Annotated in this window: 56 protein-coding genes and 3 pseudogenes (2 of these 59 cut by a window edge); 23 read left to right on the top strand and 36 right to left on the bottom strand. The window is 40.2% G+C overall.

Annotated features, from left to right (window positions below):
• Positions 1 to 122, top strand: the final stretch of a protein-coding gene (locus tag BN6556_RS03550; protein WP_066187229.1) for a FixH family protein. It extends 637 nt beyond the left edge of the window; 122 of the gene's 759 nt are visible here — the last part of the coding sequence; its start codon lies off the left edge, out of view; its stop codon occupies positions 120 to 122.
• Positions 123 to 209: 87 nt separating this feature from the next.
• Here the strand turns inward: BN6556_RS03550 and BN6556_RS03545 are convergent, their stop codons facing one another.
• Complete coding sequence (locus BN6556_RS03545) at positions 210 to 776, bottom strand: TetR/AcrR family transcriptional regulator (protein WP_066187228.1); 567 nt, start codon at positions 774 to 776, stop codon at positions 210 to 212.
• Positions 777 to 933: 157 nt separating this feature from the next.
• Here BN6556_RS03545 and BN6556_RS03540 point away from each other — a divergent pair, with 157 nt between their 5' ends.
• From BN6556_RS03540 to BN6556_RS03520, 5 genes are all read left to right on the top strand, one after another.
• Entirely contained in the window at positions 934 to 1869 is a 936-nt protein-coding gene (locus BN6556_RS03540) for a DsbA family protein (RefSeq protein ID WP_066187227.1), read from the top strand.
• 2 nt (positions 1870 to 1871) lie between these two features.
• Positions 1872 to 2180 (top strand): monooxygenase, encoded by a 309-nt coding sequence (locus tag BN6556_RS03535; protein WP_066187225.1) that lies wholly within the window; start codon positions 1872 to 1874, stop codon positions 2178 to 2180.
• Between the two features lie 285 nt (positions 2181 to 2465).
• Positions 2466 to 3440 (top strand): GMP reductase, encoded by a 975-nt coding sequence (guaC, locus tag BN6556_RS03530; protein WP_066187224.1) that lies wholly within the window; start codon positions 2466 to 2468, stop codon positions 3438 to 3440.
• A gap of 296 nt (positions 3441 to 3736) precedes the next feature.
• Positions 3737 to 4249, top strand: a complete 513-nt coding sequence (locus BN6556_RS03525) for a CueP family metal-binding protein (RefSeq protein ID WP_066187223.1) — start codon at positions 3737 to 3739, stop codon at positions 4247 to 4249.
• Positions 4250 to 4366: 117 nt separating this feature from the next.
• Positions 4367 to 5242: a Cof-type HAD-IIB family hydrolase gene (locus BN6556_RS03520; protein WP_066187220.1), complete on the top strand. Its 876-nt coding sequence runs from the start codon at positions 4367 to 4369 to the stop codon at positions 5240 to 5242.
• Between the two features lie 23 nt (positions 5243 to 5265).
• Here BN6556_RS03520 and BN6556_RS03515 read toward each other — a convergent pair whose 3' ends face one another.
• The 12 genes and pseudogenes from BN6556_RS03515 to BN6556_RS03470 form a co-directional block, all read right to left on the bottom strand.
• Positions 5266 to 7101 carry a beta-glucoside-specific PTS transporter subunit IIABC gene (locus BN6556_RS03515; RefSeq protein WP_066187219.1) on the bottom strand — a complete coding sequence of 612 codons (1836 nt, stop codon included), beginning with the start codon at positions 7099 to 7101 and terminating at the stop codon, positions 5266 to 5268.
• A 48-nt stretch (positions 7102 to 7149) separates the two neighbouring features.
• Positions 7150 to 8018 (bottom strand): annotated as a pseudogene (licT, locus tag BN6556_RS03510) (BglG family transcription antiterminator LicT).
• A gap of 207 nt (positions 8019 to 8225) precedes the next feature.
• Entirely contained in the window at positions 8226 to 9665 is a 1440-nt protein-coding gene (locus BN6556_RS03505; RefSeq protein WP_066187217.1) for a 6-phospho-beta-glucosidase, read from the bottom strand.
• Positions 9666 to 9724: 59 nt separating this feature from the next.
• Positions 9725 to 11575, bottom strand: a pseudogene (locus BN6556_RS03500) (beta-glucoside-specific PTS transporter subunit IIABC); the annotation flags it as partial.
• Positions 11576 to 11675: 100 nt separating this feature from the next.
• Positions 11676 to 12101 carry an IS66 family transposase gene (locus BN6556_RS22715; RefSeq protein WP_316245307.1) on the bottom strand — a complete coding sequence of 142 codons (426 nt, stop codon included), beginning with the start codon at positions 12099 to 12101 and terminating at the stop codon, positions 11676 to 11678.
• Positions 12073 to 13227, bottom strand: a complete 1155-nt coding sequence (gene tnpC, locus BN6556_RS03495; protein WP_316245306.1) for an IS66 family transposase — start codon at positions 13225 to 13227, stop codon at positions 12073 to 12075. Before tnpC ends, BN6556_RS22715 begins: the two co-directional genes overlap by 29 nt.
• A 66-nt stretch (positions 13228 to 13293) precedes the next feature.
• Positions 13294 to 13644, bottom strand: a complete 351-nt coding sequence (gene tnpB / locus BN6556_RS03490) for an IS66 family insertion sequence element accessory protein TnpB (RefSeq protein WP_205410304.1) — start codon at positions 13642 to 13644, stop codon at positions 13294 to 13296.
• 82 nt (positions 13645 to 13726) lie between these two features.
• A pseudogene (locus BN6556_RS21480) lies at positions 13727 to 13831 on the bottom strand (PTS transporter subunit EIIB); the annotation flags it as partial.
• 331 nt (positions 13832 to 14162) lie between these two features.
• Positions 14163 to 14465: a metal-sensing transcriptional repressor gene (locus BN6556_RS03485; protein WP_066187216.1), complete on the bottom strand. Its 303-nt coding sequence runs from the start codon at positions 14463 to 14465 to the stop codon at positions 14163 to 14165.
• A 138-nt stretch (positions 14466 to 14603) separates the two neighbouring features.
• Positions 14604 to 15785: a PqqD family protein gene (locus BN6556_RS03480; RefSeq protein ID WP_130858766.1), complete on the bottom strand. Its 1182-nt coding sequence runs from the start codon at positions 15783 to 15785 to the stop codon at positions 14604 to 14606.
• Positions 15786 to 15930: 145 nt separating this feature from the next.
• Complete coding sequence (locus BN6556_RS03475; protein ID WP_066187210.1) at positions 15931 to 17100, bottom strand: HD-GYP domain-containing protein; 1170 nt, start codon at positions 17098 to 17100, stop codon at positions 15931 to 15933.
• Between the two features lie 482 nt (positions 17101 to 17582).
• Positions 17583 to 18497, bottom strand: coding sequence for a phosphatidate cytidylyltransferase (locus tag BN6556_RS03470; protein WP_066187208.1), 915 nt, complete (start codon positions 18495 to 18497; stop codon positions 17583 to 17585).
• A gap of 294 nt (positions 18498 to 18791) precedes the next feature.
• Here BN6556_RS03470 and BN6556_RS03465 point away from each other — a divergent pair, with 294 nt between their 5' ends.
• Positions 18792 to 19334 carry a hypothetical protein gene (locus BN6556_RS03465; protein ID WP_066187206.1) on the top strand — a complete coding sequence of 181 codons (543 nt, stop codon included), beginning with the start codon at positions 18792 to 18794 and terminating at the stop codon, positions 19332 to 19334.
• Between the two features lie 104 nt (positions 19335 to 19438).
• Here BN6556_RS03465 and BN6556_RS03460 read toward each other — a convergent pair whose 3' ends face one another.
• From BN6556_RS03460 to BN6556_RS03450, 3 genes are all read right to left on the bottom strand, one after another.
• Positions 19439 to 20431: an LLM class flavin-dependent oxidoreductase gene (locus tag BN6556_RS03460; protein ID WP_066187204.1), complete on the bottom strand. Its 993-nt coding sequence runs from the start codon at positions 20429 to 20431 to the stop codon at positions 19439 to 19441.
• A 125-nt stretch (positions 20432 to 20556) separates the two neighbouring features.
• The gene (locus BN6556_RS03455) at positions 20557 to 22326 is read right to left on the bottom strand and encodes a hypothetical protein (RefSeq protein ID WP_066187202.1); all 1770 of its coding nucleotides are present in this window, start codon (positions 22324 to 22326) and stop codon (positions 20557 to 20559) included.
• A gap of 1 nt (position 22327) precedes the next feature.
• A complete protein-coding gene (locus tag BN6556_RS03450) occupies positions 22328 to 24274 on the bottom strand; it encodes an efflux RND transporter permease subunit (protein ID WP_066187199.1) in 1947 nt (648 codons plus the stop codon).
• Between the two features lie 280 nt (positions 24275 to 24554).
• On the opposite strand from BN6556_RS03450, the gene BN6556_RS03445 reads away from it, so the two are divergent.
• Entirely contained in the window at positions 24555 to 25118 is a 564-nt protein-coding gene (locus BN6556_RS03445; RefSeq protein WP_316245305.1) for a TetR/AcrR family transcriptional regulator, read from the top strand.
• Between the two features lie 303 nt (positions 25119 to 25421).
• A complete protein-coding gene (locus tag BN6556_RS03440) occupies positions 25422 to 26234 on the top strand; it encodes an ATP-grasp domain-containing protein (RefSeq protein ID WP_066187197.1) in 813 nt (270 codons plus the stop codon).
• Here BN6556_RS03440 and BN6556_RS21475 read toward each other — a convergent pair.
• From BN6556_RS21475 to BN6556_RS03400, 9 genes are all read right to left on the bottom strand, one after another.
• Positions 26231 to 26377, bottom strand: coding sequence for a Spo0E family sporulation regulatory protein-aspartic acid phosphatase (locus tag BN6556_RS21475; RefSeq protein ID WP_078059908.1), 147 nt, complete (start codon positions 26375 to 26377; stop codon positions 26231 to 26233). The genes BN6556_RS03440 and BN6556_RS21475 overlap by 4 nt on opposite strands.
• A gap of 238 nt (positions 26378 to 26615) precedes the next feature.
• Entirely contained in the window at positions 26616 to 28115 is a 1500-nt protein-coding gene (gene mqo, locus BN6556_RS03435; protein WP_262361275.1) for a malate dehydrogenase (quinone), read from the bottom strand.
• Between the two features lie 467 nt (positions 28116 to 28582).
• Positions 28583 to 29041: a GNAT family N-acetyltransferase gene (locus tag BN6556_RS03430; RefSeq protein WP_066187193.1), complete on the bottom strand. Its 459-nt coding sequence runs from the start codon at positions 29039 to 29041 to the stop codon at positions 28583 to 28585.
• The gene (locus BN6556_RS03425; protein WP_066187191.1) at positions 29041 to 30066 is read right to left on the bottom strand and encodes a lactonase family protein; all 1026 of its coding nucleotides are present in this window, start codon (positions 30064 to 30066) and stop codon (positions 29041 to 29043) included. The genes BN6556_RS03430 and BN6556_RS03425 overlap by 1 nt, the downstream gene beginning before the upstream one ends.
• 52 nt (positions 30067 to 30118) lie before the next feature.
• Positions 30119 to 30535, bottom strand: a complete 417-nt coding sequence (locus BN6556_RS03420) for an ATP synthase subunit c family protein (protein ID WP_066187189.1) — start codon at positions 30533 to 30535, stop codon at positions 30119 to 30121.
• 104 nt (positions 30536 to 30639) lie between these two features.
• On the bottom strand, positions 30640 to 32547 hold the full coding sequence (locus BN6556_RS03415; protein WP_066187187.1) for a beta-N-acetylhexosaminidase: 1908 nt from the start codon (positions 32545 to 32547) through the stop codon (positions 30640 to 30642).
• A 180-nt stretch (positions 32548 to 32727) separates the two neighbouring features.
• Positions 32728 to 33612: a carbohydrate ABC transporter permease gene (locus tag BN6556_RS03410; RefSeq protein ID WP_066187185.1), complete on the bottom strand. Its 885-nt coding sequence runs from the start codon at positions 33610 to 33612 to the stop codon at positions 32728 to 32730.
• A 27-nt stretch (positions 33613 to 33639) separates the two neighbouring features.
• On the bottom strand, positions 33640 to 34512 hold the full coding sequence (locus BN6556_RS03405) for a carbohydrate ABC transporter permease (RefSeq protein ID WP_235817444.1): 873 nt from the start codon (positions 34510 to 34512) through the stop codon (positions 33640 to 33642).
• Between the two features lie 140 nt (positions 34513 to 34652).
• Positions 34653 to 35945 carry an ABC transporter substrate-binding protein gene (locus BN6556_RS03400; RefSeq protein WP_066187183.1) on the bottom strand — a complete coding sequence of 431 codons (1293 nt, stop codon included), beginning with the start codon at positions 35943 to 35945 and terminating at the stop codon, positions 34653 to 34655.
• Positions 35946 to 36327: 382 nt separating this feature from the next.
• Between BN6556_RS03400 and nagA the strand changes: the two genes are divergently transcribed.
• The 3 genes from nagA to BN6556_RS03385 are packed head-to-tail and all read left to right on the top strand — an operon-like array spanning position 36328 to position 38982.
• The gene (gene nagA, locus BN6556_RS03395) at positions 36328 to 37512 is read left to right on the top strand and encodes an N-acetylglucosamine-6-phosphate deacetylase (RefSeq protein ID WP_066187181.1); all 1185 of its coding nucleotides are present in this window, start codon (positions 36328 to 36330) and stop codon (positions 37510 to 37512) included.
• 1 nt (position 37513) lies between these two features.
• Positions 37514 to 38230 carry a glucosamine-6-phosphate deaminase gene (gene nagB, locus BN6556_RS03390; RefSeq protein ID WP_066187409.1) on the top strand — a complete coding sequence of 239 codons (717 nt, stop codon included), beginning with the start codon at positions 37514 to 37516 and terminating at the stop codon, positions 38228 to 38230.
• A gap of 29 nt (positions 38231 to 38259) precedes the next feature.
• The gene (locus BN6556_RS03385) at positions 38260 to 38982 is read left to right on the top strand and encodes a GntR family transcriptional regulator (protein WP_066187179.1); all 723 of its coding nucleotides are present in this window, start codon (positions 38260 to 38262) and stop codon (positions 38980 to 38982) included.
• A gap of 216 nt (positions 38983 to 39198) precedes the next feature.
• On the opposite strand, the gene BN6556_RS03380 is transcribed toward BN6556_RS03385, so the two are convergent.
• Genes BN6556_RS03380 through BN6556_RS03370 form a run of 3 tightly spaced genes read right to left on the bottom strand, consistent with a single transcriptional unit; the run spans position 39199 to position 41137 of the window.
• Positions 39199 to 39507 (bottom strand): PTS sugar transporter subunit IIB, encoded by a 309-nt coding sequence (locus tag BN6556_RS03380; protein ID WP_066187177.1) that lies wholly within the window; start codon positions 39505 to 39507, stop codon positions 39199 to 39201.
• Positions 39504 to 39851 carry a PTS lactose/cellobiose transporter subunit IIA gene (locus BN6556_RS03375; protein WP_316245304.1) on the bottom strand — a complete coding sequence of 116 codons (348 nt, stop codon included), beginning with the start codon at positions 39849 to 39851 and terminating at the stop codon, positions 39504 to 39506. The genes BN6556_RS03380 and BN6556_RS03375 overlap by 4 nt, the downstream gene beginning before the upstream one ends.
• On the bottom strand, positions 39848 to 41137 hold the full coding sequence (locus tag BN6556_RS03370; protein ID WP_066187173.1) for a PTS sugar transporter subunit IIC: 1290 nt from the start codon (positions 41135 to 41137) through the stop codon (positions 39848 to 39850). The genes BN6556_RS03375 and BN6556_RS03370 overlap by 4 nt, the downstream gene beginning before the upstream one ends.
• A 444-nt stretch (positions 41138 to 41581) precedes the next feature.
• Between BN6556_RS03370 and BN6556_RS03365 the strand changes: the two genes are divergently transcribed.
• From BN6556_RS03365 to BN6556_RS03340, 6 genes are all read left to right on the top strand, one after another.
• Positions 41582 to 42316 carry a GntR family transcriptional regulator gene (locus BN6556_RS03365; protein WP_066187172.1) on the top strand — a complete coding sequence of 245 codons (735 nt, stop codon included), beginning with the start codon at positions 41582 to 41584 and terminating at the stop codon, positions 42314 to 42316.
• Between the two features lie 19 nt (positions 42317 to 42335).
• Positions 42336 to 43034 (top strand): chitin disaccharide deacetylase, encoded by a 699-nt coding sequence (gene chbG / locus BN6556_RS03360; RefSeq protein WP_066187168.1) that lies wholly within the window; start codon positions 42336 to 42338, stop codon positions 43032 to 43034.
• Between the two features lie 195 nt (positions 43035 to 43229).
• Positions 43230 to 44330, top strand: coding sequence for an amidohydrolase/deacetylase family metallohydrolase (locus BN6556_RS03355; RefSeq protein WP_066187166.1), 1101 nt, complete (start codon positions 43230 to 43232; stop codon positions 44328 to 44330).
• Positions 44308 to 45411: a DgaE family pyridoxal phosphate-dependent ammonia lyase gene (locus BN6556_RS03350; protein ID WP_066187164.1), complete on the top strand. Its 1104-nt coding sequence runs from the start codon at positions 44308 to 44310 to the stop codon at positions 45409 to 45411. Before BN6556_RS03355 ends, BN6556_RS03350 begins: the two co-directional genes overlap by 23 nt.
• Positions 45412 to 45414: 3 nt before the next feature.
• Complete coding sequence (dagF, locus tag BN6556_RS03345; RefSeq protein WP_066187162.1) at positions 45415 to 46164, top strand: 2-dehydro-3-deoxy-phosphogluconate aldolase; 750 nt, start codon at positions 45415 to 45417, stop codon at positions 46162 to 46164.
• Entirely contained in the window at positions 46157 to 47173 is a 1017-nt protein-coding gene (locus BN6556_RS03340; protein ID WP_066187160.1) for a sugar kinase, read from the top strand. The genes dagF and BN6556_RS03340 overlap by 8 nt, the downstream gene beginning before the upstream one ends.
• Positions 47174 to 47412: 239 nt before the next feature.
• Here the strand turns inward: BN6556_RS03340 and BN6556_RS03335 are convergent, their stop codons facing one another.
• From BN6556_RS03335 to BN6556_RS03320, 4 genes are all read right to left on the bottom strand, one after another.
• Entirely contained in the window at positions 47413 to 48114 is a 702-nt protein-coding gene (locus tag BN6556_RS03335; protein ID WP_066187158.1) for a YesL family protein, read from the bottom strand.
• Between the two features lie 32 nt (positions 48115 to 48146).
• Positions 48147 to 49799, bottom strand: coding sequence for an extracellular solute-binding protein (locus tag BN6556_RS03330; RefSeq protein WP_066187156.1), 1653 nt, complete (start codon positions 49797 to 49799; stop codon positions 48147 to 48149).
• Positions 49800 to 49905: 106 nt separating this feature from the next.
• The gene (locus BN6556_RS03325) at positions 49906 to 50802 is read right to left on the bottom strand and encodes a carbohydrate ABC transporter permease (protein WP_066187154.1); all 897 of its coding nucleotides are present in this window, start codon (positions 50800 to 50802) and stop codon (positions 49906 to 49908) included.
• A 37-nt stretch (positions 50803 to 50839) separates the two neighbouring features.
• Positions 50840 to 51781, bottom strand: a complete 942-nt coding sequence (locus tag BN6556_RS03320) for an ABC transporter permease (RefSeq protein ID WP_066187406.1) — start codon at positions 51779 to 51781, stop codon at positions 50840 to 50842.
• A 334-nt stretch (positions 51782 to 52115) separates the two neighbouring features.
• On the opposite strand from BN6556_RS03320, the gene BN6556_RS03315 reads away from it, so the two are divergent.
• The gene (locus BN6556_RS03315; protein ID WP_066187153.1) at positions 52116 to 52907 is read left to right on the top strand and encodes a lytic polysaccharide monooxygenase; all 792 of its coding nucleotides are present in this window, start codon (positions 52116 to 52118) and stop codon (positions 52905 to 52907) included.
• 279 nt (positions 52908 to 53186) lie between these two features.
• Positions 53187 to 53642: a CotY/CotZ family spore coat protein gene (locus tag BN6556_RS03310; RefSeq protein WP_066187151.1), complete on the top strand. Its 456-nt coding sequence runs from the start codon at positions 53187 to 53189 to the stop codon at positions 53640 to 53642.
• A gap of 41 nt (positions 53643 to 53683) precedes the next feature.
• Here the strand turns inward: BN6556_RS03310 and BN6556_RS03305 are convergent, their stop codons facing one another.
• The gene (locus BN6556_RS03305) at positions 53684 to 54340 is read right to left on the bottom strand and encodes a DUF3298 and DUF4163 domain-containing protein (protein WP_066187150.1); all 657 of its coding nucleotides are present in this window, start codon (positions 54338 to 54340) and stop codon (positions 53684 to 53686) included.
• A 141-nt stretch (positions 54341 to 54481) separates the two neighbouring features.
• Between BN6556_RS03305 and BN6556_RS03300 the strand changes: the two genes are divergently transcribed.
• From BN6556_RS03300 to BN6556_RS03290, 3 genes are all read left to right on the top strand, one after another.
• On the top strand, positions 54482 to 55198 hold the full coding sequence (locus tag BN6556_RS03300; RefSeq protein ID WP_066187146.1) for an alpha/beta hydrolase: 717 nt from the start codon (positions 54482 to 54484) through the stop codon (positions 55196 to 55198).
• A gap of 16 nt (positions 55199 to 55214) precedes the next feature.
• Positions 55215 to 55643 (top strand): GNAT family N-acetyltransferase, encoded by a 429-nt coding sequence (locus BN6556_RS03295; RefSeq protein WP_066187143.1) that lies wholly within the window; start codon positions 55215 to 55217, stop codon positions 55641 to 55643.
• A gap of 259 nt (positions 55644 to 55902) precedes the next feature.
• Positions 55903 to 56577 carry a DUF421 domain-containing protein gene (locus BN6556_RS03290; RefSeq protein WP_066187141.1) on the top strand — a complete coding sequence of 225 codons (675 nt, stop codon included), beginning with the start codon at positions 55903 to 55905 and terminating at the stop codon, positions 56575 to 56577.
• 68 nt (positions 56578 to 56645) lie between these two features.
• Here BN6556_RS03290 and BN6556_RS03285 read toward each other — a convergent pair whose 3' ends face one another.
• The 3 genes from BN6556_RS03285 to BN6556_RS03275 form a co-directional block, all read right to left on the bottom strand.
• Positions 56646 to 56921 carry a hypothetical protein gene (locus BN6556_RS03285; RefSeq protein ID WP_066187140.1) on the bottom strand — a complete coding sequence of 92 codons (276 nt, stop codon included), beginning with the start codon at positions 56919 to 56921 and terminating at the stop codon, positions 56646 to 56648.
• A gap of 122 nt (positions 56922 to 57043) precedes the next feature.
• Positions 57044 to 57265, bottom strand: a complete 222-nt coding sequence (locus BN6556_RS03280; protein ID WP_066187138.1) for a hypothetical protein — start codon at positions 57263 to 57265, stop codon at positions 57044 to 57046.
• Positions 57266 to 57344: 79 nt separating this feature from the next.
• Positions 57345 to 57671 carry the 3' portion of a CotO family spore coat protein gene (locus BN6556_RS03275; protein WP_066187136.1) on the bottom strand. The gene runs 54 nt beyond the window's last position, so only the last 327 of its 381 coding nucleotides appear in the window; its start codon lies beyond the right edge, outside the window — the gene reads right to left on this strand; its stop codon occupies positions 57345 to 57347.

The raw sequence follows: 57671 nt of genomic DNA, 5'->3' as shown, positions 1-57671 counted from the left end.
AAGGCATCTATCAAGCCACTCATACTTTTACAGAAGCGGTCCACCATGATATCGTCGTACATGTGAATGGTGACAATGATTTACATGAGCACACCGAATTTATGGTGCATGTGAACGAATAAATCATTCCTTGTAATAGAAAAGCAGGCTAACCTTGTATATGGACAAGCCTGCTTTTCTCATTGAAAAATCACCTATCCTATCTTTCCTCATTCCTTTTTACTGCCCAATGCTCTGGTAATACATGCGAGGACCGGTTGAATAAATGCTTCCGGCCCTATATGTTGACCTGACTTACCCCATTCGACAGAGGCGCCATAGATCCCCCAGGTAAACATCGCCGCCGTAGTCCTTAGATCTTTCTCTTCTACTGTCTGCTGTTGCTTTACTAACAAACAATAAAAAATAATCTCCAATTGTTCTCTAATAATTTTCGCAATGATATCTTCATAGCCTCGATGGCAGCGATTCGATAACGAACGTTGAAAATTAGTAATCGCCTTAAAGATTTGCACACAACTTTCTTCATTTAATTCGTTATGTTGATAATCTTCCTTGTTCAATTCAATAAATAGCACTTCAGATAGTGCCTTGTCCAATAAATCATAAATATCTTCAAAATGATAATAAAAAGTGGTGCGATTAATCTTCGCTTCATTGGTAATATCCTTCACCGTTATATCCTTAAACTCTTTCTGAGCGGATAATTCAATAAAGGCATCCAGAATCCACCGCCGGGTTCGTTCTATGCGAGGATCTGTCTTTGATTGGGTCATCGCTGATCCCTCCATCTATTTTTTCGACAATTGTCTGGTTCTGTTGTATAAACGACATTTTACACAAACTATTGATGTGAATCATTATTAGTATGTAATAAAATAGGCTTATGAGCAACTCATCCAACCTTTTTTATAGATAAGGAGGAGGAACAAAATGAAAGATCGTAACCAAATGATTTGCGATATCGAAACAGGGATTTGTGGAATAGCGGACGAGGCGGAAACGGAGATAATCAACCTTAACCAACCTAAAAAATCCGTACAGCTATACTATGTCACAGATCCAATATGTTCTCACTGCTGGGCACTTGAACCAGTCCTGCGCCGTTTCACAGAACAATATGGCGAATATTTTCATTTTCAAACGGTCATGGGCGGACTATTGGAAAAATGGCATGACGGTCCCATCGATCCTAAAAATGGTATTTATAAACCAGCGGATGTCGTCCCACATTGGAAAGAAGTAGGTGAAAATGCCAGAATGCCCATCGATGGCAGCTTAATGGCAGACAACCCTGTACAGTCATCCTACCCGCCATCTCGTGTATTTAAAGTGATTCAACAAGAATATAATGAATCACTCGCCGAACAATTTTTACGCCGGGCTCGGGAAGCTCTGTTTGTCTTTAATCAAAACATTGCAGAACCAGCTGTGATGACAGAGATCGTCCATCAGCTCGGATTAGATGGCACAACCATTTTTCAAAAGGTAGATCAGCCACTTGGCCAACAATTATTGCAAGACGACTTTACCCTTGCTGCCAAATTAGGGGTTAGAGGTTTTCCTTCTATCATTATGGTTAATGAAGAAAATCAAGGTGTAAAAATTGCTGGAACCCGTCCTTTACAAGCCTACATCGATGGATTAAAACAAGTGTTGGATACAGAAGACCTGTCCGCCAAGCAATCGCCATCCCTTGCCTCTTTGCTGCAAAAGGAACAACTACTGTTTGCCAAGGAAATAGAGGTCATGTACGACCTGGAACCAGCTGAACTGGACCTTTTTATTGAAAAGGAACTGGCTTCCCAAGCATATAAAATCGATAAAATATTTGGAGAATTTTATCTTACCTGGAATGGAGGAGTATAATCATGGCATATATTTTACAAGTCGACTTTCCCATGAATGGACCTTTTGGAGAAGAAATGGTTGAAACTTTTGCCGGTTTGGCAGAGAGTATCAACCAGGAAGAAGGCTTTATATGGAAGGTGTGGACAGAGAATCCGGAAACAAAGGAAGCGGGTGGAATATACCTTTTTGAAACACGAGAAACAGCTAAGAAATATATCGATATGCACATGAACAGATTGGCGGGCTTTGGCATCATTGATGTCCGCAGCAGAATCTTTGCAGTCAATGACCAGCTTACCAGTATCACCGGCGGACCGTTGCAGCGCTAAGCAGATCTAGCATGGACTCTATCTTTATCGAGGGAGTCCATTTTTCGATGGAAGAGCTTGTCAAAAAGCCTAATAAAAAAGGACGCATCGAATTTCTGCGTTACAACAGGACGTTGCAGTTTTAGTCGACGTGTCTCTTTATCGAACTTTTTGAACGCGAATCGGAAGGATCACTATTTATCATAATCCGCTTTCTTGACTTTTTTTCTTATCTATATTATATTACATAAGGCGAATATTTTTTGCCTTTTTCATAAATTTTGTTCGTTTTTAGAGGTGAAAACAGTGGAAAATGTATTTGATTATGAAGATGTACAGCTAGTTCCCGCAAAATGCATGGTAGAAAGTCGAAGTGAATGTGATACATCGATTCGATTTGGTAAACATACTTTTCGCTTGCCCGTAGTACCAGCTAACATGCAAACGATTATGGATGAAAAAATTGCTACCTATTTAGCGGAAAATAATTATTTCTATATTATGCACCGATTTGAACCAGAGACAAGGAAGCAATTTATTCAACAAATGCAGGAGAGAAAATTAATCGCTTCCATTAGTGTTGGTATCAAACCAGAAGAATACACATTTGTAGAAGAGCTTGCTGCAGAAGGACTTGTGCCAGAATATATAACTATTGATATTGCCCACGGGCATTCCAACGGTGTAATCCAGATGATTCAACACCTAAAAACCCATCTGCCGGACAGTTTTGTCATTGCAGGCAATGTTGGCACCCCTGAAGCAGTGCGTGAGTTAGAGAATGCAGGAGCCGACGCAACCAAAATCGGTATCGGTCCAGGTAAGGTTTGTATCACAAAAATAAAAACAGGTTTCGGTACGGGAGGCTGGCAATTAGCTGCCTTAAGATGGTGTGCCAAAGCAGCCACTAAGCCTATTATCGCTGATGGTGGCATTCGTACCCATGGTGATATCGCCAAATCGATTCGTTTTGGCGCCTCCATGGTCATGATCGGTTCTTTATTTGCTGGTCATGAGGAATCTCCAGGTGAAACCATTGAAGTAAACGGTCAGCTGTATAAAGAATATTTCGGCTCTGCCTCCGAGTTCCAAAAAGGAGAACGCAAAAACGTCGAAGGTAAAAAAATGCATGTTGAGCACAAAGGCTACTTGCAAGATACCTTAACAGAAATGGAACAAGATTTGCAATCTGCTGTTTCCTATGCCGGTGGAAAGACACTTGCCGCTATTGGCACGGTGGATTATGTTATTGTGAAGAATTCCATCTTTAATGGTGACTGATAAACAGGAGCGCATCTAACTTTAGGTGCGCTTTTTCTATGGGATATTTGAAGTGACTGTCTGAGACGGTTGAACGCTTTTCTTGACGGTTTTGCTCGTTTTCCCGACGGTTCCAGTCATTTTCCTGACGGTTTTACTTAAATCCCTGACCGTTTATCACTTTTTCCGGACGATTTTATATGATGTCAACTACACGCGCCATTCTTCCACCCACTTTCTACAATTTTGTGAAGTCCTCCTTTTTTCATAACAGCGTGCTATAATGGAGGCAGTATTCTATATAAGGTGGTGTCTTTTTGAAAAAGCGAATAACCATGCTGTCTTTTTTCCTCCTCTTGATCTTAGCTTCGTGCAGCAATAACGACGATACAACTGCGGAAACAGATATTAAATCATTGATTCATGATTACAGTACAGACCAACGTACTGCTGTTAACGCGTCGGTTGATGCGACGCATTTAACCGTGGAAGAAGATAGCGAACAAGCCCAATATGAATTACCTGAAGATGAATTCTTTGTTTCTATTGCTCCCTATGTTCACACGACGCATCCTTGTACATTTCATAGCTTGACAGGGTGTCAAAGCGAGTTGACGAATGCCACGTTTGATGTCTATATTGAAGATACCGATGGCAATGTCATTCTTGATGATACGATAGAATCCTTTGACAATGGCTTTATTGATCTATGGCTGCCAAGAAACCAAACTTTCGACGTAACGATTACTTTCGAAGATAAACAAACAGAGGCAACGATATCCACATTTGAAGATGATGCTACCTGTATTACAACGATGCAGCTTGTATAACACTTCTGTCGTTTGATAACTACTGAAAAAAAGGGATCATTCAGTATCTGTCACAACATTTTTTTGTCATTTTGTTGTATGATAATAAAGACAGAATCAAACGTAATGGAGGACCCTATGAGATTAATTGCAACAGATTTAGACGGCACATTATTAAATGAATTTCACGAAATCAGTGAGGCAAATAAAGAGGCAATTATGGAAGCAAAAAAACGAGGAATCGAGGTTATGGTGGCTACTGGTCGTTCCTATAGCGCAGCCAAAAAACCATTGGAAAACGCTGGGCTTACTTGTCCCATTCTTTGCCTTAATGGAGCAAAAGTATATCTAGAGAATGGTGATGTATTCTCCTCTGCACCGATGACCAAAAAAACATGTACGCAAATTCAAGCGATCTGCGAAACACATGGCATTTACTTCGAGGCATTCACGAATCAAGGTGGATTCGCAAAGGATAGAGAAGCATTCATTGAAGTAATGGTGGACATAGGAGCTACCGCCTTTCCTCATTTGAATAAAAAAGAGATAAGAGCGATGGCGACGAATCGTTTTCAAGAAGAAGAGATTACGATTATCGATGACTTTACCGCACTATTTAACCAAAAAGAGATGGAGGTCTATAAAATTTTAGCCTTTTCATTAGATAATGACATACTGCGGGAGGTCCAACATCACTTCGCCGATGGTCAGCAAGTAGCCGTCACCTCTTCAGGAGAATCCAATTTAGAATTCAACCATCCCCTAGCACAGAAAGGGATCGCTCTTGCTTCCTATACGGAAAAACAAGGGATCGACATGTCAGAAGTGATGACGATTGGTGATAACTATAATGATCTCTCCATGTTAAAAATGGCTGGGCGTGGTGTTGCCATGGGAAATGCCGCTCCTGATATTAAGGCGGCCTGTGATTATGTGACCGTCTCTAACAAGGAAAACGGCGTCGCTTCCGCAATAAAAACGATGCTAGCTGAAACGAAAATAAACCATCCATAATGATATGGGTGGTTTATTCATGCTCATTTGATAACCGTCATTAGCCGCTCTTCGCATATAATGTTCTCTTCTTCCGTGATGAGCAGTTCCATAAACTGATCACTATTCGTAATAATAACTGGTGTTACCATGTCATAGCCTGCCTCCGTAATACCTGAGATATCGAAGGAGCCGATTGTTTCTCCTTGACGAACGCTATCTCCGGTTTGTACCTCCATGGAAAAGAATGTTCCATCTAATTGGACGGTACCTATACCTAGATGAATGAATAACTGTACCCCCTCATCTGATGTCATTCCAATGGCGTGATGAGTGGGAAACAACGAGGTCACGGTCCCTGAAATGGGTGATTGCAACACCCCATTGATCGGGATAATCGCTACTCCTTCCCCGATCGCTCCGGATGAAAAGATTGCGTCATCCACCTCAGATAACGGAACCACCGCTCCATTTAAAGGACTGGCTATCTCTATTTTCGCTAATTTCGTCGTCGTTTGCTCGGTTGCTTGATTGTTGTCATCAAGGGTTATGGTCTGTTCTTTGGTTACGCTAAATAAAAAAGTTAATATAGTTGCCAGACCAAAACTGCTGATAATGGCTAACAAAAATAAGCCGAACCCTTCACCTAAAAAAACCGGTAATGCAGGCAACCCTGGTAAGGAAGCTCCTTTGGCTGCTGTGCCAGCAAATCCTACCACTCCACCACCAACGGCACCTGCCGCACAGCCAATAAAAAAAGGCCGTTTTAAACGAAGGTTGATCCCGTAAATAGCAGGCTCTGTTACACCGAGTAAACCAGAAAAACTGGCGGGACCTGCTAAACGCTTTTGCTTTTTATCTTTTGTCCTTAACCACACACCAAATGTCGCGCCTGCTTGACTAAACACGGCAGGGGCTAACATTGCTGTAAATGTATCTGATCCAAAATAGCTAAGGTTATTAAAGGCAATCGGAACAAGCCCCCAGTGCAATCCAACAATCACTAATATTTGCCAAAAGAAGCCAATCAGTATCCCAGCAAGTATGGCACTATTCTCATAGATGACCATATAGCCCGTTGCAATATGGTCACCCAACAGCAAACCAATAGGACCAAATATAAGAATGGAAGCAGGAACCATAAGCGCAATCAGTAATAAGGGAGTTACAAAGGTTTGGAGTGTAGGTGACAGCCAGCCATTCAACACATGTTCCAATTTGGCCAACATATAAACAGCAATAATAATTGGAATAACACTTGTAGCATAGTTGGTAACAATAATCGGGATTCCCAAGAATGAAAGATCCCCTTGTTCTTGAAAAATTTCACTTAGCTCAGGATATAACAAGGCTCCAGCGACTACAACCGCAACAATCGGGTCTGCATCAAATTTTCTGGCGGCAGTAAAAGCCAGCAGCATGGGAAGGAAATAAAATAAGCTATCCGAGGCAGCGTGAAACACTTGATAGGTCCCTGACTGTTCATGGAGCAGATCAAGGTTTAAACACAACAGAAGCAGACCTTTAAGAATCCCTGCCCCTATTAATGCGCTTAATAAAGGCATAAATATCCCTGAAATGGTATCTACCGCCTTATCAAACCAGTTGCGTTTTTGTTGTGATGTGGTATTATCAATTGGAAATTGTTTGATAATCTCTCGATAAATAGCATTCACTTCATTGCCGATCACCAATTGAAATTGGCCGGCAATAAAGATTGTTTGAATCACACCTGGTAATTGATGGATAGCTGATTTATTGATTTTATGTTTATCCTTTACGGTAAAACGAAGTCTCGTTGTACAATGTACTAACGAAAGTACATTGGCTTCGCCTCCTATATGGTGGATAATCTCTTTGGCTAATTGTTGTTTATCCATTCTCCCATCACCTTACCTATTCTTTTCCATCCTTGTTTTTCAAGGCTTTTATATACGGCTTGTCACCCGTTGGATATGTAGAGTTAAGTAGATTTTTTCATCATCACCAATCGTCCATTGGTATTCCTTTTCAATATATTTGGAAATTTTTTCACTACAACATATTTGGAAATTTTTTCACTACAACGATAAGCCTCTGGATACTTCTTTTTTACCTGATCCATCAGAAAAGCATCGGTTGGTTGATTTTTTATGGTTTCCTGACGGGCAAAACGTAAGGCAAAAAAACGAAGATGGGTCAAAAAGCGATCATAGTTTACAGAAAACTCATCTAGTGTTACTTGGTAATGATATTTCACGATCGTTAATATATTGTTCACCATTTTCGTTACCTGAATAGCCTCGTCTATATTATTGCCGCTTAGTTGACTGTTTACCAAATGAAGGGCGATAGCAGCTGCCTCATCGTCTGCAAACCTGACACTGGTAGCGTTCTCAATAATATCTAACGCATGTAAAGCAACTTGAAATTCCTTTTTATAATATTTGCGAATTTCCCACTGCATAGGGTTTTTCAATTCTATCCCTTTATTATAACGACTAATGGCAAAGTGTAAGTGATCTGTCAAGGCAATGTAAAGATAATCATCTAATGGGTAAGACAGTTGCGATCTGGCATATTGTAGAATTTTATCTGCCAATTCCAAGTATTGTTCTGGTGTTTCTTTTAATAATTCCACCAGTTTATCGGAGACAGATTGATCTCCCAGCTTAAATATCTTTTCGATTTTACCCTCATCAATCGATTGACCGACCTTTTTTTGAAAAGCCAGCCCTCTTCCCATTACAACCACTTCTTGACCTTGATTGTTTTGTGATTGCACGACATTGTTATTTAGTATTTTCGATATTTTCATCATAAGAATCCAACCCTTATTCCTTATTTAACAATGGCAATATGCGTCACTTTAACAAAAAAATAATGTACTATTATTCTAACATAATACAGGACACTTCCTTAGTATAAGTTTAAAATCTCTTCCTTTCTGTTACATAAGATGCTGAGTGTACCTGTTGGTGTACACACAGCATCTTATTCTCTGGTATTTCTACAATGAAGGTGTTTAGGTTAAACTTTCTCCATTACTTTGGATCACCTGCTTATACCAGTTAAAGCTTTTCTTAGGGGTTCTTGCTAAGCTGCCAATACCTTGATTATCGCGATCAACATAAATATAACCATACCGCTTTTTCATTTCACCGGTGCTGGCACTAACAATATCAATGGGCCCCCAGCTGGTATAGCCGATCATCTCTACACCATCTTGGATAGCTTCATGCATCGCCCTGAAATGAGAGGCTAAATAATCGATGCGATAATCATCTTCCACATATCCATCATCATCGAGCTGGTCTATCGCACCAAGTCCATTTTCGACAATAAACAATGGCTTTTGATAACGGTCATACAATTGATTGGCGGTAATCCGCAGTCCTTTCGGGTCAATCGTCCATCCCCATTCCGAGGCTGTCAAATAAGGATTACTTACCGAACCAAACACGTTTCCTTCTGTTATGTTCTGTAGCACTTCTTCATCTGTACTTGTGCATCGGCTGGAGTAATAACTAAAACCAATATAATCAACGGTATGTGCAGCAAGAAGCTCCTCATCACCTGTCTCCATTTCAATCGTCAGCTGGTTATCTTGAAAAAAGCGTTTCGCATAGCCAGGATATTTCCCACGTGATTGCACATCAATAAAGAAAAAGGATTCCCGGTCCATCTCCATCGCTGCCCAAACATCATCAGGATTAGGCGTATAAGAATAAGCCATTCCTGCTGCTAACATACAGCCGATCTGGGCATCGGGAATAATCTCATGGCAAGCCTTCACTGCCAAGGCACTGGCGACCAATTGGTGATGGGCCGCTTGATACAAAACCTGTTCACGATGATCTTCTTCACTAAGTACGATCCCCGCCCCCATAAAAGGAAGGTGCAGCAGCATATTAATTTCGTTAAACGTCATCCAGTACTTCACCTTATCCTGATAACGAGTAAAAATCGTGCGCACGTATTTTTCATAAAGCTCGATCATTTTTCGATTTTTCCAACTGCCGTATTGCTCGACTAAGGCAACTGGAACATCAAAATGACAAGTGGTAACCACAGGTTCGATATTATATTTGTGCATTTCATCAAACAGATCGTCGTAAAATTGCAACCCTGCTTCATTTGGTTCTTTTTCTTCACCGGTAGGAAAAATGCGTGCCCAAGCAATCGATACGCGCAAGCATTTAAAACCCATTTCAGCAAACAAGGCAATATCTTCTTTGTAATGATGATAGAAATCAATCGCTTGATGAGACGGATAAAAAAGGTCATCCTTAGGCTTAAAGGAATCTATATGCCCTTTCATATAGTTCCAGCGCTCTGGACCTGTTGGCAATAAATCAACCGTTGTTAATCCTTTACCATCAGCCTGGTAGGCACCCTCTACTTGATTGGCTGCAAGGGCACCTCCCCATAAGAAACCTTCCGGAAATGTTCTCTTTTGCTTCATGTTTAACCTCCTGCCAGCCATTATCATTATCATAAGTATGATAATGGCGGTATTATTATTTATGCCTCTTCGTTGGTTAAAGTAAGCAATTCATCCTTGGTCGTTACTTCATCATCAACCAACACAATCATGGAATGATATTTATCTGGATTCGTTACAATCACGGGTGTAGTGACTGGATAGCCTGCCTGTTTAATTTGTTCCACATCAAATTCAATCAGGGTTTCTCCGGTTTTCACCGTATCCCCTTGTGCAACAAAACCTTTGAAAAACTCACCATTTAAGTTGACCGTATCCATTCCCACATGAATTAATAACTCCGTGCCATATTCGGAAGTTATGCCAATCGCATGCTTGGTCGGAAAAAAGGCTGTTACAGTCCCGTTGACTGGTGATACTACTTTTCCTTCTATCGGTTCGATAGCAACCCCTTTACCCATTAGACCAGAAGCAAATGTCTCATCTTCTATAGTAGATAGCTCTTTAATATGTCCTGTTAATGGACTAGCTATCATTTCCGTATCTACTGCTTTTGCTCCATTATCTGTTGTTCCTGTTTGTGCATCATTTGTAGTTTTTTCTGTTGTTGAATCATCTTTCCATCCAAAGAAATAAGTGAGCAGGAAGCCTAATATAAAGGCCACTATAATCGCTATAATAGCACCCCAGAAAGACATATCCATGCCATCTGGGCCAATCATGGAAGGAATCATAAAGATACCTAAGCCACCCATGACGAAAATCTTGGAACCGAAAAATCCGAGCAAACCACCGCCAACAGCTGCGGCTACACAACTTAAAATAAACGGTCGTTTTTGTGGTAAGGTAATCCCATAAATTGCTGGTTCCGTGACCCCGAACACTCCAGAAATAAAGGCTGGAATACTAAGTGTTTTGATACTTTGTTGACTCGTCTTCAGCCAAACGCCTAAAACTGCACCAATTTGTGCAAACGAAGCAGCAAACATCATCGCAAGAATCGGATCATAACCGAGGGATCCTATATTTGTAAACGCAAGTGGAATCAATCCCCAATGCAGACCAAAAATAACCAGTACTTGCCAAAAACCTCCGACAACAAATCCTGCCACGATCGGACTTAGTTCAAAGGCATAATTAGCCCCAGATCCAATCATATTAGCTGCCCATGTAGCGATAGGACCAATGATAAGAAAGGTTAATGGAATAATAACTAAAAAAGTACAAAATGGTACCAAGAATGTTTTGACTACATCCGGTATCGTTTTTCGGAAAAATTTCTCGATTTTCGACCCAAAAAACGTGGCAATAATAATCGGAATAACCGACGTAGAATAAGTCATTAATATAACTGGAATACCTAGGAATTCAATAAATACCGGTGATTCAAAAACGGTACCAGCAAACAACGTATACAGCGGCTCACCGGCATCAGGTGCGGAGTAAGCCTCCATAGTCGGATAAACTAGTGCGGCCCCAATGACCATCCCCATAAATGGGGTTCCACCAAACTTCTTCATGGCCGTATAACCTAAGAAAATCGGGAAGAAATAAAAGAAGGCATCGCCAATCGCATTGAGAATTTGGTACGTTCCTCCTTCTTCCGTTACCCAGCCTAATGATAAGAACAAAGCATTAAAACCTTTAATCATACCAGTAGCTGCTAACACACCTAATACAGGTGTAAAAATACCAGCAACCACATCTACAAATCGGTCAAGCAGACTGCCTTTTTCTTCATCTTCATCATTTTCGTTTTGACTGTCTGCTTGAAAACCTCCAATTGCTACTACATCGGCATACACATCTGCCACATGGTTACCGATAACTACTTGATATTGCCCACCACTTTTCATCACGGTAACGACACCATTCATGTTTTTCAGCACTTCTGTGTTTGCTTTACTTTCATCCTTTAGCTTAAAGGTAAGCGATCAATACTCAAGTGTATAGAAAAATCCCCAACCCTGCGATAAACTGTTCTAGAAAGAGGAACAGAAGGGTTGGGGAGATTTATCCTTATTTCTTGTTTCATGGCTTTGGCAGCGTTCTTTCCTGGCAACGTTCTTTGACGTGGGAACGCCATGGCAAATAAGCCTTCCAATCTTCCTCATTGGCTAAGGTGGGAAGGTTAGGAAGTTCTTCGAGTAAATAAGTGATATATTTTTCGGGAACGAGGTTATTTTGTTTCGCTGTTTCGATGATACTCATGATAATCGCAGCGGCTGTCGCTCCTTCATAGGTGGCGCTGAATAACCAGTTTTTTCTTCCCATCACGAAGGGTTTGATGGCGCGTTCGGCTCGGTTGTTATCAAGCGCTAGTTTCGCATCTTTCAAGACCGTGCGAAACGTGGACTCGTATGTCAAAGCATACTGTATCGCTTCGCCTAACTTGCTGCCGGATAAAGGATCTTGTTCCCGTAACCAATCAAAAAAGGCATCCATTTTGGGTTTCAAGATGGTTTGGCGTTTCNTCCAGCCTTTCCTCATCGGATAGTTTGGACCACGCGCGCTCATACGTGAAGAATTGGTCACACCTCTCGGCTGCTTGTCGACTCAACGCATCGGCGGGACAATCCTTTGGCATCGCGTCTATGAATTTGCGACGAACATGCGCCCAACACCCGACCAACTCTACGTTAGAAAGGGCTTGATAAGCTTTCCACATATCACAATGGATGTACCCTTTATACGTACCAAGAAAGCTTTGAGCGACATGGGCTCCCCGACTTGGATCGTGATGATAGAGCGTGATCGGCTTTTCACTATGTTTGGCGCTTAAAAAGGTCCAAAAATGCGTATTCACGGTATCACTTTCCAACACCCGATACGTTGTTTCATCGGCATGTAACATCGGCTGTTGAAGTAGCGTGTCTTTCAACAGTTGATAAAAAGGGGCTAAATAATACTCCGACACTCGTATATGCCAATTGGCAATTTGTTGGCGCGTAATGGGTAAACCAATGCGGTGCCAACCTTTTTCTTGACGATAGGCAGGTACTTTTAACTCAAATTTCTGATGCATCGACTGGGCAATAATCGAAGCAGAACCCAAGCTATTATCGATAGGCGCTTTGGGAACTGGTGCTTTGATAATCTTATCTTCTGGCCCTTGTTTGGAACAGGCTGCGCACTTATAAGCGTGTTGGTAGTGCACTTGTCGTTGAAGCTTGGCAGGAAGGTAAATGACTTCTTCTCGCACGGCATAGCTCCCGATGGCGTCCAACGTTGCCTCACACGTGGGGCAAGTACAGGCTTCTCCCTCCAGTCGATGGTGAACAGGCTGCTCCGGAAACTGGTCTAAAATGGCTTTTTTTCTGCCTTTTGTTTTCTTCCGTTTCGCGGTAACCTCCTCGATGTCCTCTTCCACGATAGGAGGGGCTTCTGGTGCATCAAAGAAGGTGAGTTGATGATCAGGAGGTAGTGTTTCTTTGGATTTACCGAAGATTTTTTGGGTGAGGTAAGCGACTTGTTCCCGCAACAATGTCAGCTCATTCGCTTGTTGAGCGAGCTGAGCTGTTAATTGTTCGATTTGTTTCACTTGTGCTTCGTTGATTTTTAGTAATGTCTCCTCGGGACTCATACGCGTTTCTCCCTTTTATTTTCTAACTATATTATACCATAAAAGGGATATAAAAGCACTCTTTATTTAATAAAAGGCGCGAGAAGAAGCGATTTGTATCGGTGGATCAATCGAAAAACCACGGAGTAGCCAATCCACTTGTTGACTGGTCAGTTCCCGGGCTTCTTTGGTCGTTCGAGGCCATTTTAATTGCCCATTTTCAAACCGTTTATATAACAGCCAGAAACCTTCTCCATCCCAATGCAACATCTTGAAGCGATCCTGCTTGTTTCCACAAAAGAAAAACAACGCTTCTTGAAAAGGATCTAAATGGAATTGGGATTGCACCGTATAAGCCAACGAATCAATCCCATACCGCATGTCTGTTTTTCCACATACAATATAAAACCCTTTCGCTTGCTTTAAATTAACAATCAAATAGAAAAACCTCCTGTATCTTTGTCTTACCATAAGTGTATAGGAGGTGATGCTGCATTTATAGATACTTGGTTATTGATCGCTTACGCTTAAAGCGAAGTCTGGTAATACAATGGACCACACTGTTTACATTTTCTTTACCGCCGACGTTTTCAATAATATCTTTGGCAAGCTGTTCATACTTCATGTTTTTCCCTTCCTTCTGCTTCTTTTATTGTACTTCAAGTACTCTATTTTCATTGCAACTTCGTTTTGTTTATGTTAACCAGTATGGCAATAAAAAAACCTGAACTGGTATCTATGCACACACATACGTGTAGCGCAGATATCAGTTCAGGTTATGCCCGCCAAAGGTAACATTCCTAAAAACTCATATAAGTTACAATTTATTCATTTGATACTAAAATTATAGCACCTCGCACATACAAATGCAAGCGGTTAATGAAAGATTTATTAAACACAAAGGAGAAGCACTTTTCCTTTTTTTGATGTAAATAAAGGAAACGACAGACAGTAAATTACTTCGAGAATTGCTTCATTACTTCCATCAATTCTTCGATCGTTTCTTCGCCTTCTCCAGACTTAATCGCGTCACTCACACAATGCTTCATATGACGCTCCGTCACGGAAAAACCTACTTTTTTCAAAGCTGCTTGCACCGCATTGATTTGAATTAAAATATCTACACAATAACGATCCTCTTCCACCATTTTCTGTATACCGCGCACCTGGCCCTCGATACGCTTTAGCCGATTGATCAGCAAATCTTGTTCACTCTTTGAACGAGGCTGACTAGGGTGATGATGCAATGTTTTTTCCATATAATATCCGCTCCTTCTACTTTTAATATACCCCTATAGTGTATTTTTGTCAAACGATGAAAACGAGCTAGCATTTTCTTGATGGCATGGAAAACCTAAGAGTTTATCCAAATAGACCGTGCATTATTTCCCAGGAAATTATGACTTATTATAGCAACTCTTTTTGATCCAAACATAGCACCATATACTTAGAAAAAGTAATATCTGGCCTATAATTACTATCCCATCCCAAAATAACGGATCCTGCAATGGATAAGTCAACCGCGGAATAACCTGTTGCCAAATGTATACGAATTGCGGGATGAAATAAAACGCAAATAACCCGATGGTCAGCAGTGCTCCTACCATGGAAAACAGGCCATACAATTTCACGATTCGTTCTTCACCATCAAACACTTCGGTGGATAAGTCTTTTTTTATCCATGGAATCCACTTCCCTAGTTGGTTTCTGCCATTTTCAAATAGATTATAACACCTTGTGCTATGCTCCAAGACATAGTATACATCTGTTTTCATATAAATACAGCATTGATAAATCGTCTTTATACAAATATCTAATAGGATAACCGATAAAATCGCTTGAATCATCGTTTGGTCGATGAGCACTATTTTTAATACAAGGGTGGCGCATAATAAGGCCTGATCCACATATATACCAGCCAAAAACACCGTATTCTTTTTGCGCAATGACAAATCCCATGCTGCCGTCAAATCCGATTCCAAGACAAGGAAAAATAAGCGATTCCCTATCCCAACATGAACAGGCAAATCATACGAGCGCATAGCCAATATATGACCTAGTTCATGTATACTAAGCAAGACAGAGGTAACGAACATATACAGCAAAAGATTTAACGCCATGGAATCGAATACGAACAAATCAGTGTAAGCAGGGAGTAAAGAAGGGCTAAAGATAAATATACTCCCATTTCCTAATAAGAAAAAAATAAGAATAGGTATGGTAAAACGATGAAATAAAAGTCTGGCTAGTTTCGGCGAGATGTGTTGCAAACGAGCATCAGGCGATTCTGCATGTCTTTGATCCAACTTTTCCCCATCTATTTCTGTTATCAACCCTAACTCCATCAACTGTGAGATAAAAGCCAGTATATCAACGGTTTCACTTGGATACATCTGTCTTACATTCATTTCTATCGTTTGCAAATCCTCATGATGGTTCAGGCGTTGAACAGCCTCTGCTGCCATAGGTGATATTTCATAAAACTCACCGGTATCAGTAACGCACAATATAAAATTATGTTTTTCTGGTTTTAATGTGTAATGATGTAATAAGACATTACTTTGATAGGTTATCTTCACAAATTCACCTTCTGCCATCTCTTGATCAAACAAAGGAAAAAAGAGAATGCCTTCCTCGTCAGCATCCTCTTTACTCTATGATTAGAACCAGAAAATACACCACCAACATGTTGCTTTTACACGTTTTAATTTACGGATTTTCATGTTAAACCTCCCTCTTCTTATTTTTACTTTCATTATGATAGTCAATCCATAATGGATAAACTTCCTTAAAATGTTCGACTACTTGCGGATCGAACTGACTACCGCTAGCCTTCATTATCCTCTCATAAGCCTCTTCAGGGGAAACGGCAGCTCGATAAGACCGGGAGGATGTCATCGCATCAAACGCATCGGCGATCGCTACTACACGGGCGAACAAGGTAATCTCGCGACGTCTTAAACCATCGGGATAACCATGCCCATCCCATCTTTCATGATGATGACGAATGACATCGATATATTCCTTAATCCCTTCTACATTTGCCAAGGCTTCTGCACCGACGACAGGATGTGTTTTGATTACTTGATATTCTGCTTCGGTCAATTGTGAATCCTTCGTTAAGATGGCATCTGGAATACTGATTTTACCGATATCATGCAACAAACAAGCATAATAAAATAATCTTAAATTTCCTTGTTGAGATAACGGAAAAGACTTTAGCAGAATTAATGAATAGTTCGCCACTCTGTCACTATGACCCTTTGTATATCTATCTTTTAATTCTAGAGTAGCAATAATTCCTTTGGCAATATTCTCAATCTGCTGATCATATGATTCACGAAAAGCCGCTACATAACTAATAAACCTGGATAATACGATAAAAGCCACACACGAAAATACGAATACAACAAACAATGGCAGGATAAATACAAGGTCCTGTAAGGCTATCCCCACAATGATATATTTCCCCATCACGCCTAAAAACACCACATAGAAAAAGCGTTTACTTACAAAGATTGGGGAAAACAAAATAAAAATAATCTCAATAATACTGCCATGCGTATAGGGTGTTTCATAGGTTGCATAAAAATATAATTCATATAACATACTGAGCACAATAAAGACAATAAAATATAAATACTTAATGGAAGCCGGCTTATTCTGACGGATTTTATAAATAGCCACTGGTAATAATGCCAAAAGGAAAACATACATCAAAACGTCAACTAGGTTTTTCTGCACATCTGAAGCAAAATTCCACGCTACAATAGGCAGTAAATAATAATACAAAAGCTCATAACAAAAATAAGTCGTATAAAATAACCACAAAAACCAAGTTGTTGCCCTCTTTTCTTCATTTAATAAATTGGCAAACGAATGAGAATTTTGCATATTTATACCTTCCTATTCACATTATACTATATATAGAACCGTATCGCTACGTATTTTTTATACAAAATAATCATACTATAATTTTTGTATCAATGTCGAATTTTGCGTTAAATAGTGTAATACCTCCTAGGTCACTAATTTAATAGGTTCAAAGTCCTCCCACTCAAGATGATAGTCTCTCTTTTATTTTTTTGATTCTTCTTACGGCTTTTTTAGCCTACTTTTCGATATTTGGGCCTTGGTTTTTTTCTTCTTACTAACGTGCCAATTTCGTTCTCCAGTAATTCATCATCGTCGACGTTTTGTTCGAGTAATTCCAAAAACATTTGATATTGTTCCTCTAACGACAAGGCTGAACCATTGCTATTTTTGTTCTTCGAAAGAAATCAATACCATCAACCTTCTTTCCCATCTTTTATTTTATCCTTTCCCTTATTATGCCTGTGGCTAAACATTCCAAACAGATCGCTCTTCCTTACCTCCTACATAAAATCAAAAAAGTATCGAATGACATGGAAGAATACTGGGGCCGTGTAGGTCAAACTATCAATACGACTGAGATAACGTCCTTTTATTTCTTCCCATTTGGTTTGATTCCCTATTAACAAATCTCGTTTTAGTACAGACATGGTCAAACTGCCGATATATCCGGCTACACTGATTAACACACCAGAAACGACACCAAACACTGGCGTAAGCGGCGTCAAGAACGGGAAAAGGAAATAAGCAATAAGGGTTGTTATCATGATCCCTGCAAAGAATCCCTCCCAAGACAGATAAGGATTTGCCGTAGGAACGAGTCTTCTTTTTCCTATATATAATGAGGTGCCATATTGTACCACGTCATTTAATTGAGTTAACACAACCAGATATAACACTAAGTTAGGACCGTATACGGGAGTTGCTACTGGGAAATACGCCAAGTGACTAAGACCGAATACCATCAACATTAATCCCCACTGAGCAAAACTGACAGATCGAAGAAAACCGATCGTTCCTTTACCGATGATACGGGGAAGGGGTAAGAAAAGAAAAACATAAACGGGTATAAAAACAATAAACATTCCATACCAACCAATATAAATCCAATAAAATTGCAAGGGTACCATGATATAAGCCCATAAAAAGAGACGTCGATCTGATTTTCTTGTTTTCATCATGGAAAAGTATTCACGTAATGAAACGAATGATAAAATCATCACTGCAATTAAGGAGACCGTTGTATTAAATAATGTGGCAAAACAAAAAATTACAAACATGCCCCACCAAGTTTTCACGCGCATTTGGATAGTAGAGAAATCTTTTTGTGGCTGTAGTCTCTTAATACTATACAAGGCAATGGTTGCGATAATGATGGTGCATAAAATGAGACCTAATGTCCATAAAGTTTCTTGCAAACTACTCACCTCTTTTACTATGATTTTGATATGTGCCCGAGAGTAATCATTATCTCACTTACAAGTAACATCGACCAGATCAATATTTTCCTATCAAGACAAGCACAAAACACACTAGAATAAACGAATAGAAAAAAATCTCCATAGCAACACCTTTGACCATTCCATATCTAACTTAGTTTTGCGATAAAGGTTCAGATGGGGTTCATCCCGATTTTTTTTATAAGAAACATTCTTCATTGTACTGTAGTTGCGTTATAATGAAAAGATAAAATAGTAAATTAGGTGATAGAGATGGAGAATCAACCATATGTCTATATCATGCTGTCCGATACAGGAACATGGTTTACCAATATGATCAAAACGTATACCAAAGCCCCATATAACCATGCCTCTCTTTCTTTTGATGAGCAGCTTCATGAGATGTACAGTTTTGGCAGAAAAAATCCTAACAACCCTTTCTATGGCGGGTTTGTGAAAGAGAATATTTTTACTGGCACCTATAGTAAGTATCCCGAAACAACGTGTGTTATCTATCGTCTGGCAGTAACGGAACGGGAAAGAGAAAAAATGAGGCGGATTCTGGACGTGTTTATTCGAAATAATCATCGATTTTTATATAATATTCTTGGAGTAATTGGTGTTTCTCTAAAAGAACCAATTGAGTTCAGCAATGCCTATTTCTGTTCCCAATTCGTTGCAGATATTCTTTATCGCTCTGGTATTCATCTATGGGATAAACTACCTGCGATGATTACGCCAGACGACTTTCGAAAAAATCAAAGGTTGGAATTATTATATGAGGGAAGATTAGCTGGATATGTTAAAGAAGCATAAACCAGGTTGGTGAGCCTACACTAGGGAGAGCGCTCACCAACCCAGTTTGTTGATAGTACATGGTGAAAAAACTCAACATGAAATACGTCGGATAGTAAAGTTTTTTAAAGCAACTGCTTGGCCAATAGTTGATAGGATTTTTTCTTTGCTTCAAAATCGTGAATATTCGTTATCACCATAAACTCATCGGTTTGGTATACTTCCTGCAGTCTTCGCAATTGCTGTTCAATGGCGTCTGGTGTACCAATCAAACACCTTCTTCGATTATGTTTGATCTGATTCAGTTCCTCCGCAGAAAATGTTTTATTCCGTACCTCTGCCGCGCTCGGCACTTTGGTATCCGCACCCTTTCCAACATTTAATAGCCATTTATCCTGGGTCAAGGCAAGCTCTTCGGCCTCTTGTTCTGTCTCGGCACAGACGACAAAAATACAAACAATCGACTGTGGTCTTGCTCCGGTAGTCGCTGGCTGATAAGCATCATAATAAGCTTGTAAGACTTCTTGTCCATGATCTGGATTAATAAAGTGTCCAAACACAAAATTCAGTCCCAATTCCGCCGCATTCTTTGCTCCTCGTTCTGAAAGTCCTAACACCCAAAGCGGTGGAATATTCTCTATTCTCGGTCCCGCTTTCACCAAACGAAAGGGATGTTCTCGAGGCAAACTATTATTCAAAAAACCATGTAAGTCAGCCAATTGACGCGGAAATTCTTGCAGGCTTTTATTTTGATTATCGGTTAATGCTGACCTCGTTAATGCCGATCCACCTGGTGAACGTCCTACACCAAGATCGATTCGGTCAGGGAAAAAAGCAGCCATTGTCTTCGCATTTTCGGCAATTTTATAAGGGCTGTACTGAGGGAGCAATATACCTCCTGAGCCGATGCGAATGCGATTGGTAACAGAAGCAAGTCGTGTCATCAGTATTTCTGGTGATGAACTAGCCAGACCATTCGTATTATGATGTTCGGCAACCCAATACCGTGTGTACCCCCATTTTTCTGTCCATTGTGCCAATTCCAAACTATTCGCCAATGTTTGTTCCGGTGTGTCTCCTCTGGAAATAGGTGCCTGATCTAATACACTTAATTTCATTTATTGTACCTCCTTCTAATAAAGAGCAGCTGTATAGAAAAACACGTTCACATGGCAGCGAGCTTTTCCATGTAAACGTGTGACGTTATCCTCTTACCGGCCTTCAATTCCAAATAAAGCTCACTTTATCGAAACAAATCCATAAGCTTTTCCCACCAGCTCTTTCCTTCATCTGGGCTCTCTTCTTCTGTTTCTTCTTCTTCATGTTTCACAGCATCCGTCTTAATCACAAATTGAACTGTCTCTACCTTTTCATTCTTATCTGAAACAAAGGAAACAGGATCAAAGTCTGATTTGTCATATTCATTCATCATCTCATCTACTTCACTTTGTAATTGATCAGGAAGATCAGAGGTTGATTCACTTATTTCATTGGCGCCATCGGCTAACTCTCCAGCACCACCTGCTAATTCTGAGGTACCCTCTGGTAATTCACTAATACCATTATGAATCGAAGCATAGTTCGTCGTCAATTCATTCACACCATCGGTATACTCCACAAGACCAGAATGAAAGGACTGGTATTGTTCAGATAGCTCCGCTACGCCGTCCTGTAATGGCTGCAGGGAACTCTCGATATCCAATTGCTCGCTCGCCGAACGCATTTGGTCGGCCATTTCTCCTAAAGAAGAAGCTGCCTCTTCCTGGGCTGCATTTGCCTCTTCAATTGTAGGGATAATATCTTCCAAAGACTCTCGTTCTTGCTGATACACCTGTTGTGCCTCTTGTGCCTTTTGATAAGTCGTGATGAGGGCTTCCACCAATTCTGGATCTACCTCACTTTCACGTAAAGCCTGGATATCTTCTTCTGTCACTTCAGAGGTCGGTATCTCCTGAATCGCTTGATCCAATGCCTCAAGAGACTCTAAATAGTTGGTATCCAGCCCTCCAATACCTTCACTTGCTTCCTCTAATCCATTCGCCAGATCTTGTAAAGTTCCTCTTAGCTCCTCTAAGTCTCCAAGTTGCATCCCTTGATTCAATGACTCATTCATCGTATTTAAGGCCGATTGAATGGAACTCGACCCATTCACCAACTCTGAGGAGCCATTGTTCAATTCGGTTAAGCCATTCTGATAACTGGATGAACCATGTTCCAATTCTGTTATTCCGTTATTTAATTCCGACATGCCTTGTTGTAGATCATTGGCACCACCTGCTAGATCTGATAAGGCATCCGATAAGGTACGAAACTCATCTTTTGCTTCCTCCATATCTGGTGAGTCAATAGCCATTGAGGCAGGTATTGCACTAATTTCCATTGACTCTAGCTCAAAATCCGTTACATTCGCTTCCAACACAAAATCTCCATTTTTCTCTGGCATAGCCTGAAAGTTCACTTGTTTATTCTTACCCGAATTCGCTATAGTGCCATCTTCTGCTTGGATATCCTCGAATTTTTCACTGTCTAGTGTGATTGATATTTGTTGTAAATAATTCTCAAAGAAAACAGGATCCACTTGATCATTCTCTGACGTGTGCACTTCTATTTGTACCGTACCATCCTGACCTAAGAGCTCTTCCGCAGATATTTCTTTGCCGTTCAGTCGATAGGTTATTTCATACTGCCATGGTAAGGGCTTTTCTTCTAAATTACCTTGATAATAAAATTGTTCTTGATCTGTCGAGAATTGCATTTGATCCCCGTTTTGTTCTATTTCTGATAAATCGGTTAGATTCTTAATATTTGTATAATCCCCATAGTCGGTTACTTCACCTTGATTATCCAACTCGAAGCTATTGACAACATACATATCCTCTTGTGTTCCATTTGGTTGAAGTGTGGCATATATCACTTCATCTTTAGCTGGATGAATCTCTTCTGCCGCAACCGGAACGGCCGTTAGTATTAACATACCAGTAAGCATCCCTAGGAATAGTTTTTTTATGGTCATCTTATCCCTTCTCCTTAAAAAAATTTGCTTTCCACGTTGTCTTATCCATTACTTTGTCAAACACAACCAGTATGGCTGGCAGGAAGAATAGCACCATAATAAAAGCTAACAGAGCACCACGTCCCAATAAAAGACCAATAGACGATACGATTGGGTTGGTGGAAGTAAACCAGAGGATAAAACCGACACTCGATAAAATCGAGGCAGAAATAACGATGGAAAACACCTTCTCATCAATCGTCTTTTTAATTGCCTTTAGAGCTGGTAGTTCTTTACGGTTTTCTTTATAGGCTTCCGTTAATAAAATCGCATAATCTACCGTTGCCGCCAGTTGAACCGTACTGATGATTAAATAACCTACATATACCAGTGCTGTATCCATAAAATATGGAACAGCCAAATTAATCCAAACAGCTGCTTGAATCGTCAACAACAGTACAATTGGAAAAGAGATCGAGCGAAATGTCACTAGCAGCACGATGGCAATCGCAATAACCGTAAGCAGATTAACTACCACATTATCCCTTTCGACAGTTGTCTTCATATCATAAAGGGTAACACTTTCCCCCAATGTATATGCCTCTTCACCGTAGTAGTTTTCCGTAATTGTCTCGATTTGACCGATTAAAGAAAAAGCCTCTTCTCCTTCCGATTCCGTCTCTGTATTAATAATCATCCGCGCATAATTATCCGAGTAGAAAGATTCTACCTCACTTTCCTCCAAATATTCTGGCGGAATAACCGGACTAACAGTATTGACGTAAGAAAGTACGCTGGTAACATGATTCAAATCTTCTAACTCTTGTGTTAATTCCTCTTCCTTGGCTAAATCGCCAGTCGGCACCAGCACCACAACCGCCGTTGACTTACCAAATGTATCTTCAATGGCTGTTGCATCCTGACCGATCCTGGTATTGTCTGGCTGCTCCCCAGTACCATAAATAAAATTGGTATTACTTTGTGCTAAGAATGCTGGCACAATCAATAATAACACGAGCACCATCACTGGTATCCGCAGCTTCAATACTCGTCTCCCTACTCCTTTAAAAGCAGGTATAATTGGTTTGTGGCTGGTTTTGTCGATCCATTTATAAAAGGTTAACGTTAAAGCAGGTAAAAAGATCATCACACTGACAAAGCTTAGTACAATACCCTTGACCAAATTAATACCTAAATCCGAACCAATTTCAAAATTCATAAACGTTAACGCTATAAAACCAAAAAAAGTCGTTGAGGCACTAGCTGCAATCGCTGGAAAGGATTGTTTGATTGCCAGTTTCATCGCAGGAACCGGATCCTCCCCACGGTTACGAAAGTCAGAGAAGCTATGCAACAAAAAAATCGCATAATCAAGCGATACTGCTAACTGCAGTATCGGCGCCACCGACTGGGTAACAAAAGATACCTCGCCAAGAAAAATATTGGTCCCTAAGTTGATTAATACCGATACCCCTATCGCCGTTAGGAAAAAGACGGGCTCCATCCATGAATTGGTAGATAAGATCAATATAATAATAATAATCGGTACTAATAATAAGGCAGCATATGCCGATTCTGAACCTGCCATTTGCTGTGAATTGGCGGTATCGACTGCCTCCCCGGCTAAGGCATTCTCCTCACCGATCAAATCATAAATCGCTTCTGTAATTGCCACCTCATCCCCTTCACGAATATGTAAAGAAATGAGTGCATGGTTATCTTTATAATAGGTTTCTACTGTATCATGGTCAGCTAGTTCCAACGGTGTCTTGATATCAACTGCGTCATCTAGCCATGTCACTTCACTTATGCCGTCTATTTCTTCCAATTGCTCCTTGTAAATAAGTGCTTCTTGGACCGAAACATCCTCCAGCATAACTCGAGCATTCTCAATTCCCGCATCAAATTCTTGTTCCATTGTATCCATCGCAATGCTTGATGGAGAATCTTCCGGCAAATAATCTGACATATTATAATTGACAGACACCGCAAACTGCGTGATGCCGCTAACAATAGCAATCAGAAAAAACAGGATTACGATTGTCTTTTTATATTTAATAATAATTGATGAAAAGTCTATAATTGATCATCCCTTCTTGATTTTATCCTCCATCCATTTTATTATTATATAGACATCGTGTTGGATAATCAACAAACAGTTCACGAAATTGTGTCGTAAGCCCAACATTTGCTGAAAAAGTGTTGGGATGTCACAGAATATTCATATTTTTTAGGCAGGAGGAAAAGAAATGATGGAGAAGAAAATCGACCGACGTAAGAAATATACCTTGATGACTTTAAAAGAAAGCTTTATTTCTTTGCTAAATGAAAAGCCTTTTACTGCCATTACAGTCAAAGAAATATGTGAGAAGGCTGACATCAACCGTTCCACCTTTTACACTCATTTCGCCGATCAAGAAGATTTACTTTACCAAATAGAAACTGAGATTATTGAAGAAATGAATAAATATTTACAGGAAAATGAGTTAGTAGAACACAGATCGGTCCAAATGACGAAGAAGCTTTTAGAGTATATTGAAGAGAATAAGGACATCTGTTACACCCTATTACATCAGCAAATCGGTACCAATTTTGAAAAACGAATCATGCATATCGCAAAAGACTTCTTAATGAATCAAACAAAAATTCCGGATCAGGAAAAGGCCTCTTACCTCAGTACCTTTATTATCAGCGGAGCGATTCATGTGATTAAAGACTGGCTGGCAAACGATACCAAACAGTCGCCTGAACAAATGGCACACATCATTATTCAATTTACAACAAATGGATTGTCATGTATTTCGAATGAGTGAATTATCGCGATACCTTAGCACGGCTTCCGCTGCCATGGAGCGCGATACATATTCCCAGAGCGCTCGCCAAGCGTAAAAACGGCCGAACTCACTGTTCGCGAAAAGGTTCTACTTTAAATAATCCAAATTTGCAGTACTGGATTAAAAAGCAGTACGAACATGTTTGAAGACTACTTAGATATAGATTATATCTTACTATATATCAATCTAGTAATGCCCCCACAAACAAATGATAACTTACTGTTTTCTAGATTTTGTGCTATGATAAAAACGTTAATCCAAACAGAGATGAGGAAATCAAGCATGAAATTGATATCATTTAATGCCTTTCGCACTATTGGCATACCCGGAATAACCTACATCAAACCGGAGCTTATGTTCCGCGAAATGGATGTAATTAAACAAGCAGATGTGATTCTTTTCCCAGAGACTTGGCAGGTATCTACGCTGGTTTACGGATTAAATAAGTCGATTTTTCCCAGTATAGAAACCTTGCAAATCGGGGCAGACAAAATAGAAATGACTCGGGTTCTTCAAGGAGTGGTTCCACAGCACGTTCCTTACACCGAGATTCTTTCCAATACAGCAGCCAATATAACAAAAATACTCGATACATTCCCATTTCCCTTTGTTGCAAAGGAAGTGAAAAGCTCTATGGGACAAGGTGTCTTTCTGATAACGGATAAACAGGAATTATTAACCTATGCCCAATCTAATGAAGTTTTATACATTCAAGAATACCTGCCCAACGATGGACAGGATCTGCGTGTTTGTGTGGTTGGAGATGAGGTGTATGCCGCTTACTGGCGAAGTGGGCAAAAGGGAGACTTTCTTCATAATATTGCACAGGGTGGCGAGGTTCATTATACGGATATACCCAATGAAGCTGTTCAAATGGTAAGACAGCTTGCCAAAAGACTTCATATTAATCATGCAGGATTTGATGTATTATACAGTCATCATCGCTATTATATTCTAGAATTCAATGTATTATTCGGAAACCAAGGGCTGAGTCAACAGCCATATACAGTAGCTCAAACCATTTATCAATACTTATCCAGACATAATGAACCTCCTTTTCCGACATCACCACTGCCAAGGAAGGTTATCTCTTAATCGTTTGCATACTGTCCTCTAAGTTGATTTAATAGTTGATCTAGGTCGGTTGAGGTCTTTAAAATTTCTTCATAATTTGCGTCTTGCTCGTATAATAAATATAATGTTTCTCTCATGGATTCTATTTTCTGTTCCAATGTCATCAGAATGAAAACTCCTTCTATTTTATTATTGCTACAATCATTCCCTGTTTTGTTCCGTTCAAAACAAAACAGGGATTATTTGTTTTAGAAAAAGTGCGTGTGTTCTTAGCAGATAACTGCATTTCAAATAAAATAACGTTCTACTTATGTTTACACAAAATAAAATTGGCTTCTATTCCATTACAGAAGAAGCCAATTGTACTATTGGATCATTCATTAGCGCTCTGTAGTTCTCTACCTACACGTCTAGCGCTAATGCCTTATCGGTAGTTTCGTGGATTTCTTCTATTAATTGAGGATGATCTAACAACCTTTTTCCATAGGATGGTATCATCTCTTTGATCTTTGGTTCCCACGCTTTAAATTCTTCTGGGAAACAATCCTGCAATAAACCAAGCATAGCTGATACTGCTGTAGACGCACCTGGTGAGGCACCAAGTAAAGCAGCGATGGAGCCATCTTCGGCGGTAACTACCTCTGTACCAAATTGCAAGGTTCCTTTTCCACCGTCTTCGGTATCTTTAATCACCTGTACACGCTGTCCCGCAACTAATAAATCCCAATCTTCAAGCTTTGCATTTGGAATAAAATCTCTAAGTTCTTCCATACGTTGTTCTTTGGATAACAGCACCTGTTGGATTAGATATTTCGTTAATGGGATATTTTTGAATCCCGCGGACAACATGGTGAATAGATTATTCGGTTTCACCGACTTTATTAAATCCCAGTTAGAGCCGGTCTTTAGAAATTTGGGCGAAAACCCTGCAAAAGGCCCGAATAACAATGACTTTTCCTGATTGATAAAACGAGTGTCTAAATGCGGAACAGACATAGGCGGTGCACCAACCTTAGCCTTGCCATATACCTTGGCGTGGTGTTGTTTGACAACTTCTGGATTATTGCATACCATAAAGAGTCCGCTTACAGGAAAACCACCCATCTGCTTCCCTTCTTTAATACCTGTCTTTTGCAATAAATGAATACTGCCTCCGCCAGCACCGATAAAAATAAACTTTGCTGTATGATTTTTGACATGGTTGTTGACGTGATCGCGAACACGAACATTCCATCTGCCGTCTCGATCCCGTTTGATAGATTCTACGGTATGTTGATAAAATACTTCTGTTTCTTTTTCTTCTAAATGCTCAAATAATTTCCGGGTTAATGCCCCGAAGTTCACATCGGTCCCAGAGACAATTCGTGTGGCGGCTATCGGTTCTTCCGCCGTTCGATCCCGCATCATCAAAGGCATCCATTCTGCTAGTTTTTCGAGCTCTGCGCTATATTCAATTCCTTTAAATAAAGGATTTTCCGCCAAGGCTTGATAACGCTTTTTTAAAAAACGGACATTGTCATCCCCTTGAACAAAACTAATATGAGGAATGGATTCAATAAAATCCTGCGGGTTATCGATTAAATTCGTTTTTACCAAATGAGTCCAAAACTGTTTGGATACTTGAAATTGTTCATTGACATTATTGGCTTTCGTTAAATCCATCGTGCCATCCGATTTTTCAGATGTGTAATTTAATTCGCAAAGCGCGGCATGACCCGTACCAGCATTGTTCCATTCATTGGAGCTTTCTTCGCCGGGCTTATCTAGTTTTTCAAATACTTGTATCTTCCAGTTCGGTGCCAATTCCTTGATCAACGTCCCTAAGGTTGCACTCATGACTCCAGCACCAATTAATATCACGTCTGTACTCGTTTGATTGTCGTTCATGTCTACCTTCCTTATTTTCAAAAATTTACAGTGTACTATTCTTCCTTTCTATAGTGTATCATTGTTTCGATTATGTGTCACTCCAATCCATCATCTAAAACGAAGGACTATTATAAAAGAGACTTACGTTGGTTTAGCCTCTTGCAGCATGAGGAGACTAACAAAAACGTGTGACAGCAAGTCTTTGCTTGCATGATTTCATTCAACTTATATCATCAAAAGAAAATGCTGACTATCGATAAGGCGGGACGCTGTTAAGCAGAGCCCTTTACGGAGTGGTGCGTTTCATCGTTTTATCTGCTAGCATTGGCAAACTATCAATCTTACGACATGGAATAGATGAACTGGCTACTTAACATCATCCGTCTTATCGCTTCTCCGATTAACTCATGTTCAAAATCGTTCTGCCTCCTATTATGTATTGTGCCAAACATGGGATACTTTCTGATCTTACAAGATCGTGCAACACAAATGATCCTTTATTATTTTAAGTAGGGTATTGCTTTCAATGCTGGTGGATTATCAATCGGCACAGCACCTACTTTTTTTTGGTAAAATTCAACTGGCCCAGCGTCTCCAATAATCGCGTAGGCATAGCCTTTATTCTTCATCTCGTTCAAACTATGTACGAGTAGCCTGTAACCAATTCCCTTTCCCCTTGCTTCTTCTTTAACCCCTGTTGGTCCAAAGAAGTTACGGAAGGTGGTATCGATACAGGCAAACCCTAATAATTCATTTCCATTAATGGCAATAAAACAATTGGTTGGTACAGTAGAGCAAGCAACCTCGCATTCGCTCACCCAATTTTCTGCAAAATGCTCCCTCACCCATCCTAACACAATATGTCTCTCTGGTGGCAAAACAGGCCTAATAATGAAATCATCCGTTTCTTGCAGATTATCTAACAATGGCGATTGAAGATTGACCAACATGTCCGTCATTACATCACATTCCTTTCATAGGTTAATAAGCAAGTGGGAGCGTTCATCTTAAATTGAGTTTTTATTTTCATCAATTCTCCTTTTTCACCCACTTGTAATACAGATATTTGATCACTATGCTCATTTGCAATAAACATAAATTCTCCATCATTTGTTATCGTAAAATTTCTTGGCCATTTTCCACCTGTCGACTTCTGATCCAAATAACTTAAGCTGCCGTTTCGCAATACTTGAAAGCGTGATATCGTGTCTCTTCCACGGTTAGAAGTATACAAGTAAGCACCATCAGGTGATAAGTGAATATCCGCTCCATAGTTACCCTCTGTTTCGTGTGCTTCTACTGTTGCTATTTGTTGTTTCCACTCCAAATGCTTGGTATATTCATCGTATTGATATACCGAGACGGTAGAAGAAAATTCATTGACAATGTAAACAACCCCTAACGACGGATGAATGGCTATATGTCTTGGCCCCGACCCTTCCGATAATGAAAATGCATGCTTCTTTATTAATCGATGACGCTTATCATCTACACGAAATAGAAATAGTTGGTCCTGCCCTAGATCAGTCACTAAGTAATGATGATCCTTTCCGATGGGATAACACATATGAGGGTGAGAAACATTCTGGACGTCTCCTAATTTATAAGTATCGGTACATGGTTGAACAGTGCCGTCTTTTTTTATTGGATGTAGTGAAATTGTTCCTCCTCCGTAATTGGCCGTTAGTAGATAACCAGACTCTTCCTTTATATGTAGATGACAAGGACCTGCCCCTGTCGATTGACGGCTATTTTCCTGCCAATGCTTTCCTTGATTGAAGAAGATCACTTCCCCTCTCTCTTGCTCACTTATTGTATAAAGAGAGGAAGCTTGTGTACCAACTGCTAGAAAGGAAGGGGAAGCAACACCGGATAAACTATCTTCCCATTGAAATTGCTGCTTATCCGAATGGTAGGAAACAAATTGAATGGTCTTATCTTCCTCTTTTCCATAAGAACCAATCACTAAGGAATAGGTTGTCATATACTCCCTCCTAACTTAATTTGTTGACGATCAAGCACAAATCGCCACACACTTACTGATTGACTAACACCCACATGATGATAAAAGAAACGAGTGGAATCGAGATAGATAGCGATAAAGTAACCATCGCTAATACCCTTATGTTTTCTGCGACCTTTTCCGCGTTACGACCAGCTTGTGTTCGTTGTGACAAGGTATAAAAAACATTAAAACAGACGATAGCAATCATGATAACAGCAGGGATTAATATCTCGCCTTGCTGAAAGGATTGCCCATTTCCCAAGACAAATCCTACAATAACTAACAAAATAGGAAGCACTTCCACAAAAGCAATTCTTAAAAAAAAGCGTTGTTGCGCTTCCGCCATCTTTTCTGGATTCTCAATGATGGCATCCAAGGTTTGACGATAAATCATCATAATACCAATTCCAGCAATAACAGCTGCTAGAGCAAACAAATACAATATCATGGTCTTCTTTCTCCCCTTTCTATTTTGAAATCCCAACAGATGAAAAACTTATCATCATCATACCAGAAAGGGGAGTTGATTCCTATTCTTTTTATTAACATAGATTAATAGATAGGTAATACGTGAAAAAACACATTTGGCGAAGCAATGCGATAATAGTAACTGGACCAGCCAAGCCCGGTGGAGTTAGCTACTTGATGGTTGTATGGCAACCGCTCTTGTTCCAGTTCATCTATAGTCGATACCTCCCCTCTCACATACGTATTCACTCGTTCTGCTGCGGTTTGCAATCGAGCAATTAAGCCGCCATAGCGAATATCAATTACTTCCCAACCAAATGGTTTATTAATAGTTAGCCATTGCTCTTTATGGGCTGCGTGCAATACTCGTACTAATTCGATAATTTCCGGGATTTTGTTATCAGCGATATCACGTAATACATCGAAATGCTTAGAATCATAAGCTTGCTTTAGTTCAATACCAATGGACGCTTTTTTTGCTAGGACATCACAAAGCTTTTCAGGCACTTCCATGATAAAATCGAGGGAGGTCTGCTCCTTTCTTTGCGATCTGATTTTTTGTGCTAATGCCTGGTAATGGGATCCGATATCTAATCCCTCGATGTGCTTATCAAATAAGCCAAGCAGGACATCCTGCCAAAGTAAAAACTTGGATGGGTTCGTTTGATCCAGATTTCCCTCTTCCACACCAGGGATATTATCTAATTGACTCAACAAAAGGAATTGCTCCGCTTCTAACCCGGTACAGAATTTAGTCCGACGATAGAGATGGTCTGTGCTTACATTCGTTTGGTATTGATGCTCCGCGTATAATTGCAACCCCAGTAAGGCGCTGAAACAGTTATTCTCATATCCGTCATCTCCCCACAAGGTAACAAATACATCTTGAATACCTTCTTCCTTGCTGGCTTGCAGGGCTGCTTTACTTGTTTTTAGTGACAAATCATATTTGGTAGCAAATGTGTTCCACACCCAAATACCGCCTGCAAAAGCCGGGGTTTGACCTAATTTTTTATGCTTAGCAATTAGTGTTTTATAATCTTCTTTCTTTGTGTGGAAATAGTCCCAATACATGAGCGTAACGCTGCTTGGAATCTTACCCTGCATTTCTTCCGATATCTCTGTCTCCATGTTGTATTGATCTTCACCAGATTCCGAAGCAAGCTTGATAAACATATCACTCCAAAGCATCACGCTTAGCCCTAGTCCTTCCGTGATTTCGATCACACGATCTAAATGCTCTAACATGATATCCAAACGATCACGATAGCCAAAGCGATTCAAATAAACGCCCCTGCCCAGCTCTTCTGCTTCATCCATCCCTATATGGATGCGATTACTGCGAAATGGTTCCTGTGCTGCTGTGATCATTTGCCGCAAGAAATGATACGTTTCTTCTTGTTCTGTTAGTAGCACGCCACGGGTATCCTTTAGATATGCCGCTGCATCCCACTTTAAAAATTCTTCCAAGTGGGCTAATGTTTGTATACATGGAATCAGCTCAATCCCCAATTGATAAGCATAATCATCCAATTCCTTCAATTCCGCCTGGCTATAACGACCGCGCATATAACCAAAGTAAGGTTGTTCCCTTACTTCATACGTATCTTCCATGTATAACATGGCAGCATTGAATCCCATCATCGCAAGTCTTCTGAGCATTCCTTTTAATTGGTCTACCCGCATGACTGCATTTCTTGAAAAGTCGAACATCGGCCCCATCGATTGAAATTGTGGCGTTTCTCTTAGTTCAAACGCCTGACCTCCTGCTAGTCTTTCAATAAATAAGCCAAATGCTCGATATACGTGGTACGGTTTCCCGTAATAAATAATTCCTTCTCCGTTACGATAAGAGATGATGGTTTCTTCATCCGTGTTCTTTTCGATGGTTAAGCCGATTCCCTCAGCCTCAATGGAGACATTTTGCTCTTCAGCTAGTTGCTCTAATCCCGTTAGAAATGGTTGGTAGTTTCCTTTTAATCTAATCTGCACGCTACCCCTCCTCCTTCATTAAGTTGTCTTTCACCCATGCTCTCTCTATTTATACTTACTTTTATGTTATTATTCCCCTTATGATATCTTATACGTAATCATAACCATCGTCCACCGTGGACCTTGATAAACGATTCGAGTATTCAACCTGCACGAATGATAGTCTGTTGAAAGTGTTGCCTAGCCTTTTACTGCTCCCGAGGTAGCACCTTTTTCGAAGGTTTTTTGCGCCAAAAGGTAGAATATTAACACGGGAATAACCGTCATGGCGATTGCCGCCGTCATTAAGCCATAATCCGTACCATATTGTGAACTTACATTAGATAATAATACGACAATAGGCGCGACCCTCTCATGAGAAACAAGTACCAAGGACGAGAAGAGATCGTTGTAAGACCATAAAAACACAAAAATACCTACGGTCGAAAAGGCTGGCAAGGAAATCGGCAGGAATACCTTGGTGAACATTTTAAAACGGCCGCATCCATCCATTACAGATGCCTCTTCCAATTCTTTAGGTATAGTCGCCATATATCCGCTAATCACTAGTATCGCAAAGGGCAGATTCCCGGCAGTCTGCGGAATAATCAACGCCCGGTAGGTATTAACCAGATCCATACTAATCATCATTCTATATACTGGTACAATCGTGGCAAAAGCCGGTATTAATAAACTGGCAACCAATAAAGCTTGTAATAGTCCTCGTAACTTGAACTGCATCCGTGCCATCGCAAATGCGGCTAGTCCGCCGATAAATAAAACGAGTAACACAACGGAACCTGAGATGATAAAACTATTGAGATAACTTTTTCCAATATTCACTGTTTCAAACGCATTGACATAGTTTTGCATCGTTGGATCAGCAGGCAAGGCAAAGGTATCCGTAATAATTTCGCGAGACTCTTTGAAAGAATTTAAAAATACCCAGGCCAATGGAAAAATAGTCGTCATCGACCATAATGTCAGCACCACGTAAATAAATATTTTTCCAGCTTTTGATTCGGCAAAATACCGCTCTTGAAACCTCTCCCAAAATGTCATTTTCTTTTCTACAGCATGTGCCATAATGGTAAACACCTCTTTTCTAAATCTCTAGTAAGTTACCTCATCATTTTTTAATAATTTATTGGTGATAAAAGCAAGCGTTAAACCTAAAGCAACGATTAAGACAGCTATTGTTGCGCCGTAACCCATTGCTGTATCTTCAAAGGCCTTCTGATACATATACGTCCCTAACACTTCAGACGAATTACCAGGTCCCCCTCGTGTAATAATATAGACCAGTTCAAATATTTTCAGTGTTCCTGTGATGGCGAGAACAATACAGGTCTTTAAATCGGTTACAATCAAAGGAATCGTTAGGCGAAACATTTTTTGCACACCGGTTATTCCTTCTAGTTTTGCCGCTTCATAGAAATCATTAGGTATTTTTTGAATAGCCGTCAGTAATATAACGAAATAAAAACCTACATAATTCCAAATGGTCGGGATGGCCACCATATAAAGAGAAGATTGTTCGGTCAACCATAACACTCTTTCCCAGCCTAAATTAACCAATATTTCATTTAGCAATCCATTGCGATAGTTATAAATTAACGTAAACAATAGACCAATTGCCGCTCCTGAAATAACAATCGGAAAGAAAAAAGTCGTCCGATAAAACCCCGCCCCTTTTGTAATGGAATTCACCATGATAGCCAATACCAGGGCAATCCCAACTTGAAAAACGGTAACGTATATCATCAACTCAATCGAATTGAAAAAGGCCGTTCGTGCGATCTCATCATTCCATAATCGAATGTAATTATCCAAACCAATGAAAGTAGAATTAAAAAAACCGTCTGTCTTATAAAAACTTTGTAATAGATTATTAACAAAGGGGTAGTACAAAAAAATCCCAGTAACCACTATTGCTGGTGCTAAAAAGAGGAATATATATATTCTGTCACCCTGCATACCCTTCATGAAATCCCCTCCTATGTTTCGTGACATCATTTTGTCTCTTCATCCCTTGAAACAAACGCTTTGATAAGAGACTGACAGTCTTGAGACAACAAGAAGGTTGACCTGTTTGCAGACCAACCCCTCCTGTATCTGGCCTTCTGTTATTCTGCCATTTCCGCTGCTTTCTCCAGCACTTCCTCGCCCGTCTTTTCACCATTTACAATGGCTGGCACACTAGTGCGCAAATGGGTGAACGACTCTGGATTAATACGGTCATTAATTGGTAAAGCTACTGCTGGAGCATTGGCTACTAAGTCATGACCTGCTTTCAAATAGTCAGGTAAGTCCGCTAATTCTCCTTTGGCAGGAGGCTGACCAGTAGCTCCAGCAATTTCTACAATCGTTTCCTCTGAGGTTAGATAATTGAATAAATCAACCACAGCATCTTTTTTGCTGTCATCTTCGTAAGCCTTCGTACTAATAAACCAACCTTGCGAAGCACCGCCAACTAGTTCTCCTGTTTCTCCACCTTCCTTGATTGGCATAGGCAGTACCGCTACGTCTTCACCCATACCAGCTTCTTCTAATTGCCCCCACAACCATGATCCTTCAAATATCATTGCTGCTTGCTCCTGCTTAAACAATTCTTGAGCTAATGCCAAATCAATCGTGGCAGCATCTGGTGTGAATGCACCCATATCGGCATGTTTTTTTATTAAATCCAATCCTTCTGCCCAAGCTGGATTACGATCAGCTAATTCTGCATTATAATTTTCAATACCGCCAGCTGCCAATGCATAATGTTCCACTACATAGTAAGAATCCTCGGTTGACGCTGCGATCGGTACAATTTCATCTGTTTTTGCAAATTCTTCAATGGCTTTCTCGTAAAGTTCCCAAGTGGTTGGCAATTCTATACCATACTCTTCGAACAAATTCTCATTGACAAACAATGACTCATAAAAACCGGATTGCGGTGCAGCATATATGTTTCCATCGCTAAATCTTTGCTGCTCCAGCATGGAATTATATCCACTCAAATCAATACCATCTGCCTCTTCCAGGTTTACGACTTTGCCTTCCTCGATAATTCCTTCTGCATCTACTGTATTAAAGTAGAACATTAAATCTGGTTCATTATCAGAAGAAAAATCGGTGTTCACCTTGGTACGAATCGTGCCTGCATCCGCTGACTGTGAATCATTTTCAATGGTTACATGGGGATGTTCTTCTTCAAACGCATCTAAGGCCGCTTGGAATACTTCTCCGGCCGGATCTGTCCCTGCCATCGTTGTTACTACCCGCAAATTCACGTCTTCTTGGGTATCACTTTCTGAATTGTCATTACCATTATCAGCATTCCCTGATGCACCTTCATCACCACTGCCACACGCCGCTAACCCTAATACTAATAATAAAAGCGTTAACATCATTACCCACTTCATCTTTTTCATCGCTAATTCCCCTCTCTTTTTTTAAAAAATGCGATCAACTTTGTCAAGTTGTCTATACCTAATATAATCTGGCGTTTATTATTTGTCAATACATTTTATTAATTTGTTACTACATTTATAAAATCCCACAAAAACAATGTTATAAAGAAATATTACTTAACCACTCTATTGTTTTGTCGAAATTAATCTAATTAAAACGAATAAAAATCACTATATTTTATATTGGTAACTACATTAATGGTACATACCAGTTATAGCGCTTTAATGACACTCTTTTTCGAGTCATTTATGAATATTCAGTAAACAAATTATATATTGTATAGACAACCATACTTTAAACTGTTATTCTATAGATAACTACTATAAAAAGGTGTGAAATGACGTGGATCAATCAAAACTGTTGATCAGAAATATACAAGTATACAGTGCTAGTCAAACTATCAAACAGGGCTATATTAAAATCAATCACGGAAAAGTGGAAGAAATTGGGCCTGTAGGTTCATTAACGCAAACAGAAGGATATCAACTCATCGATTTTCCTAATCAAAACATAAAAGCGATACCTGGTTTAATCGATGTGCATATCCATGGGGCAAACGGAGCAGATGTAATGGATGGCACTGCAGCTGCCCTTGAAACAATGTGTCGAGCCTTACCACAAGAAGGAACCACTACCTTTCTTGCTACTACTATGACCCAGAGTGAAGAGAGCATTGAACAAGCTTTACAAACAACGGCAGCCTATATGAAAGCACAACCTCAGCGTCAAGCTGAAATAGCAGGCATTCATTTGGAAGGACCTTTTGTCAATCCAAAAAGAAAAGGAGCCCAACCAGAAAAATATATACAGAAACCAAATATAGAATTATTTCAAAAATGGAACCAACTTGCTGAACATCAGATTAAATTGGTGACCTTAGCACCCGAACTAGATGATGATCATGCCTTCACCAAATACTTGGTCGAACATGGTGTCATCGCCTCTGCGGGCCATACGGATGCTACAGCAACTGAGATTAGTGAAGCGATCGAGCATGGCTTGTCGCATATCACTCATCTATACAATCAAATGAGAGGATTTCACCACCGAGAACCTGGTGTGGTAGGCGCAGCATGGCTTCAAGATTCATTAATGGTCGAGCTAATTGCTGATGGCATTCATTCGACCCCTGAGGCAGCAAAAATTGCCTTCGATTTAAAAGGAAAGCATCGATTACTTTTGATCACAGATGCCATGCGGGCAAAATGTTTGCAAGATGGAGAATATGAACTTGGCGGGCAAAAGGTATCTGTAAAGGATCAAAAGGCAACACTTGAAGATGGCACGATTGCTGGCAGTACCCTGCAGCTCCATAACGGTCTGAAAAATATGATAGAGTTTGCTGGCTGTACGATGGAAGAAGTTATTCAGATTGGTTCAACCAATGCCGCTGCCGAGCTAGGAATAGACGATCGCAAAGGGTCGATCGCAGCAGGAAAAGACGCAGATATTGTGTTATTAAATGAAGAGAATAATGTACTCCTCACCCTTTGTCGAGGAGAAGTAGCATATGAAAGGAAGGCATGAAATGGAATTAATTAAAGCAAAAGATTATCAGGATATGAGTAAAAAAGCAGCAGAATTTATTATTGAGAGAGTGAAATTAAACCCTAATGCAACGATTGGCTTGGCTACTGGTGGAACACCGGTTCAAACCTATGCTAATATAGTAGAAGACCACCAAATAAACAAGACATCCTATAAGAAGGTGACGACGTTTAATTTGGATGAATATGTGGGGTTACCGATTGAAGATCCCAATAGTTACCATTACTATATGAAGGAACACCTTTTCCAGAAAATTGATATTCCGACAGATCGGACATTTCTCCCAAATGGCTTAGCCACAGATTTGGCAGCCGAGTGTCAGGCATACGAAGAGCTAATCAGCGCCAACAATGGTATTGACCTGCAATTATTAGGTTTAGGACAAAACAGTCATATCGGTTTTAACGAGCCTGGAACACCATTTGATCAACGCACACATGTTGTCGATCTAGCAGAATCAACAATCGAAGCCAACGCCCGTTTCTTTGAAACATTAGACGAGGTACCGAGACAAGCGATTACGGCAGGAATTAACACGATCATGGACAGTAAAGAAATCTTATTGATTGTGTCTGGCCAAGAAAAACGCGAAGCCTTATCCCAATTACTTACTGGAGAGGTTTCTACTGAATTCCCTGCTTCTATATTAAAGACACATCCTCAAGTTACCATTATAGCAACCGAGGACGCATTGTGAAAATCCTCTATTAGGAAGGAGTTTTAGATATGATCGATAAACAATCACCGATCCCTATCTATCACCAGCTAGAAGAACAAATCAAAGGCAAAATCGAGAAAGGCGAATACATGCCAGGCGACTCCTTACCGTCTGAACGGGAGTATGCAGAGGAATTGAATATCAGCCGTATGACCGTGCGTCAAGCCATTACTAATTTAGTAAATGAACGTTACCTTCATCGCATCAAAGGAAAAGGGACCTTTATCACCGAAAAGAAATTTGAACAAAATTTAAGCGGTCTTACCAGTTTTACAGAAGATATGAAGGCACGAGGGATGAAACCTAGTAATAAATTAGTTAATTTCGAAATTGTTCCTGCCAAAAAAAGCCTTGCTAGTCAATTAAATATCCCTGAGCACTCACCGATCTATGAAATAAAAAGGATTCGGTTGGCAGAAGATATTCCAATGGCCTTGGAACGCACCTATGTTTCTGCCAACTTGATTAAAGGCTTGACCGACGATATTGTGCAATCTTCCTTATACCAATATATTGAGGATGATTTACAGCTAAAAATCGGCAAAGCGAGTCAGCTGTTTGAGGCGACGATTGCTAATGATGAAGAAATGGAGTATCTAAACATTCCTGAGCATTCACCAATCTTGCTGATGAGGCGTATCACCCAGTTGGAAGATGGTACTCCTTTTGAAGTAGTGAAGTCCGCTTACCGAGCAGATCGATACCAATTCATGCTTGACTTAGAACGTTAATATATAAGTTAAATCTGATAGGTGCTCTTGATCCATTTACGTGCCTTTCAGCTCTGCTGAAAGGCTTGTTAATGGGAATTCACACGAATGGATCAAATTAGATATTAGCAGGAAATAATGCATGCAAAGACTTACATAATGTGAATGCAATAATAGAAATAATAAACTACCACAGGAATTCATTCCCTGTGGTAGTTTTCGATTTTAAATGCCATTTTATTGGTTATTCATTAATTTTAAGGCTTGTTGAAGCACTTGATCTCCTTGCATTAAACCAAAAGCCTGTTGATTAATAAGATCACACTTTACGCCCTCCGGTTCCAACTTCTTCCTGATGCTCTTTTCTAAATAACGCACTTGAGGACCAATAAGAACAACATCCAACTCATTGACCTGATCATGAAGATCTGCTTCAGATACTGCCTTGATCTCTGCCTGTATCTGTTTTTCCTCGGCTGCCTTTTTCATACGTTCCACTAGCAAAGAAGTCGACATACCCGCAGAACAAACTAATACAATCTTCATTTTGTTGCTCCCTCCAGCTTATTCAACCTTTGATACACTTCTATCATTTCTAATGCCAAATCCTTAACCGTTAATGCCATCATCAGATGATCTTGGGCATGGGCAAGAATGATGGACATATACTGCTCATTTGGATTGTTTATTTCCTTATGTAATAAACCTGTTTGTTCGTGATGAGCCTTGATAAACTCTGCATCTGCCTCCTCCATTTTTCCTTGTGCTGCTTCCATGCGATTAACTTTCGCTAGCTTTATCGCCTCCATAGCACATGTTCGTGCATTTCCTGAATGAAGGATAATCGCAAAAGAAATACGTTGTAACTCTTCTTGTTCTTCTAACATCATGCATCCTCCGCTCGTTGTTTGGGTATATACAATGCTGCCAATAAAAAAGGAATATAAATAATGATGGCTACTAGTAAATTTACTAGCTGCAATGCGATACCTCGCCAACTGCCACCAGTCACCAGATAACCGCTAATAATCGGGGGTGTTGTCCAAGGTAAAAAAGCCACGGTTCGCGGAACGAGACCAATATACAAAGCTGTATAAGAAATAATCGTCAACACAACAGGTACCAAGACAAATGGAATTAACATAATGGGATTTAATACAATTGGTAAACCGAAAATCACAGGTTCATTGATATTAAACAAACTTCCTGGTGCTGCTAATTTAGCGACTTCGCGATACGGATGTTTTTTCCGAGATTGGATTACCAAGAAAACCGCAGCCAATAAGGCAATCGTAGTACCTGCACCCCCCATAAAAACAAAGGTATCAAGAAAGGGTTTAGTGACAATGTTAGGTACCTCGTAAGCCGACATCCCCATACGGAATAACCGCAAATTCTCCTCAACCAATGAGATATAAACAGGTTCGGTAATAGCACCAATAATATTGGTTCCGTGTAAACCAAAAAACCAAAGGATATGTGTAAGCATGGACACAATGATGGCCGCCGGCAGAGAGTCACCTAAACCTTGAATAGGTTGTTGAATAACGAAAAATATAATTTCAAATACATTAGTATCTGCCAGAATATCTAATAAAGCTTGACATAGACCAACCAAGGATAGAATTACCATCATTGGAATCAGCGCTCTAAAGGAATCTGTTACACCGGCAGGCACACCAGCTGGCATTTTAATCACCATTTTAGGCTTTGTCATCAATAACCGAAATAATTCCGTTGTCAACAAGGCGATAATAATTCCTACAAATAATCCTTGCGTCCCGAGCCATTCCATGTTTAAACCAAAATCTTCTGTTACTGGGACCAGTATCATATAAGAGGCACCAGACAAAAGGGCAGCAGGTAATCTATCTATATTATAGCTTTTAGCCAAATGATAGGCAATGGTAAAGGAAACAAGCAAACCGAGCACAGCAAAGGTACCTTCCCAAACACTGCCTCCCACCTTCTGCCAATTACCATTCCCAAAAATACTATTCAGCCATGACACCAATTGAAAGCTTCCCAGTGGCGGGAAATTATTGATTAGAATGGCCAATGAACCAATGATGACAAGTGGCATAACCGCTACAAAACCATCCCTAATCGCTACCAAGTGTCTTGCTGCCCCTATCCTGCCAGCTACTTCGATAAATCGTTGCACGAATTTATTCATTACGTTATCGACCTCCCTTTCATACCAATTGAGGTGTATTAGGTTTACCGCATTACAACTTTTTTCTATGGAGAAGTATCCAAAGTCGTTATCCGCACTTTATTTTAACCGCTTTCACAACGATCCCTACGCTTATCCTGTCCTTATTATCTATCGCTTCGTACCTAGTTTACCCTATTTGTACCTGCTAAAATGAAATGAAATACTAATCCGCCCTGCTACCATACCCGTTACCTTTTTATTTTTTACTACTATGTATAATTCTTCTAACATATTTTTCTAATATTTGCTTTATTTTTAATACAAAAGTATCATATAATGAAGTAAATGTAAACACTATTCCTTGATTATCATGATTGGTTACTACGTTTATTTACTTGTCATCATAGCCTTTCTTTAGTACACTAACGTTAATATCTTACAGAGCAGTTAAAGGAGAAAATAATGGAGAAGAAACAATCCTTACACGCACATATCAAAAGTGAATTACTGGCAAGGATTAAGAACGGCACTTACCAGAAAGGTGAAAAAATTCCAACCGAACTTGAACTATGCAAAAATTTTGATGTAAGCCGAACCACCGTCAGGGCCGCGTTAAACCAATTAACCCTAGAGGGATATTTGGAACGCACCCAAGGGCGGGGAACTTTCGTAGCTGACAAAAAAGTACATCAAACCCTGTCTCAAACCGTCAAACGCTATGTCGATCAAGTGGAGGTGCAAGGAAAGACCGCTGAGATTATCTTAATTGATTTATCGGTTATACCTGCCAGTGAAACGATTCAACTGGCATTAGGTGTCCCTCCTAATGACCCGATCCAAAAGATTGAACGTGTCCGCAAAGCCAATCATTCACCCACGCAATATGAAATTTCTTATATTCCATGGAGCACTGCACCTGGAATCACAAAAAAACAAGCAGAAACTTCACTCTACAATGCCTTGAAGCAGGATTTCCATGTGGCCATTGCCAAAACAACAGAACATATCGAGCTTACCTTGTCAGACGAAAGCACTTCTTATTATCTAGATTCAGAAATTGGTCTTCCCTGTTTTTATATCGAAACCGTTGCCGAAGACCAAGAAGGGAACAAGGTTGAATACTCACAATCCTATTTCCGTGGTGATAAAACCAATTTTGTCATCGAGAGATTGTATCCGGAAGATGCAGAAATATAAAGCAGAGAGGAAGAGAATATTGGATATTTTATTCAATGCCGATGATTTCGGAATAACAAAAGGGGTTTCCAACGGTATTATTCAAGCACATCAGCACGGTGTTATTTCTTCGACTACCATAATGATGAACGGTTTAGCAGTAGATTATGCCATTGATCTAGCCAAACAATGTCCCTCTCTAGACATTGGCTTGCACCTTATACTTACTTCTGGAAAACCTTTATTTTCTCCTACGTCCAGCCTTACAAATGAACGGGGTATGTTTCGTTTCACCAATCGTTTTTACGAAATGGATATACCTTGTTTAGATGATGTAAGAGATGAATGGCGTGCCCAAATTGAAGCCTTTCTGGCAACTGGTCTTCCTCTTCACCACCTTGATAGTCACCATCACATCCATGGCTGGCAGCCGTTAAAAGAGATAGTAATCGAATTAGCGGATAAATATCAGATTCCCGTTCGTTGTCAAGATACTTTTCGAGACAGGACAGACCTGTTGCTAACCGAGGCACTTTGGGTAGATTTTTATGGTGATGGTGCTGGCCTAAATATTTTCGAACGGCTACATACATACTCTTTTTCTTCAGTGGAAGTCATGACCCATCCTGGACGATGTGATGGTGATTTGTATACAATGAGTTCTTATACCGTTCAAAGGGAAAAAGAGCTGGATATACTATGTAACCTCTCCATTCCAAGCTGGGCGAATGTATTATGAAATTAACGCGCTACATGGACAGTTTGATTATTTATCGTACCAAATTAAAGAAGGAATGCATGCGAATTCTGGTAAAATAGGTATTTAAACGATGTTTATCCTAAATAAAAACACATATATTTTCTAAAACTCCCAAACAGGTATAGACTTCTATATTTTAAATTGCTATTCTAGTAGTGTTAGGAGGAAATCAGAATGACACATACATATGTTTTACAAAATCTCCAAGTAACCACTGGGGAGAAAGTCGACATCGTTATCCGAGGTAATCAGATACAACACATTACCAATGCTGGTCAAGGTGCAGCACCAACAGCTTACGACTATTCCGGTTGTTACGTCTCAAAAGGCTGGATCGATTTACATGTCCACGCCAATAAAAAGTTAGAGCCCTACGGGGATGAACTCGATTTGATCGGTGTGCAGCAAGGTGTTACCACCGTAGTCGATGCAGGAAGTTGTGGCGCAGATAGTGTAAGCGATCTCTTCCCCACCACTGATTCTGCCAAAACTAATCTACTTGCCTTTCTCAACGTCTCAACGATTGGTTTGCAGCGAATCGATGAATTATCCAATCTAGATTGGTTAAAGGAAGCTGCTTTATTAGAAACCATTGCAGTACACCCTACTAAGATTGTTGGTTTAAAGGTAAGAATGAGTAAAAGCGTGGTAAAAGACAGCGGCATTCGGCCATTGCAGATTGCTCGTTCTTGGGCAAAACGCACTTCTTTACCCTTAATGGTCCATATTGGATCTGGTCCGCCTGATATAACTGATATTCTCCCTCAACTAGAAAAAGGAGATATTATCACGCATTTTTTAAATGGCAAAGCTAATAACCTTTTCTCCGAGGATGGTCAACCACTGCCTGAGCTCTTATCAGCGATCAACCGGGGTGTACGACTGGATGTAGGGCACGGCACGGCCAGTTTTTCCTTTCAAGTGGCAGAATATGCAAAGAAACATGCGATTCAACCCTTTTCGATTAGTTCAGATATTTACCGGGGAAACCGGCAAAATGGTCCTGTATACAGCCTAGCTGATGTAGCAAGCAAATTTCTGCTGTTAGGATACAGCCTGCCGCAAGTAATCGATGCTGTTACCCTTCTACCTGCGCAAGCAATCGGCAGACCTGAGCTAGGACAGTTGAAGACGGGGACAACAGCTGACCTTACCCTTTTTGAGGTTAGACCCTCTCAGCAAATGTTGACGGATTCAGAAGGGAAAACAAGAACAGCAAAACAAATGATTCATACAGTAGGAGTGATAAAGAATGGAGAAATCATTACATCATAAATATGGTCTAAAACGAGTCGTCAATGCAAGCGGCAGAATGAGTATTCTTGGGGTTTCAGCTCCTAGCGATTCCGTTCTGGAAGCAATGAAAACCGGGGCGCAAAACTATGTTGAAATAGAAGACTTAGTGGATAAAGCGGGGGGACATATTGCGAACCAACTACATAGTGAGGATGCAGTAATTGTTAATTCTGCTTCAAGTGGCATTGCCTTATCGGTGGCTGGCATGATCACAGAAGGGAACCAACGAAAAAGCCTGCAGTTACATCAGCAGCCCATTCCCAAAAACGAAATTATTTGCTTCAAAGGACATAACGTACAATACGGTGCACCAATCGAAACAATGGTCTATTTAGGTGGCGGAAAACTTGTAGAAGTTGGCTATGCGAACGAAGGAAAACAGCACCATATCGCAGAAGCCATTAACGAACATACTGCAGCAATTCTTTATGTTCAATCCCATCACGCCGTACAGAAAAATACCATTTCGATAGAGGAGGCTTGGCAAGTAGCTCAAGCCTATAACATTCCTCTCATTGTCGATGCAGCGGCCGAAGAAGATTTACGTAAGTATCCTGCTTGCTCTGATTTAGTGATTTACAGTGGCTCAAAGGCAATCGAAGGTCCGACATCCGGTATTGTCGCAGGAAAAAAAGCCTATATCGATTGGGTCAAGGTGCAGCTACACGGGATCGGCAGAAGTATGAAAGTAGGAAAAGAAGCGAGCTTTGGACTGCTGCAAGCGTTAGACCTTTTTTTCACCAAAACCGACCACAGCCAGACAGAAAAAGAAAGCTTGCGATCCTTAGAGAAATTAGCTGACTTACCTGGTGTTTCGGTAGATATAGTACAAGATGAAGCTGGACGAGCCATCTATCGCGGTCGTATTCAAATAGATGCTTCTCTTGCTGGTAAAACAGCGGAACAAACCGTGACAGAGCTTAAAAATGGGGCTATTGCCATCTATACGCGTGACTATGGTAGCAAACAAGGCTTCTTTGATATTGATCCTCGACCACTAAAAGGGAATGATATCGATGTTATCACAGAGCGCATACAAGAAATTTTAGGAGGAAAATAACTTATGTCCATCACGGATCACTTTTATAAAAATCGCGTTGCCATTAATGTACTGGCTAATAGCATAGCGAATGCTCAAGAAATCTATCAGACAGCGGAAGGCTTTGCCTTGATCGGTGTCTTATCCAAAGACTATGACAATGTTCCAAGCGCCGTCCATGCGATGAAAGAGTACGGCTCAGCTATAAATGACGCCGTATCGATAGGTCTTGGAGCAGGTGACAGCAAACAAGGAAAAGTTGTCGCAGACATTGTGCATACCTATCCTGGTAAACACGTGAATCAAGTATTCCCATTTGTCGGTTACACCCGAGCCAAAGCTGGCACAGATAAGAGCTGGATTAACTGTTTGGTGACACCAACCGGTCAACCAGGATATGTCAATATTTCTACAGGTCCACACAGTGAACAAGGCGAAAAAGCAATCGTATCCATTCATTCCGCCATCAACCTCATCAAGGATATGGGAGGAAATGCAATCAAGTACTTCCCGATGAAGGGCCTATCGACAAAGGATGAATACCAAGCCGTGGCAACTGCTTGTGGGAAAGCTGATTTCGCCTTGGAGCCTACCGGTGGGATCGATCTTGACAATTTCAGCGACATTTTAGAAATCGCCTTAGCCGCAAAGGTGCCCAAAGTCATTCCACATGTTTATTCATCGATTATTGATAAAGAAACGGGAGCGACCAAAACGGAAGACATCGAACAGTTATTAACAGAAGTGAAAAAGCTGGTGAATCAATATGGTTAAGACGATTGCCGCCTTTGGTGAAGTAATGATGCGTTTAGAAGTGCCAGGTCATCAGTTACTACCGCAAGCTAATCAACTACAATACAGTTTCTCAGGGACCGGGGTAAATATTACAGGTAGCTTGCATTGTCTAGGGTATCCTACCCGTTTAATTACCACATTGCCAAAAAATTCATTAGGGGATGCAGCGATCGCTTACCTGCGTAAATTAGGGATCGTCACAGATTCCATCGCACGAGCGGGTAAATATCTCGGTATGTATTTCTTAGAAAATGGTTTCGGGGCACGATCCAGTCGTGTTACCTATTCCAATCGATTAGAAAGCAGCTTCAATACAGCGGAGACCGCTATCTATCCTTTTGATGAACTGGCCAAGAATATTCAGCTTTTGCATGTATGCGGGATTAGTCTAGCCATGAACGAACGTGTGCGGGCCCAATTAAAACAATTGGCTGGCTTGGTTAAGCAACAGGGCGGCCAAGTGGTATTTGATTGCAATTACCGTCCCTCACTTTGGGGCGAAAATGGCTATCAAACAGCTAGACCGCATTACCAGGAATTGCTTGAATTAGCCGATATCGTGATGATGAATGAAAAGGATGCTTTATTTACTTTAGGCTACACCTCTTCGCACACATCGAGAGAAAATCAACTGGAAGAACTGATACCCCAGATCGCAGAAAAGTATCAAATCCCTATTATTGCTGGGACACACCGTGATGTTCATGAGGATGAGACCAATTCCATTCGCGGGTTTCTTTATCAAGAAGACAGTTTCTATTATGCTGATCAGCAGCGCTTTGCCGTACTGGACAGGATCGGGGCTGGTGATGCCTTTACAACTGGCATTATCCATGGTGTATTACAAAAACAAGCACCTGCGCAAATCATTCCGTTTGCAGTTGCCTCTTGCATGTTAGCGCACACGATTACCGGTGACACATCGCTCGCCTCTGAGCAAGATATTTTACAGGCGATAACAAACAAACGGCAAGATGTAATTCGTTAAGCCAAGGTAGTTATCCACCCTTGTGACACAGCATGTTTCCATTAGACATGATCAAACCAAAATAAAACCGGAACTACGATTCGTTCAAGGTCAAATCATTAGTCCTATTATACTCAAGGTTTATAAACTTCTCTAGCTTAAAAAAAGCCAAGGGGCACTTGCTGCCTTGGCTTTTTTCAATTAACCTTATCTATCGTAAACGTTGGGGCATATTGATCCTATTTCGACAGTTCATGAACCTACTCCATTTGCGGTTTGAGTAATTTTCCAGCTCGGATAAAGATAAGATAGTAACTTAAAAAACAGAGCAACACTGGAATAATCCCACCATATAACATCAAGAATAATGGATGAATCTGATACAGCATATACAAGGCGACCAGAGAAATGCCTATACTAGAAATCGTATAATGCGGGAAAGACAAGCTCATCAACAACGCCTTTCTAAAGCTGGCCCAAACTCGCAACTGCACATGGACGGTGTCTGCCATAAAATAACTACTAAAAGCGAGCAAAAATACTGTAAATACCAGATACGTATAAAACAATGGGGACCCTATTTCTGTCTGTAATAATTGATAGTTGATCAGCCAAATCCCCCAAACCAACGTTATCACCAATCCACCTAGTAGCGCCTTTCCATAATTTTGACGATAAAACAACCAAAAATGGCGCAATAATTGATGGTGCATTCGGTGCATGACTGCCCGCCTCACCAAGGCAAACATGGCGACAGTAGCCGGAAAAAAGGTAAAAGGAAGTAAAGCAATAATGGTGAACAAGATCCAATATAGTTCTCCCATGTCTTTGGCATACAGCATAGCTAATGACAAATAGACAATCGGGAAATTGAAAGTCAGCCAGATCAGATTAACCCTTAATAACCTCATGAGCCAATCACACACTCGATACAGTCTACCAGAAATTCCTGTCCATTCCATTTCTGCTTCCCTCCTTTTTCCTATTTCCTCTCTTATTCAGCAGATAATATCGTTAAATTCTCTTGCCATTTCTCGGTTTGGAAATCAAGCAATTGCTGATAACCTACCCCTTGCGCTGCTTCTTCAGCTGTTGTCATGATCTCTTCCACTTCTTCATCACTCTGCGCATAGATCGCCTCGGCACGTGCTTCCTCAAATATCTCACCAATGCGCTGTTGAATAATACCTTCTTCACTTTCTGGAAGTGGATTAATATTCAAATATTGCGTAGCGTCATATTGGGTGTCCCAAGTAATTGTACTCTGCCAATGCGTTGTCCAATTCCGCTGGTCCTCAGGCAGTGTAGCCTCGAAATTTGCCTTAGCCGTATCTAGGAAATTGGAGTTCCCATTCCACTGGAAGTTCGCCGTATCTTCTTCAATCTTGGCTAAACCTTCTGGATCTTCATGGTAGGCATCGGTGAATTGCGGAAACCCTTCTCCATCGAATCCATCCCAATACTTGCCCTCAGGTCCAAAAATAAGGGAAGATTGACCTTCAGGACCTGTTAGCCAATCCAAAAAGGCAAACACTTTCTCTGGGTCTTCTGCACCTTTCGTAATGACACTCACATTCCACCCCATCATATTGTAGGAACCTGGATAGATTTCATTTTCGTCTAAGCCTGGTTCATGGATTGGCCAAATCATAAAGTAGCCGCCATCAGGATTTTCTTCTTGCAAGGTATAGTGACCTGTACGCGCATGGTCGGTCGGACTTGCCGAAGCAAAAACAGCAATTTCACCAGTCGTTACCTTTTCAATCACCATATCCTGATCTTGTGTTAACGCATCTTGAGTAATTAATCGTTCTCTAAATAGTTGACTTGCATATTTTAAAGAGTCTACATAATTCTCATCGGTAAAAATCGATGTTAATTGATCTCCTTGCGGTACGGCAACATTATTAATATTCGCCGGTGACTCCCCTTCTGCAAAGGCAGAATATAATACATTAATTCCCTGCCCATCCAAACCTGTTTCAAATGGGATAACATCAGGGTAATTCTCTTTAACTAATTGCAAATAAGCGTATAAATCCTCGGTTGTTTCTAATGCAGGTGAGCCTAGCTCTTCATAGATTCCTTTATTCACAACATATCCTGCATTTCCAAATGGACTGGAATTGTACCAGTTCGGGAATTGATACAGTTTACCATCGTCAGAACGCAGCATATTGATTCCCTCTTCCCCAAACCAATCCCTTAAATTCGTATATTTATCAAGGTATGGATCTAGAGGAACTAATGCCCCACCTTCACGTAATCTCTCCACGTCAGGTCCCCTATCTGTCCAAATAAAGTCTGGCAAATCGCCACCTGCAATCATTGTCGTTAGCCTTTGTTCGGCATTACCACCACCATCAATTGCCGTGATATCTACACCCTTGTTTTCCTTAATCCATTCAGTTGCTTGATCATCGCCCCAGCCAGGCATGGTGTACCAGTCATAATTACCAAACATAGTAATCTCTAATGGCTCATCACCAAGCACGAATGGATCTTCCTCTGTTGTTTCCTCCGCCTCTGCCTGTTCATTATCATCTTCGGTCGATTCGTTGGTACTTGAGTCTGAACACCCCGCAATGATACCGACAGCCAACAAGAAAATCAGTAACATATACCAATATCGCTGCTTTTTCATCATCACTTTCTCTCCCCTTTTTTCTTATTTTTTTGACTTTTCCAGTACATGCATTTGGTAAAAGTCTATATTTAAAGCATATAGCTTTAAAACAATAGTTAACGTCGGTTTATTCTTTTAACGATCCGATTAGTACCCCTTTAACAAAGTGTTTCTGTACGAAAGGATAAACCAGCATAATCGGAATCGTCGCCACCATCATGGTTGCCATGGATAATGACTTCCCTGTTACCTTGGCAACATTCGACATATGGGCAAGTGCTCCAGCGTCTAATTGGCTCATCTGTGACGTAACCGTGTTTGAATTTAACACTTGCCGCAACAGGGTTTGAATCGGAATCAAGTGCTCAGATGTGATATATATACTAGGAAAAAACCAATCATTCCAATGAAAGACAGCCGTAAACAATGATAACGTCGCAATAACCGGTCCTGATAATGGTAAAACAATACGAAAAAATATCTGCCAATTACCACAGCCATCAATCTTGGCCGACTCTTCCAGACCTTTAGGTAATTGCTGAAAAAAGGTCCGAAAAATAATCATGTTCCAGACCAATACCAAAGTCGGGATGATCATCGCCCAAAAAGAATCCATTAATCCTATCCCTCTTACTAATAGGAAGGTAGGAATTAATCCCCCACTAAAAAACATCGTTAGTAAACAAAAAATCATGAAAAAATGTCTGCCAATCAATTCTTTTTTAGACAATCCATACGCTAATAAAGCGGTTACAAGAACTGACAAAAAGGTTCCTATCCCTGTGCGCAATATAGTGATCAGAAAAGCATTAAGCAGACGCTTATCTTGAAACACTACTTGATAATTCTCCCAGGTGAATTCCCTAGGCCAGAAAGTAATGCCACCTAACATCGTATCTTTTCCCGCGTTAAAGGAAATAACGAGAGAGTTCCAAAATGGATAAAACGTAATAAATGCTAAACCGATCAAAAACACATAGATGAATATGATCATTATGCGATCACTTAACGTCGGTTTAATCATAACTTCACCTCATTTCTTGTAAGTCCATTTGTTCGATTTACCATAAGCTATTCCCTGACCTTCTGGCCAGATAGTTAGCTAAGCTCAATAACCCTACACTGATAACTGCCTTAAACAACCCAATCGCCGTAGCATAGGAATATCTACCGCTCCCTATCCCTACACGATAGACGTAAGTATCTAAAACATCTGATACAGACCTCAAGATCGCGTCATCACCTAAAATCAATAGATCCTCAAAACCAGCGTTCAATAAATTACCCACTTCTAGAATAAAGAAAATAACGATAATCGGCATAATTGATGGAATCGTTATCAAAAATATTTGCTTGAACCTGCTTGCTCCATCCAATGCGGCAGCTTCATATAATTGTGGGTCAACCCCTGCAATGGCGGCAATGTATACAATAGAAGCAAACCCAATCGATTTCCATAAATTTGTTGATACAATAATCGTCCAAAAATATTCTGGTATCGCCAAAAAACTGAGCGGTTCATCGATTAATCCTGCCTTTTCCATGGCCATATTTAAGCTGCCATTATCTGTGGAAAGAATCGACATCGCAAACCCTGCGACGATAACCCATGATAAGAAATGTGGCAAGTACGTAATAGTTTGCACGGTTCGTTTAAATGCCATGTTCTTCACTTCATTCAACATAAGCGCTAACATAATCGGTGCTGGAAAACAGATTAGTATCTTTAAACCACTAATTACCATCGTATTTCGCATGATTTCCATAAAACGTGGATCATTAAAAAACATTTCAAAATGCTTAAAACCTACCCAAGGACTATTACCCATTCCATCAAAAAGATTATAATCTTGAAAAGACATCAAAACACCATACATCGGTATGTAATTAAATATAAAAATAAATAATAGTCCCGGAATAACCATAAGTTGCAAATCCATTTGTTTCATATACCGAAACAAAAAGGGCTTCTTTTTATTTGATCTTCCTTGTGATAACACCATTTCCGATTTATCTTTCATTTTACCCCTCCATTCTTTAATTATAGTTGACTAGTCCAAAAATCATAAACAAAAAGTTAAGATAACTATACCAGTTTGTTTTTAACAAATCAATCCCAAACTTTAAAAAAATATATTTCAACGTTGTTTAAGAAATAAATTCACATTTTATTCAAAAAAAGATTGACATATATCGGATGTTTTTTTAGAATTAGGTAATGTAAGGGATTTCATATATTGGCCAGAAAGGAGGTTCGCAGTAAATTTACTATAATTCTGTTTTTTGTCTATTTTATTGGTATAGACATCTAGTTATTAAAAGTGAGAGGAGTATTATATGACAGAACAAGCAGCTATTTTACCAGTAAAGATGATGAAGGTAAGCTTGATGACGATTGGTTTATTTCTTATTTCTTTAGCCTTTGCCTCGATGGTTTCCGCTCACGGCTATGTGAATAACCCAGAAAGCCGGGCTGTTCTTTGTGCAGATGGTGTAAATAATGATTGTGGTGCCGTTATTTATGAACCTCATAGTCTTGAAGGACCGGGCAATTATCCAGAGCAAGGGGTGGCGGATGGACAAATTGCTAGTGCCGGTGGTGTGTTTCCTAAATTGGACGAGCAGTCTGAAAATCGTTGGGCTAAAGTTCCTATGTCAAGCGGTGATTTTACCTTTGAATGGACATTAACTGCTGCCCATGCCACAGAAGATTGGGATTACTACATTACCAAGGAAGGTTGGGATCCTAATTCACCATTAGAGCGTTCTGATTTTGAACTATTTTGTACGTACAACGATAATGGACAGCGTCCTGGTTTTACAGTAACACATGATTGTGACATTCCTGAACGTGATGGCTACCATGTTATTCTCGCTTATTGGGAGGTTGCTGATACCGCAAATGCTTTCTATCAAGTAATTGATGCCAATTTTGACGGAGATTTCGTCGAACCTGGTGATCCCGATGAGCCAGGTGAACCTGGCGATTTGCCTGATCCGTGGGATGCCTCTCTCGTTTATGTCAATGGGGACCGAGTAAGCTATCAAGGTGCTGTTTATCAAGCGAGATGGTGGACGTTAGGCGAGACGCCAGGAAATGCCTATGTTTGGGAATTAATCAGTAATTAACTTGTTTTCAAATGTAAATACCTCTTTTTATATTAAATGGATGGAGTATATGCATGAGGCATATGCTCCTTTTTTATTGATAGACCAATCCTTTTATAATCAAAATGTGGTCGGTAAAGGGAGCGGTCTGGTTTTTACCCGGTTTCTTAATGTTTCTTTTCACTTATCACTCCCCTATAAATTCAACTGTCGCCCTATGTCGATTGACTATACAAAAACTTTTCCTGCTCATAGAGTATAGTGTTCACGATATTTATTTCCAAGAGGAGTGTGGATAGAATGGGTAGTGTTACACATGATTGTGTTTGTGATGTCGTAAGGGCGATCGCAGAAGCACAGGAAGACGTTGCTGATCAGCACTGCGACGTCAGCTGTCACCGTTCGATTAGAAATTTGGTTTCTCCAGATTCCGGTAATGGTTACGATACCGTTCCTTTTATTCTTTATAATAAGAAGGGCGAGCCATTTCGCGGTGTTGGAGCAGGGATTGAAAGCAATGGTACAGCTACGTTCTCCTGTGTAGAGAGCTTTGTCTTCCGGGTAAGTGAAGTGAATGACTGCTGTGCTATGTTGGAATTGTTAGTGTTTGATGGCGACAGTGCAACGGGTGATATGCCTTGTGATCAAATTAGCGGCGAGGCAGTAAGCAGCCTTGAGCGTACGGGCATTTGTATTACCGTCGACTTAAGCTGTTTCTGTGCCATCTCCTGTTTACCTGCTGTATCGTTGTTGTAATGCCCCTATGCAGCACCAAGACTTCTTGGTGCTGCTCGGCATTATTTTCCCTCGTAAACCTCTTTTGAAATGAAAATCTCCTGATTCCCTGACACATATGGTGCAATGGCATACTGCTGAAATACGAGTGTGATGCCATCATCACCAAAATAAAATGCCGTATCCTGTGTTAATGGAATATCTTCGCGTTTTAAATCAGGATAAAATACATCTGGTCTAGCAATCGCATACTCCCAGACATAATCCCGTACTGCCTCTATTTTTTCTTCATTGTTTAATATATCTGTTACATATACTCGTTTTTTTGCTTTTTCATCGAAATTAAATGATTGAACAACCGTATTGCCATGCGCTCCGCCGCTAAACATATAATTGCTCGTTAAAATACTTAACAAAGAGGCTTGATTATACTTTACTTGATAATCAGTTTGATACTCTGCATGAAAATCGTATTGCTCTGCTTCCTTTTCATTGTTACGCATCTCTTTATAGGATTGCTTGATATATTGTTCAAATATCCCATTAATTTTACCCTCAAAAGACTGGTTATCCATTTCAGATACTTGAGGATATTTTAATTCTACTTTATCCTTAAATAGTTGATCGGTTACTAAGGCTGTTTGATCTTGTGCCATTACCACGGAAGCATGACAGACAAAAAACAACAGGGCTGCCATCACAAGTATTCTTTTTTTCATTCTTATCTCCACCTTCTTATTTGTTTGGCATTTTCGTTTGCTTGTCTCATCTATACACATTTTTCTCTCTATGTAGATATTATGTCTCAAATCAAGTGAAAAAATGTGTTAAAATACCTTATATTCAGAAAGGAGTTTATTATGAAACGTAAAGGTAAAATGCAGCATTCCACGATCTATAGCACATATCTGGATGAAGAAATAGAAATCAAATGGTATATTCCGGAAGCATTCACTCCGTTTAACGACTATCAATTATGTGTGATGCAAGATGGGAACGACTATTTTCAAATAGGAAAAGTTGCAACGCTCAGTGATCGGTTACATGAGTCCATGGAAATTGAGCCTACCATTTTCATGGGAATTCATTACCAAAATAAAGAAGATCGTGCTCAAAAATATCATCCAAAAGGGACCAAACAAACAAAATATATCGAATTTTTGGTTAAGGAAGCCATCCCGTTTGTTGAAGAACAGATACATATTACTCCTGTTCGTCGTGCCTTGTTAGGCGATTCCCTAGCAGGAACATTGGCATTAATGGTAGCAAGTCAATTTCCGAGTACATTTGATACAGTGATGATGCAATCACCGTATGTGAATGATCAAGTATTAACAAGGGCGAAACGGGCACATACCTATGCCCACTTGGCCATTTTTCATTCCGTCGGCACCGAGGAACAGGATGTAGATACGACCATGGGAGAGCGACTGGATTTTCTCCATGGGAACCGCTTATTACATGATGTGTTGGCAGAACAGCTTTCTCAATATCATTACCATGAATTTCAAGGCAATCATACCTGGACATACTGGCAGCAGGATTTAGAAAACATGTTAAAGACAATGTTGGCATAAGGAGAGGGGACAAACGATGGAAATCATCGAGGCAAAAAATGAAAAAGTGTTAGCTGACGGCTACAAGGTGCGTTTTGAGGTCTTTGTCGATGAACAACAAGTACCAAAGGATCTGGAAATAGATGAATGGGAAGAAGCAGCCACCCATTTTGTTGGTTATAGAAATAATCAGCCGATCGCCGCCAGCAGAATGCGTTTTGTCGATCAATATGCAAAAATGGAGCGAATTTGTGTGGTAAAAGCACATCGCAATCAAGGGCTTGGCAAAGAGTTACTGCTCTTCATGGAAGATGTGGCTAAAAAACAACAATATACGAAAGCAAAATTAAATGGCCAAATACAAGCAGTAGACTTTTATCAACATTTGGGCTATCACATCGTGTCTGATGAATTTCTGGATGCTGGTATCCCTCATGTTACCATGGTAAAACAACTCCTCGATTAACTCCGAGAAGCCTCAGCGCTACACTCCGCTGCGGCTTTTTTCTTTTCTTTTTTTCAAACAGATTTCGTTGGTATGTAAATCCCTTTTTGGAACACCCTAAGGAAATATACGATAACCCTAATGATAAAAAACACCATTTAACTGGAGAAGGTCTATTGGATGCATATTGCATCATTAACCTTCTTCCCTCTTTAGCCAGATAAATTTTTCACCAATTCATGCTGCGACATTCTTGAATGGAATAGAAAGGAGCATAGCCATGCATTATGGTTCAATTTTTATAGAAACACTGTTTGGTTTTGTCATGCTGTTTCTCTTGACGAAGGTACTTGGAAAAACACAAATCAGACAACTTACTGCCTTTGATTTTATTTCTGCCCTTATATTAGGTGAACTAGTCGGGAATGCGCTATATGATAATGAAGTGGGCCTGATGGATATCGGCTTTGCCATTCTGCTGTGGGGAACATTGCTCTATCTCACTGAGTGGCTCACCCAAAAATTCAAAAGAACAAGATCCTTATTGGAGGGGCGCCCTTCACTTGTTATTCATAAAGGCAAATTGCAGTACGAGGAAATGAAGCATGGAAACCTGGATACAAATCAACTGCTCCACCTATTACGCTCAAAGGATGTTTTTTCGATTCAAGAGGTGGATTATGCCGTACTGGAAACCGACGGAACGGTTTCAGTATTGAAGAAGTCGACCTTTCAACAACTGACTCGCCAAGACATAAACCTAACACCGGAAGAGGTAGTCCTGCCTCGTATGCTAATTAATGATGGAGAAGTGATCTGGGACAGCCTTGAAGAAATCGGTAAGGATAAGGACTGGCTGATACAGGAGTTGGCAAAGCAAGAAGTGTCTGATATACAAACGATCTTCTATGCGGAATATGTAAAAGGACAAGAACTATACCTTCAAAGCTATTAATACATGTACAAACAGCCCAACTAGACTGCTGGGCTGTTTATGTGTGCATGAAGCCATTTTATAAACATTTAAACTGTCGCCTCAAACCTTCTTCCTTTCCCTGTTATTTCAGCGGAGACCGTTTCTTGCTGCATAGGGTCATATTTTTGCGAGGTACTGGCTTGTTTTTTTCTTTTCGATCGTTCTTCTCTTGCCTTTTGGTGTTCAGACATTATTTCATAATATTGCCGATCAAATTGACTTGGGTATAACTTTTCCACTGTATAAGGAATTCGCTTGGTTTGGGTAATACGGTTTTGATACTGTTGATACTGATAATGATCTACTGGTATGATATAACCCATCTTATTCCCTCCCCAGCCCCTTGTTTTATTGTCTTTTGTATTCTATACCCGCTTTCTTCTATAAATAATCCTATACGTTTTTCGAACATGACAAAGAAGATAGGCTACCGCCTACCTTCTAGCTAAATCCATGAAAATGGTGGTCGATTTGGACGATCATCTGATTCCTCGTTTTCGTGCTTTTCGTGATCATCCTCTGCTTTGACTTCTTCTACTTCTTCCGCTTCCACCTCGCGCTCTCTTCCCCTGAAAAAAGGATCACGATGGCGTTCTGGCTCGATGCGAACATTCTCTGCCTTAATCACTAGATCCTTAACATGAATGACTTTCTTGTTCTCAGACAATGGGTTCCCTCCTTACTATCATACATAGTTGAAAAATGAATATGATCGATACATCTTATGCAATCGACAATGATAGGTGCTAAAAACCAATAATGTCTATTCTTTTTATCTGTTCTATCGGAACGGTTACTGGTTGTGCCTTACTGCTTATCCTTAATGTCACCATATCTTGTTGATAGTCTTGGATAATCCCTAGATACTTTCGTTTTTCTGTCATAATTTCACACTTTGCCCTTGGTACATGAGATGGCTTAGCAGCAAAATAAGTAACCTTTTCTTCTATTGTCATGTCTTTTACTTTTTTCTTTTTTGCTAACGGCTGCTCTATTTGATTTGCTGCCACGCGGGATGGTTTACCCTCCGATTGGTAGCTGCTTTGCATGCGGCGGACGGGCTTGGTGAAATC

This window comes from Gracilibacillus timonensis (genome assembly GCF_900086715.1).
GTDB lineage: Bacteria > Bacillota > Bacilli > Bacillales > Amphibacillaceae > Gracilibacillus > Gracilibacillus timonensis.
The sequence above is the reverse complement of the archived record's forward strand: the minus strand, read 5'-3'. Positions and strand labels throughout refer to the sequence as shown.

Coding starts and splice junctions, on each gene's coding strand:
- nagB (WP_066187409.1), top strand. CDS start 37,514: ATGGAATTAATTAAAGCAAAAGATTATCAGGATATGAGTAAAAAAGCA.
- BN6556_RS21475 (WP_078059908.1), bottom strand. CDS start 26,377: ATGACATTGGAACAGAAAATAGAATCCATGAGAGAAACATTATATTTA.
- BN6556_RS03315 (WP_066187153.1), top strand. CDS start 52,116: ATGACAGAACAAGCAGCTATTTTACCAGTAAAGATGATGAAGGTAAGC.
- BN6556_RS03540 (WP_066187227.1), top strand. CDS start 934: ATGAAAGATCGTAACCAAATGATTTGCGATATCGAAACAGGGATTTGT.
- BN6556_RS03295 (WP_066187143.1), top strand. CDS start 55,215: ATGGAAATCATCGAGGCAAAAAATGAAAAAGTGTTAGCTGACGGCTAC.
- BN6556_RS03325 (WP_066187154.1), bottom strand. CDS start 50,802: ATGATTAAACCGACGTTAAGTGATCGCATAATGATCATATTCATCTAT.
- BN6556_RS03515 (WP_066187219.1), bottom strand. CDS start 7,101: ATGGATAAACAACAATTAGCCAAAGAGATTATCCACCATATAGGAGGC.
- BN6556_RS03330 (WP_066187156.1), bottom strand. CDS start 49,799: ATGATGAAAAAGCAGCGATATTGGTATATGTTACTGATTTTCTTGTTG.
- BN6556_RS03375 (WP_316245304.1), bottom strand. CDS start 39,851: ATGATGTTAGAAGAACAAGAAGAGTTACAACGTATTTCTTTTGCGATT.
- BN6556_RS03485 (WP_066187216.1), bottom strand. CDS start 14,465: ATGGAAAAAACATTGCATCATCACCCTAGTCAGCCTCGTTCAAAGAGT.
- BN6556_RS03365 (WP_066187172.1), top strand. CDS start 41,582: ATGGAGAAGAAACAATCCTTACACGCACATATCAAAAGTGAATTACTG.
- BN6556_RS03410 (WP_066187185.1), bottom strand. CDS start 33,612: ATGGCACATGCTGTAGAAAAGAAAATGACATTTTGGGAGAGGTTTCAA.
- BN6556_RS03310 (WP_066187151.1), top strand. CDS start 53,187: ATGGGTAGTGTTACACATGATTGTGTTTGTGATGTCGTAAGGGCGATC.
- BN6556_RS03450 (WP_066187199.1), bottom strand. CDS start 24,274: ATGTCAGATTATTTGCCGGAAGATTCTCCATCAAGCATTGCGATGGAT.
- BN6556_RS03505 (WP_066187217.1), bottom strand. CDS start 9,665: ATGAAGCAAAAGAGAACATTTCCGGAAGGTTTCTTATGGGGAGGTGCC.
- BN6556_RS03405 (WP_235817444.1), bottom strand. CDS start 34,512: ATGAAGGGTATGCAGGGTGACAGAATATATATATTCCTCTTTTTAGCA.
- BN6556_RS03475 (WP_066187210.1), bottom strand. CDS start 17,100: ATGCAAAATTCTCATTCGTTTGCCAATTTATTAAATGAAGAAAAGAGG.
- BN6556_RS03520 (WP_066187220.1), top strand. CDS start 4,367: ATGAGATTAATTGCAACAGATTTAGACGGCACATTATTAAATGAATTT.
- BN6556_RS03425 (WP_066187191.1), bottom strand. CDS start 30,066: ATGACAACCTATTCCTTAGTGATTGGTTCTTATGGAAAAGAGGAAGAT.
- BN6556_RS03440 (WP_066187197.1), top strand. CDS start 25,422: ATGAAATTGATATCATTTAATGCCTTTCGCACTATTGGCATACCCGGA.
- BN6556_RS03445 (WP_316245305.1), top strand. CDS start 24,555: ATGATGGAGAAGAAAATCGACCGACGTAAGAAATATACCTTGATGACT.
- BN6556_RS03545 (WP_066187228.1), bottom strand. CDS start 776: ATGACCCAATCAAAGACAGATCCTCGCATAGAACGAACCCGGCGGTGG.
- BN6556_RS03335 (WP_066187158.1), bottom strand. CDS start 48,114: ATGGAATGGACAGGAATTTCTGGTAGACTGTATCGAGTGTGTGATTGG.
- BN6556_RS03355 (WP_066187166.1), top strand. CDS start 43,230: ATGACACATACATATGTTTTACAAAATCTCCAAGTAACCACTGGGGAG.
- BN6556_RS03380 (WP_066187177.1), bottom strand. CDS start 39,507: ATGAAGATTGTATTAGTTTGTTCTGCGGGTATGTCGACTTCTTTGCTA.
- BN6556_RS03320 (WP_066187406.1), bottom strand. CDS start 51,781: ATGGTGTTATCACAAGGAAGATCAAATAAAAAGAAGCCCTTTTTGTTT.
- BN6556_RS03300 (WP_066187146.1), top strand. CDS start 54,482: ATGAAACGTAAAGGTAAAATGCAGCATTCCACGATCTATAGCACATAT.
- BN6556_RS03305 (WP_066187150.1), bottom strand. CDS start 54,340: ATGAAAAAAAGAATACTTGTGATGGCAGCCCTGTTGTTTTTTGTCTGT.
- BN6556_RS03455 (WP_066187202.1), bottom strand. CDS start 22,326: ATGACCATAAAAAAACTATTCCTAGGGATGCTTACTGGTATGTTAATA.
- BN6556_RS03340 (WP_066187160.1), top strand. CDS start 46,157: ATGGTTAAGACGATTGCCGCCTTTGGTGAAGTAATGATGCGTTTAGAA.
- BN6556_RS03385 (WP_066187179.1), top strand. CDS start 38,260: ATGATCGATAAACAATCACCGATCCCTATCTATCACCAGCTAGAAGAA.
- BN6556_RS03350 (WP_066187164.1), top strand. CDS start 44,308: ATGGAGAAATCATTACATCATAAATATGGTCTAAAACGAGTCGTCAAT.
- BN6556_RS03465 (WP_066187206.1), top strand. CDS start 18,792: ATGGAGAATCAACCATATGTCTATATCATGCTGTCCGATACAGGAACA.
- BN6556_RS03420 (WP_066187189.1), bottom strand. CDS start 30,535: ATGATATTGTATTTGTTTGCTCTAGCAGCTGTTATTGCTGGAATTGGT.
- BN6556_RS03285 (WP_066187140.1), bottom strand. CDS start 56,921: ATGGGTTATATCATACCAGTAGATCATTATCAGTATCAACAGTATCAA.
- dagF (WP_066187162.1), top strand. CDS start 45,415: ATGTCCATCACGGATCACTTTTATAAAAATCGCGTTGCCATTAATGTA.
- BN6556_RS03430 (WP_066187193.1), bottom strand. CDS start 29,041: ATGACGGACATGTTGGTCAATCTTCAATCGCCATTGTTAGATAATCTG.
- BN6556_RS03460 (WP_066187204.1), bottom strand. CDS start 20,431: ATGAAATTAAGTGTATTAGATCAGGCACCTATTTCCAGAGGAGACACA.
- BN6556_RS03400 (WP_066187183.1), bottom strand. CDS start 35,945: ATGAAAAAGATGAAGTGGGTAATGATGTTAACGCTTTTATTATTAGTA.
- BN6556_RS03290 (WP_066187141.1), top strand. CDS start 55,903: ATGCATTATGGTTCAATTTTTATAGAAACACTGTTTGGTTTTGTCATG.
- BN6556_RS03370 (WP_066187173.1), bottom strand. CDS start 41,137: ATGAATAAATTCGTGCAACGATTTATCGAAGTAGCTGGCAGGATAGGG.
- BN6556_RS03535 (WP_066187225.1), top strand. CDS start 1,872: ATGGCATATATTTTACAAGTCGACTTTCCCATGAATGGACCTTTTGGA.